Annotated in this window: 50 protein-coding genes and 1 tRNA gene (1 of these 51 running past the window's edge); 22 read left to right on the top strand and 29 right to left on the bottom strand. The window is 66.8% G+C overall.

Annotation, left to right across the window (positions count from 1 at the left end; all coding sequences use genetic code 11):
- Positions 1 to 547, top strand: the 3' portion of a protein-coding gene (locus tag CGK74_RS15800; RefSeq protein ID WP_094269465.1) for a DUF1302 family protein. The gene continues 716 nt to the left of window position 1, outside the view; 547 of the gene's 1263 nt are visible here — the last part of the coding sequence; its start codon lies beyond the left edge, outside the window; its stop codon occupies positions 545 to 547.
- A 40-nt stretch (positions 548 to 587) separates the two neighbouring features.
- The gene (locus tag CGK74_RS15795; RefSeq protein WP_094269385.1) at positions 588 to 2894 is read left to right on the top strand and encodes an efflux RND transporter permease subunit; all 2307 of its coding nucleotides are present in this window, start codon (positions 588 to 590) and stop codon (positions 2892 to 2894) included.
- Between the two features lie 77 nt (positions 2895 to 2971).
- Here the strand turns inward: CGK74_RS15795 and proB are convergent, their stop codons facing one another.
- From proB to CGK74_RS15770, 5 genes are all read right to left on the bottom strand, one after another.
- Positions 2972 to 4087, bottom strand: coding sequence for a glutamate 5-kinase (proB, locus tag CGK74_RS15790; protein ID WP_094269384.1), 1116 nt, complete (start codon positions 4085 to 4087; stop codon positions 2972 to 2974).
- A gap of 79 nt (positions 4088 to 4166) precedes the next feature.
- A complete protein-coding gene (cgtA, locus tag CGK74_RS15785; RefSeq protein WP_094269383.1) occupies positions 4167 to 5354 on the bottom strand; it encodes an Obg family GTPase CgtA in 1188 nt (395 codons plus the stop codon).
- Positions 5355 to 5438: 84 nt separating this feature from the next.
- Positions 5439 to 5702, bottom strand: coding sequence for a 50S ribosomal protein L27 (rpmA, locus tag CGK74_RS15780; RefSeq protein WP_004259048.1), 264 nt, complete (start codon positions 5700 to 5702; stop codon positions 5439 to 5441).
- A 20-nt stretch (positions 5703 to 5722) separates the two neighbouring features.
- Positions 5723 to 6034 (bottom strand): 50S ribosomal protein L21, encoded by a 312-nt coding sequence (rplU, locus tag CGK74_RS15775; RefSeq protein WP_004259044.1) that lies wholly within the window; start codon positions 6032 to 6034, stop codon positions 5723 to 5725.
- A 134-nt stretch (positions 6035 to 6168) separates the two neighbouring features.
- Positions 6169 to 7875 (bottom strand): SulP family inorganic anion transporter, encoded by a 1707-nt coding sequence (locus CGK74_RS15770; RefSeq protein WP_094269382.1) that lies wholly within the window; start codon positions 7873 to 7875, stop codon positions 6169 to 6171.
- Positions 7876 to 8076: 201 nt separating this feature from the next.
- Between CGK74_RS15770 and CGK74_RS15765 the strand changes: the two genes are divergently transcribed.
- From CGK74_RS15765 to CGK74_RS15745, 5 genes are all read left to right on the top strand, one after another.
- Positions 8077 to 8838, top strand: a complete 762-nt coding sequence (locus tag CGK74_RS15765) for a PP2C family protein-serine/threonine phosphatase (RefSeq protein ID WP_094269381.1) — start codon at positions 8077 to 8079, stop codon at positions 8836 to 8838.
- Between the two features lie 241 nt (positions 8839 to 9079).
- On the top strand, positions 9080 to 10204 hold the full coding sequence (locus CGK74_RS15760) for an NAD(P) transhydrogenase subunit alpha (protein ID WP_094269380.1): 1125 nt from the start codon (positions 9080 to 9082) through the stop codon (positions 10202 to 10204).
- Positions 10205 to 10216: 12 nt separating this feature from the next.
- The gene (locus tag CGK74_RS15755; protein ID WP_094269379.1) at positions 10217 to 10519 is read left to right on the top strand and encodes an NAD(P) transhydrogenase subunit alpha part 2; all 303 of its coding nucleotides are present in this window, start codon (positions 10217 to 10219) and stop codon (positions 10517 to 10519) included.
- Positions 10520 to 11899 carry an NAD(P)(+) transhydrogenase (Re/Si-specific) subunit beta gene (locus CGK74_RS15750; protein WP_094269378.1) on the top strand — a complete coding sequence of 460 codons (1380 nt, stop codon included), beginning with the start codon at positions 10520 to 10522 and terminating at the stop codon, positions 11897 to 11899.
- Positions 11900 to 11993: 94 nt separating this feature from the next.
- Positions 11994 to 12323: a hypothetical protein gene (locus CGK74_RS15745; RefSeq protein WP_094269377.1), complete on the top strand. Its 330-nt coding sequence runs from the start codon at positions 11994 to 11996 to the stop codon at positions 12321 to 12323.
- Here CGK74_RS15745 and CGK74_RS15740 read toward each other — a convergent pair.
- The 4 genes from CGK74_RS15740 to CGK74_RS15725 all read right to left on the bottom strand — a co-directional run bounded on the left by CGK74_RS15740 (position 12317) and on the right by CGK74_RS15725 (position 16890).
- The gene (locus tag CGK74_RS15740; protein WP_240498756.1) at positions 12317 to 13573 is read right to left on the bottom strand and encodes an EAL domain-containing protein; all 1257 of its coding nucleotides are present in this window, start codon (positions 13571 to 13573) and stop codon (positions 12317 to 12319) included. The two genes, CGK74_RS15745 and CGK74_RS15740, sit on opposite strands and share 7 nt — an antisense overlap.
- 152 nt (positions 13574 to 13725) lie before the next feature.
- On the bottom strand, positions 13726 to 15183 hold the full coding sequence (locus tag CGK74_RS15735; RefSeq protein ID WP_094269375.1) for a DEAD/DEAH box helicase: 1458 nt from the start codon (positions 15181 to 15183) through the stop codon (positions 13726 to 13728).
- A gap of 126 nt (positions 15184 to 15309) precedes the next feature.
- Positions 15310 to 16404: a 23S rRNA (cytidine(2498)-2'-O)-methyltransferase RlmM gene (gene rlmM, locus CGK74_RS15730; RefSeq protein ID WP_094269374.1), complete on the bottom strand. Its 1095-nt coding sequence runs from the start codon at positions 16402 to 16404 to the stop codon at positions 15310 to 15312.
- A 105-nt stretch (positions 16405 to 16509) separates the two neighbouring features.
- Positions 16510 to 16890 (bottom strand): hypothetical protein, encoded by a 381-nt coding sequence (locus CGK74_RS15725; RefSeq protein WP_094269373.1) that lies wholly within the window; start codon positions 16888 to 16890, stop codon positions 16510 to 16512.
- A gap of 199 nt (positions 16891 to 17089) precedes the next feature.
- Here CGK74_RS15725 and CGK74_RS15720 point away from each other — a divergent pair, with 199 nt between their 5' ends.
- From CGK74_RS15720 to dinB, 4 genes are all read left to right on the top strand, one after another.
- Positions 17090 to 18352 (top strand): extracellular solute-binding protein, encoded by a 1263-nt coding sequence (locus CGK74_RS15720; protein ID WP_094269372.1) that lies wholly within the window; start codon positions 17090 to 17092, stop codon positions 18350 to 18352.
- Positions 18353 to 18434: 82 nt separating this feature from the next.
- The gene (gene ispB / locus CGK74_RS15715) at positions 18435 to 19403 is read left to right on the top strand and encodes an octaprenyl diphosphate synthase (protein ID WP_094269464.1); all 969 of its coding nucleotides are present in this window, start codon (positions 18435 to 18437) and stop codon (positions 19401 to 19403) included.
- A gap of 35 nt (positions 19404 to 19438) precedes the next feature.
- Positions 19439 to 19515: transfer RNA gene (locus CGK74_RS15710), tRNA-Pro, on the top strand.
- 82 nt (positions 19516 to 19597) lie between these two features.
- On the top strand, positions 19598 to 20692 hold the full coding sequence (gene dinB, locus CGK74_RS15705; protein ID WP_094269371.1) for a DNA polymerase IV: 1095 nt from the start codon (positions 19598 to 19600) through the stop codon (positions 20690 to 20692).
- A gap of 30 nt (positions 20693 to 20722) precedes the next feature.
- Here the strand turns inward: dinB and CGK74_RS15700 are convergent, their stop codons facing one another.
- Entirely contained in the window at positions 20723 to 21274 is a 552-nt protein-coding gene (locus CGK74_RS15700) for a cob(I)yrinic acid a,c-diamide adenosyltransferase (RefSeq protein WP_094269370.1), read from the bottom strand.
- A gap of 155 nt (positions 21275 to 21429) precedes the next feature.
- Here CGK74_RS15700 and alaS point away from each other — a divergent pair, with 155 nt between their 5' ends.
- Entirely contained in the window at positions 21430 to 24051 is a 2622-nt protein-coding gene (gene alaS, locus CGK74_RS15695) for an alanine--tRNA ligase (protein ID WP_094269369.1), read from the top strand.
- A 71-nt stretch (positions 24052 to 24122) separates the two neighbouring features.
- On the opposite strand, the gene CGK74_RS15690 is transcribed toward alaS, so the two are convergent.
- The 6 genes from CGK74_RS15690 to CGK74_RS15665 all read right to left on the bottom strand — a co-directional run bounded on the left by CGK74_RS15690 (position 24123) and on the right by CGK74_RS15665 (position 29294).
- A complete protein-coding gene (locus CGK74_RS15690; RefSeq protein ID WP_094269368.1) occupies positions 24123 to 24998 on the bottom strand; it encodes an HDOD domain-containing protein in 876 nt (291 codons plus the stop codon).
- Between the two features lie 147 nt (positions 24999 to 25145).
- A complete protein-coding gene (locus CGK74_RS15685; protein ID WP_094269367.1) occupies positions 25146 to 26537 on the bottom strand; it encodes a phosphomannomutase/phosphoglucomutase in 1392 nt (463 codons plus the stop codon).
- A 116-nt stretch (positions 26538 to 26653) separates the two neighbouring features.
- Positions 26654 to 27619: a YheT family hydrolase gene (locus CGK74_RS15680; RefSeq protein ID WP_094269366.1), complete on the bottom strand. Its 966-nt coding sequence runs from the start codon at positions 27617 to 27619 to the stop codon at positions 26654 to 26656.
- A 3-nt stretch (positions 27620 to 27622) separates the two neighbouring features.
- A complete protein-coding gene (locus CGK74_RS15675; protein ID WP_240498755.1) occupies positions 27623 to 28057 on the bottom strand; it encodes a YybH family protein in 435 nt (144 codons plus the stop codon).
- A 91-nt stretch (positions 28058 to 28148) separates the two neighbouring features.
- Positions 28149 to 28349, bottom strand: a complete 201-nt coding sequence (locus CGK74_RS15670) for a zinc-finger domain-containing protein (protein ID WP_004258980.1) — start codon at positions 28347 to 28349, stop codon at positions 28149 to 28151.
- Positions 28350 to 28373: 24 nt separating this feature from the next.
- A complete protein-coding gene (locus CGK74_RS15665; protein WP_094269365.1) occupies positions 28374 to 29294 on the bottom strand; it encodes a branched-chain amino acid transaminase in 921 nt (306 codons plus the stop codon).
- A 181-nt stretch (positions 29295 to 29475) separates the two neighbouring features.
- Here CGK74_RS15665 and CGK74_RS15660 point away from each other — a divergent pair, with 181 nt between their 5' ends.
- The 3 genes from CGK74_RS15660 to mnmA are packed head-to-tail and all read left to right on the top strand — an operon-like array spanning position 29476 to position 31750.
- Positions 29476 to 29928 carry an NUDIX hydrolase gene (locus CGK74_RS15660; protein WP_094269364.1) on the top strand — a complete coding sequence of 151 codons (453 nt, stop codon included), beginning with the start codon at positions 29476 to 29478 and terminating at the stop codon, positions 29926 to 29928.
- Between the two features lie 12 nt (positions 29929 to 29940).
- Entirely contained in the window at positions 29941 to 30627 is a 687-nt protein-coding gene (locus CGK74_RS15655) for a hypothetical protein (RefSeq protein WP_206186273.1), read from the top strand.
- Entirely contained in the window at positions 30617 to 31750 is a 1134-nt protein-coding gene (gene mnmA, locus CGK74_RS15650) for a tRNA 2-thiouridine(34) synthase MnmA (RefSeq protein WP_133091910.1), read from the top strand. Before CGK74_RS15655 ends, mnmA begins: the two co-directional genes overlap by 11 nt.
- A 25-nt stretch (positions 31751 to 31775) precedes the next feature.
- On the opposite strand, the gene CGK74_RS15645 is transcribed toward mnmA, so the two are convergent.
- The 5 genes from CGK74_RS15645 to glnE all read right to left on the bottom strand — a co-directional run bounded on the left by CGK74_RS15645 (position 31776) and on the right by glnE (position 38401).
- A complete protein-coding gene (locus tag CGK74_RS15645; protein ID WP_094269461.1) occupies positions 31776 to 32714 on the bottom strand; it encodes a hypothetical protein in 939 nt (312 codons plus the stop codon).
- Between the two features lie 56 nt (positions 32715 to 32770).
- Positions 32771 to 33343 (bottom strand): DUF2062 domain-containing protein, encoded by a 573-nt coding sequence (locus tag CGK74_RS15640; protein WP_094269362.1) that lies wholly within the window; start codon positions 33341 to 33343, stop codon positions 32771 to 32773.
- Positions 33344 to 33521: 178 nt separating this feature from the next.
- Positions 33522 to 33974 carry a phosphohistidine phosphatase SixA gene (gene sixA, locus CGK74_RS15635; protein WP_094269361.1) on the bottom strand — a complete coding sequence of 151 codons (453 nt, stop codon included), beginning with the start codon at positions 33972 to 33974 and terminating at the stop codon, positions 33522 to 33524.
- 86 nt (positions 33975 to 34060) lie between these two features.
- Positions 34061 to 35590: a CYTH and CHAD domain-containing protein gene (locus tag CGK74_RS15630; protein WP_094269360.1), complete on the bottom strand. Its 1530-nt coding sequence runs from the start codon at positions 35588 to 35590 to the stop codon at positions 34061 to 34063.
- Between the two features lie 105 nt (positions 35591 to 35695).
- Positions 35696 to 38401 (bottom strand): bifunctional [glutamate--ammonia ligase]-adenylyl-L-tyrosine phosphorylase/[glutamate--ammonia-ligase] adenylyltransferase, encoded by a 2706-nt coding sequence (glnE, locus tag CGK74_RS15625; RefSeq protein WP_094269359.1) that lies wholly within the window; start codon positions 38399 to 38401, stop codon positions 35696 to 35698.
- 211 nt (positions 38402 to 38612) lie between these two features.
- Between glnE and CGK74_RS15620 the strand changes: the two genes are divergently transcribed.
- The 3 genes from CGK74_RS15620 to tldD all read left to right on the top strand — a co-directional run bounded on the left by CGK74_RS15620 (position 38613) and on the right by tldD (position 44989).
- Positions 38613 to 42572, top strand: a complete 3960-nt coding sequence (locus CGK74_RS15620) for a YhdP family protein (RefSeq protein ID WP_094269358.1) — start codon at positions 38613 to 38615, stop codon at positions 42570 to 42572.
- Between the two features lie 46 nt (positions 42573 to 42618).
- Positions 42619 to 43467: a carbon-nitrogen hydrolase family protein gene (locus CGK74_RS15615; protein ID WP_094269357.1), complete on the top strand. Its 849-nt coding sequence runs from the start codon at positions 42619 to 42621 to the stop codon at positions 43465 to 43467.
- A 76-nt stretch (positions 43468 to 43543) separates the two neighbouring features.
- A complete protein-coding gene (gene tldD, locus CGK74_RS15610; RefSeq protein ID WP_094269356.1) occupies positions 43544 to 44989 on the top strand; it encodes a metalloprotease TldD in 1446 nt (481 codons plus the stop codon).
- A 51-nt stretch (positions 44990 to 45040) separates the two neighbouring features.
- On the opposite strand, the gene CGK74_RS15605 is transcribed toward tldD, so the two are convergent.
- From CGK74_RS15605 to CGK74_RS15585, 5 genes are all read right to left on the bottom strand, one after another.
- Complete coding sequence (locus CGK74_RS15605) at positions 45041 to 46162, bottom strand: PA0069 family radical SAM protein (protein ID WP_094269355.1); 1122 nt, start codon at positions 46160 to 46162, stop codon at positions 45041 to 45043.
- Between the two features lie 91 nt (positions 46163 to 46253).
- A complete protein-coding gene (locus tag CGK74_RS15600) occupies positions 46254 to 46439 on the bottom strand; it encodes a hypothetical protein (protein ID WP_206186272.1) in 186 nt (61 codons plus the stop codon).
- A 30-nt stretch (positions 46440 to 46469) separates the two neighbouring features.
- Positions 46470 to 47873, bottom strand: coding sequence for a sigma 54-interacting transcriptional regulator (locus CGK74_RS15595; RefSeq protein WP_094269353.1), 1404 nt, complete (start codon positions 47871 to 47873; stop codon positions 46470 to 46472).
- Positions 47874 to 47880: 7 nt separating this feature from the next.
- Positions 47881 to 48330 carry a hypothetical protein gene (locus tag CGK74_RS15590; RefSeq protein ID WP_240498754.1) on the bottom strand — a complete coding sequence of 150 codons (450 nt, stop codon included), beginning with the start codon at positions 48328 to 48330 and terminating at the stop codon, positions 47881 to 47883.
- A gap of 4 nt (positions 48331 to 48334) precedes the next feature.
- Positions 48335 to 49762 (bottom strand): HAMP domain-containing sensor histidine kinase, encoded by a 1428-nt coding sequence (locus tag CGK74_RS15585; RefSeq protein ID WP_094269351.1) that lies wholly within the window; start codon positions 49760 to 49762, stop codon positions 48335 to 48337.
- A gap of 343 nt (positions 49763 to 50105) precedes the next feature.
- Here CGK74_RS15585 and CGK74_RS15580 point away from each other — a divergent pair, with 343 nt between their 5' ends.
- Entirely contained in the window at positions 50106 to 50717 is a 612-nt protein-coding gene (locus CGK74_RS15580; RefSeq protein WP_094269350.1) for a bactofilin family protein, read from the top strand.
- 45 nt (positions 50718 to 50762) lie between these two features.
- Here the strand turns inward: CGK74_RS15580 and CGK74_RS15575 are convergent, their stop codons facing one another.
- Together CGK74_RS15575 and CGK74_RS15570 are read right to left on the bottom strand one after the other, a co-directional pair.
- Positions 50763 to 51416 (bottom strand): lytic transglycosylase domain-containing protein, encoded by a 654-nt coding sequence (locus tag CGK74_RS15575; protein WP_094269349.1) that lies wholly within the window; start codon positions 51414 to 51416, stop codon positions 50763 to 50765.
- A gap of 6 nt (positions 51417 to 51422) precedes the next feature.
- Positions 51423 to 53171 (bottom strand): proline--tRNA ligase, encoded by a 1749-nt coding sequence (locus CGK74_RS15570; protein WP_094269348.1) that lies wholly within the window; start codon positions 53169 to 53171, stop codon positions 51423 to 51425.
- A 169-nt stretch (positions 53172 to 53340) separates the two neighbouring features.
- Between CGK74_RS15570 and CGK74_RS15565 the strand changes: the two genes are divergently transcribed.
- Genes CGK74_RS15565 through coq7 form a run of 3 tightly spaced genes read left to right on the top strand, consistent with a single transcriptional unit; the run spans position 53341 to position 55092 of the window.
- Complete coding sequence (locus tag CGK74_RS15565) at positions 53341 to 53898, top strand: RNA pyrophosphohydrolase (protein ID WP_094269347.1); 558 nt, start codon at positions 53341 to 53343, stop codon at positions 53896 to 53898.
- A 43-nt stretch (positions 53899 to 53941) separates the two neighbouring features.
- Positions 53942 to 54472 (top strand): CNP1-like family protein, encoded by a 531-nt coding sequence (locus CGK74_RS15560; RefSeq protein WP_094269346.1) that lies wholly within the window; start codon positions 53942 to 53944, stop codon positions 54470 to 54472.
- Entirely contained in the window at positions 54472 to 55092 is a 621-nt protein-coding gene (gene coq7, locus CGK74_RS15555; protein ID WP_048708535.1) for a 2-polyprenyl-3-methyl-6-methoxy-1,4-benzoquinone monooxygenase, read from the top strand. The genes CGK74_RS15560 and coq7 overlap by 1 nt, the downstream gene beginning before the upstream one ends.
- Positions 55093 to 55135: 43 nt before the next feature.
- Here the strand turns inward: coq7 and CGK74_RS15550 are convergent, their stop codons facing one another.
- Positions 55136 to 55555: an OsmC family protein gene (locus CGK74_RS15550; RefSeq protein WP_094269345.1), complete on the bottom strand. Its 420-nt coding sequence runs from the start codon at positions 55553 to 55555 to the stop codon at positions 55136 to 55138.
- Positions 55556 to 56066 lie beyond the last annotated feature (511 nt).

The following is a 56066-nucleotide window of genomic DNA, read 5'->3' as shown; positions in this document are numbered from 1 at the left end:
GCGCGTGCGCCAGTCGCAGCCCTACTACAAGCTGATGGGCGGCACGCTGCAGGCGATTCATCCCTACAGCACCACGGTGGGGGCCGAGTTGGAGGCCGAGCGCGGCGGCGCCACCTGGCGCATGGAGGCCGCGTGGACGAGTGACGTGCCGCTCACGACGCGGAGCTTCGGCTACCGCACGGCGCCCGGCTACGACGTGGTGATCGGCGCGGAGCTGTTCCCGGGTGACGGCGAGACACGCCTGACGCTCCAGCTCGCTGCACACCGCGTGATGACCGATGCGGCGGTGCTCGACCGGACCGAGGTTTACGCCCTCACGGGCGAGATCGAGCATCCCTTCGCGCTCGGTCGCTGGCGGGCCGACCTGCGCTTCGTGGCGGGGTTGGGCAAGCGCGACTTCTACCTGAATCCGCGCCTGACCTATACCGGCATCGACCAGCACGAGATCTTCATCGCGGCTCACCTGTTCAGTGGCGCCGAGCGGACCCTGGGCGGCTTCTACGAGCGCAACGACAGCGTGTCGGTGGGCTGGCAGGCGTCGTTCTGAGGCGGCCGGGTGAGCGAGTGAGGGAAACCGGTTCGCGTCCATGCTGAGGTCCTGGCTGCAACGCATCCTGCTGCGCGTCACACAGCCCCAGCTGCTTCGCCGGCGGCCGGCGATGGCGGTCATCCTGATCATCCATCTGGTCTGCGGTGCCCTGCTGCTCCGTCTCGAGCTAAACAACGCCCCCGAGCTCTACTTTCCGTCGGATGCGCCGGCGACGGTGCTGGAACGCGAACTGCGGGCGGAGTTTCCGAACGACGAGATCCTCATTGCCCTTTTCGAGGGCGACGATCTCTATTCGTCAGAGGTGCTTGGCGCGCTAGACCGCGTCGCCGGGCGCATGGAGGCGCACCCCGATGTCGATCGGGTGTTCTCCGTCACTCGGGTCGATCACATTGCAGGCAGCGCGGACGGCTTCGTCGTCGAGCCCCTGATCGATCCGGAACGGCTGGACGAAGGCACGCCTGACGAGCGCTTGCAGCGTGTGCTGGCCGACCGCTTCATGCCCGGCTGGCTTGCGTCGCGCGACGGCAAGGCGCTCGCCTTGGTGGTGCGCACGCACAAGCTGCAGGAGAGCCGCCAGCGCCAGTCGGTGGAGCGGGCGCTCCACGATGCGGTGGGCGAGGAGGCGGTCGACGACCGGCTGACCGCGGTAGCCGGCACGGTGGCGCTCGATGCGGCGGAGTTGCGCTCGATGGTGCGCGATACGCTGGTCTTCACGCCGCTGGTGATGGGGCTGGGGCTGGCCCTGCTGTACTGGGTGGTCGGGCGCATCGTGCCGATCGTGATCGGGGCGGTGGCAATGAGCACCGTGGTCATCGCCTGCGTCGGCTTGATCGCGGCCCTCGGGCTGCCGTACACGCTGGTGACCGCGATGATTCCGACCCTGCTGTCCGCCTACACGGTCGGCAATCTGCTGCACTTCTACGCGGCACTCAAGCGCATGCGGGATGCCGGCTTCCGGCGGCCCAAGCGCGTGGTGTTCGCGCTGCAGAGCGTGCATTCGCCGGCGATGTTCAACGTGCTGACCACGGCCGCCGGCATGATCAGCCTGGTGCTGGTGCCGATTCCGCCGATCCAGGTTTTCGGTGCGATCAGCGCAGTCGGCGTCGTCGTCATCTACTTCGTGGTGTTCTACCTCGTGCCGCCACTGCTGGTGAAGTACGACCGCGGTCGCTGGCCCAAGAGCGGGGGCGGCTTTGCGTGGACGAAGCGCATTTCCTATGCGCTGGCGAGCTTCGGCATGCGCCGTGCGGGCTGGGTGGTCGGCGGCGCGGTCGTGCTGGCGGTCGCGGCGATCCCGCTGGTGTTGAAAGTGCAGGCGGAGTCCGATCTGCTGAAGTTCTTCACCGCGTCGCATCCGCTGACCCAGTCAACCGACAGGGTGGAGCGGACGCTGGTGGGCGTCACGGCGCTTGAAATCGTCATCGATGGGCCGGGGCGCGACGCCTTCAAGGATGCAAAACGGCTGCAGGCGATCAAGGCCCTGCAGACCAAGGTCGAGGCCCTTCCCGAGGTCGATCGCAGCCTGTCGATGATGGATATCGTCGAGGAGATGCACTGGGCATTCAACGAGGAGGATGAGACCTTTCGCCGCCTGCCCGACGACGATCGCCTGTTGAGCCAGCTTCTGCTGATCTACGACGGCCGCGACCTGCAGGAGCTGGTGAACAACGAATACCAGCGCATGCGCATCCTGCTCAACGTCAACGTGCATGGTGCGAACGAGATCCAGGGGGTCATCGACCGGATCGAGGCGCTCCTCGCGACCGTCGACGATCCGAATCTGCAGTGGGAGCTTGCCGGATACGGCCGCCTGTTCGCCGACCAGGAGGATCTGCTCGTCGTCGGCCAGTTGCACAGTTTCGTGGGCGCCTTCGGCCAGATCTTCCTGATCATGTTCCTGCTGTGGCGCTCGCTGCCGGCGGCGGTGATCGGCATGATTCCGAACCTGGCGCCGCTGTTCTTCGTGTTCACGCTGATGGGGGGCGCCGGTATCCCGCTGGACATGGCAACCGTGCTGATCGCGGGGGTGGTGCTGGGCATCACGGTGGATGACACCATCCACCTCTTCCACAACTACCTGGCGCGTCGCGAGCGCGGGCGCAGCGTCGTGTTCTCGGTGGCGCGCAGCTTCGAGGCCTCGGGGCGCGCGGTGGTGGCGATTTCCCTGCTGCTGGTGTCGCAGTTCCTGCTGCTCGGCACGTCCAGCTTCGTCCCGACTTCCAACTTCGGACTGTTGACCGCGACCGGCCTCTTGGCGGGTCAATTGATGGAACTGCTGATGCTGCCTGCGCTGCTCGTGCTGTGGGGGCGGATCAGAACGCGGCACCGCTTCCTGTCGGCCTGAGGCTGCGGGCCGGGCTGCGGCGGAGCCTCAGACGTCGGTTGGTCACCGCAGCGTGCGGTGGCGGCAGAGCCGCGTGTTCAGCGCACGACCATGTTGTCGCGGTGTACGACTTCGGGTTCGTCGACGTAGCCCAGCAGGGTTTCGATTTCCCCGGTCGGTTTGCGCGCGATGCGGCGGCATTCGGTCGCGCTGTAGTTGACCAGGCCGCGCGCCACTTCCTCGCCGTCTGCCGTGCGGCAGGCGACGGCCGCGCCGCGCTCGAAATCGCCGCGCACCGCGACGACGCCGACCGGCAGGAGGCTGCGGCCGCTCTTAAGGGCAGCGACCGCGCCGTCGTCGATGACGAGATCGCCCGCGAGCTGGAGATGGTCGGCGAGCCACTGCTTGCGCGCCTGCAGCGGGCTGCTGGTCGCGTAGAGCAGCGTGCCGATGGTCTCGCCGGCAGCGAGGCGCAGCAGCGGATCCTGCTCGCGCCCGCTGGCGATGCAGGTGTGTGCGCCGCTGCGGGCCGCGCGCTGGGCGGCTCGGATCTTCGTGATCATGCCGCCCTTGCTGATGCCCGTGCCGGCGCCGCCTGCCATGGATTCGTACTGGCGGTCCTCGGCGCGGCCTTCGGAAATCAGTGTCGCGGCCGGATCCCTGCGCGGGTCGGCGGTGTACAGGCCTTGCTGGTCGGTCAGGATGATCAGCGCGTCGGCCTCGATCAGGTTGGCGACCAGCGCGCCCAGGGTGTCGTTGTCACCGAACTTGATCTCGTCGGTGACGACGGTATCGTTCTCGTTGATGATCGGCACGACGCCCAGTTCGAGCAAGGTGGTAAGCGTGCTGCGGGCGTTGAGGTAGCGGGTGCGGTCGGCGAGATCCTCGTGTGTCAGCAGGATCTGCGCGGTGTGCAGGCCGTGGCGCGAGAAGGCCTTCTCATACGCCTCGACCAGCCCCATCTGCCCGACGGCGGCAGCGGCCTGGAGCTTGCTCATCTCGTGCGGGCGCTTGCTCCATCCCAGGCGCTGTATGCCTGCGGCGATGGCGCCGGACGACACCAGCGTCACCTCGCGTCCATCCGCCCGCAGTGCGGCGATCTGCCTCGCCCAGTCGTCGAGCGCGTCCTTGTCGAGGCCGGCGCCGTTGTTGGTGACGAGTGCGCTGCCGACCTTGACGACGAGGCGGCGGGCGTTGCGGATCTTGGTTCTCATCGGAGCTGCAAACCTTCGGTCAACAGGGATCAATGCGGTGTGTGGCGACGCCCCGGCAGTCGAGGGGGCGAGCGCCGGGTCAGCGCGACTCGTCGTCGTGGGGTCCATCCTCGGGCAGGTCGTCCTCGGGCAGATCGTCTTCGCTCAGGACTTCGGCCTCGTAAGCGGCATCGGCGGCGGCACGCTCAGCCTCGAGTGCCGCGAGCCGGGCGGCCTCGGCAGCCTGGCGCTCGGTACGCTCGGCGTTGATCCGGTCGCGCTCGGCGTCGAGGAAGTCCTGCAGCGCGAAGATCAGCGCCTTGGTGCCTTCGCCCTTGAGTGCGGAGATCTCGAAGTGGCGCTCGACCGGGCCATAGGCCTCGAGGAAGGCGGCGACGCGCTCGGCGCGCTCTTCCTCGGGAATCAGGTCGAGCTTGTTCAGTGCAAGCCAGCGCGGCTTGTTGTACAGCGCCTCGTCGTACTTGCGCAGTTCCTCCACGATGGCCTTGGCGTCGGCCACGGGGTCCGCTTCGGGGTCGAAGGGGGCGAGGTCGACCAGGTGCAGCAGCACGTGGGTGCGCTGCAGATGGCGCAGGAACTGGTGGCCCAGTCCGGCACCCTCGGCTGCGCCTTCGATCAGGCCCGGAATGTCGGCGATGACGAAGCTGCGGTTCTCGGAGGTGCGCACCACGCCCAGGTTGGGCGCGAGCGTGGTGAAGGGGTAGTCCGCGACCTTGGGCTTGGCGGCCGACACGCTGCGGATGAAGGTGGACTTCCCGGCGTTGGGCATGCCCAGCAGGCCGACGTCGGCGAGGATCTTCAGCTCGAGATGCAGGCTGAAGCGCTCGCCTTCCTGGCCCATGGTCTTCTTGCGCGGGGCGCGGTTGACGCTGGACTTGAAGTGGATGTTGCCGAGGCCGCCACGGCCGCCGCGTGCGATCAGCACCTTCTTGCCATCCTCGTCGAGGTCGGCGATCAGTTCCTCGGTCTCGAGGTTGCGGATCACCGTACCCACCGGGAAGCGCAGCGTGATGTCATCGCCGCCCTTGCCGTAGCAGTCGCGGCTGCCGCCGTTCTCACCGCGTTCGGCGCGGAAGCTGCGCGTGTAGCGGTAGTCGATCAGGGTGTTGAGGTTGCGGTCGGCAACTGCATACACGCTGCCGCCACGCCCGCCGTCGCCGCCACTGGGGCCGCCCTTTGGGATGAACTTCTCGCGGCGGAAGGTGGCCGCGCCGTTGCCGCCGTCGCCGGCGAAGACTTCGATGCGGGCTTCGTCAAAAAACTTCATGCCTGATCAACCTTGATCCAAAAATGAAAAAGCCCTACCGCAAGGATAGGGCTTTTGTACTGCAAAAGCGCGTTGCGCCAGCGATCAGGCCGCTTCGGGCACGATGATCACGGTGCGGCGCTTCGACGGGCCCTTGACCGCGAACTGCACGACGCCATCCTTCAGCGCGAACAGGGTGTGGTCCTTGCCGATGCCGACGTTGTCGCCCGGGTGGTATTCGGTACCGCGCTGGCGAACGATGATGTTGCCGGCGAGCACGAACTGGCCACCGTAGCGCTTCACGCCGAGGCGTTTCGATTCCGAGTCGCGGCCGTTACGCGAACTACCGCCAGCTTTTTTGTGTGCCATGTCGGATTACCCCCTGCGCCTTAGGCCGAGATCGCTTCGATGCGAAGCTCGGTGTAGTTCTGACGATGCCCCTGATGCTTCTGATAGTGCTTGCGGCGGCGCATCTTGAAAATCTTGATCTTGTCGTGACGGCCGTGCGAAACCACGGTCGCCTTGACGGAAGCTCCGGCGACCACCGGCGTGCCGATCTTCACGGACTCGCCTTCACCGACCATGAAAACCTGGTCGATGGTGATTTCGGAACCCACGTCGGCCGGTATCTGTTCTACCTTGATCTTTTCGCCAGCGGCAACGCGATACTGCTTGCCACCGGTTTTTATCACCGCGTACATGGTGTTGCTCCAGTTGATGGGTTTGCAAAGAATCGCGCACTCTAACTGGCGAAGCTTCGAAAGTCAATGGCAATCAGCAGCATACGCTTCTTCGCCGCCATGGCAAGAGCGGTTTCGAGCCGCTCCGCAAGCGCTCAGGCGAGCGTCGCGGCAGGCAGCCCCGGCAGCAGCGCATCGAGTGCCTGCTGTTCGGTGCGGTAGGCGGCGACGTCGGCGATGCGCGGCCACAGGCCGTCGCGCTCCATGGCGTCGACGACCTGTTTTTTCAGGCCGCAGAAGGCGATCGACTGGCCCTGTGCGTGGAAGCGTTCGATCAGTCCGGCCAACGTGTACAGGCCGGTGGCGTCCATCTCGTTGATGCCCGCCGCGGACACCAGTACTACCCGTACGTCCTGTTGCGCACGTGCGGCGCGCAAAAGGCCGTCCTCGAAGGGGGCGGCGGTGACGAAGGTGAGCGGGCTGTCAAAGCGCACGATGACGAGTTGCGGATGCGGGTGGGACAGCCCGAAACGGTGCAGGTCGCGGTAGGTGCCGTCCGGATGCAGGCCGAGCAGCGCAACGCGCGGTCGCATGCTGCGATAGACCATGAGCGCGAGCGTCAGGAAGAGGCCGGTGAAGATGCCGTTCTGAATGTTGGGCGCGAAGGCCAGTGTGGCGAGGAAGGTGACTATTGCGCCCAAGCCGTCGTCGCGGTGGGCGCGCCAGGCGCGGCGCAACACCTTGAGGTCGATCAGCCCGCCGACGGCCTGCAGGATGACTGCCGCCAGCACCGGCTTGGGCAGATGCCAGAGCAGCGGGGTGAGGTAGAGCAGCGCGACGAGTACGACGGCGGCGGCCACCAGCGAGGACAGGCCTGTCCTCGCCTCGCTGGCATAGTTGAGGGCCGAGCGCGAGAACGAGGCGCTCACCGGCATGCCGCTGGTGAAGGCGGCAGCGACCTTGCTGAGCCCCTGGCCGATCAGTTCCTGGTCCTGGTTCCAGGCCTGGCGCGTTCGCCCCGAGATGAGCTTGGCGCTCGATGCCGCTTCCATGAAGCTGACCATCGCAACCACAAAGGCTGCCGGCAGCAGGGTCATCGCCAGGTCAGGCCGCAGCGGTGGCAGGCTGAGTGCTGGCAGCGACGGAGGAATTTGGCCGACCACCCCGCCGCCGCCGGCTTCGAACCCGACGAGCGCCGACAGCGCGATGCTGGCCGCGACCACGATCGGTACGCCCGGCAGGCGCGGCGCGAGACGCTTCAGCAGCAGCAGCGCGCCCAGTGCGCCGAGGCCGAAGGCCATCGAGGCGGCGTGCAGGCTGCGGTTGTCGGTCAGCATGCGCGCCACGCCCAGCACCAGGTGCTCGCCTTGTGCCAGAGTGATGCCGAACAGCGACGGTATCTGCGTCAGGCAGATGATCAGCGCGGCCGCGTTCACGAAGCCCATCAGCACGGGCATCGACAGCAGGTTCAGCAGCCAGCCTAGGCGCAGTACGCCGAGGGCGAGCTGGATGAGCCCCGACATCAGGGCCAGCAGGAGGGCGAGCGGGATCAGCTGCTCGGGGCTGCCTCCCGCGAGCGGCAGGATGCTGGCACCGACAAGCAGACTGGTGAGTGCGACCGGGCCGGTCGACAGCTGGCCGCAGGAGCCGAACAGGGCTGCGACCACTGCGGGCAGCAGGGCGGCGTAGAGGCCGACCTGGGGCGGCAGCCCGGCAAGCTTGGCATAAGCCAGCGCCTGGGGAATCAGCACCAGGGCCACGGTGAGACCGGCCAGCAGATCGCCACGCAGCCCGCCGTTTGCCCATTGCCGCGGCCAGGCAAGGGCGGGGAAAACGCGCTCTGGGTGGGTGCGCTTGGTCATGGGGGGCAGAATGGCGCAGCGGCGGATGCAGGGACGCCATGGTAGCAAATGCCCTTCGAGCGGCCGCTGACGCCCCAGATTGGGTGGTAGTGTGAACTGCGTCACACCGGGCTGCAGGCGGGCTGCGTGCGGGATCATCGGGGCCTGCCCGCGGTCACCGCCGGTTGATATGATTCAGGCACCGTCATCACTCTCTTCCCAATGGCATTCTCTGCTGAAACCTGCGTTGCCACGCACATCGGGGACCGTGCCGAGCAGCAGGATCGCGTCGGACTGTTCGCCCACCCCAAGCGCCCTGGCGTCATGCTGGCTGTCCTTGCCGACGGCATGGGCGGGCATAGCGGCGGAGCGATGGCTGCCGAGCAGGTCATCATGCGCGCCAAGCAGAATCTCGAGGTGTACGCACCCGGACACGAGACGCCTCAGGAGCTGCTGTCCAGCGTCATCGACGAGGCGCATGTCGTCATCAAGCTCACACGCTTCACCAGCGAGAAGGATCCGCACAGCACGGCCGTGACTTTCCTGATGCAGCAGGGCAAGGCGTACTGGGCGCATTGCGGCGATTCGCGCATCTATCATTTCCGTGGCGCCGAGACGGTGTCGCGCAGCGGAGATCATTCTCTCGTTGGCGAGCTGATGCGCAAGGGGCGTCTCGATGAGCAGGGGTCGCTGCGGCACCCGCAGCGAAACGTGCTGTTGTCCTGTCTTGGTGGCGAGCGCGAGCCGCGGATCGACTACGGCGTGCTCGAATCGCCCGATGCCGGCGATGCTTTCCTGTTGTGCTCCGACGGCCTGTGGGCCTATTTCACCGATTCCGAACTGGCATCGACCATCCAGTCCCTGCCGCCGCGCGAGGCGGCCGAACGCCTGATTGCCCTGGCGCGTGAGCGCGCGGGCGGTGCCGGCGACAACATCTCCCTGGTCATCGTCAAGCTCGTTCCTCCCGTCAGCGCTGCGCACTGAGCGCAGTGGGTCCTCTCAGGGCACGGCTTTCAGGGGCCTGAGCCCGTCTGTGCTCGCCCGTCCGCCGAGTGTTTCCCGTTTCGCTGCCCAATATTATTGCCTGCTGATCGAATGCCGGTAATATGGCCTTCGCGCCAGCCATCGCACGATGGGCAGGGAGAAAAAACGATAAGTGGCATCCGGCGCGAAACACAGGTGAAAACGGCTTTCGAGCCATTGATCAAACAGGGAGGAACAGCCCATGCCTCTGACCCTCGGAGTGCTAGCGGAGACAGCTTCCGGCGAACGACGCCTGTCGGTCGTGCCGGATGTCGTGAAGAAATACCTGGGCCTTGGCGTCCAGGTGGTGATGCAAAAGGGAGCGGGGGTGCCGGCGCACTTCCGCGATGCGGACTTCAGCGGGGTCAGCGTCGTCGATACCGCCGCCGAGGTCTGTGCGCAGGCGGATGTCGTGTTCTGCGTGCAACCGCCCGAGGCGGACCTCATTTCGAAGATCCGGCCGGGCAGCGTGCTGCTGGGCATGCTGCAGCCTTGGGCGAGCGCCGAGCGTGCGCGCCAGCTGGCCGAAGGCCGGATCAGCGCGTTTGCGCTGGAGCTGCTGCCGCGCATCTCGCGCGCGCAGAGCATGGATGCGCTGTCCTCGCAGGGCGCGGTGGCGGGCTACGAGTGCGCGCTGATCGCTGCCGACCATAGCCCGAAGTTCTTCCCGATGCTGACCTACGCCGCCGGCACGATCCGCCCGGCCAAGGTGCTGGTGATCGGCTGTGGCGTGGCAGGCCTGCAGACCATCGCGACCGCGCGCCGTATCGGCGCCATGGTCGAGGCCTATGACGTGCGTCCCGAGACGCGCGAGCAGGTCGAGTCGCTCGGCGCCAAGTTCGTCGACACCGGCGTGTCCGCCGCGGGCAGCGGTGGCTACGCGCGCGAGCTGACCGACGAGGAGAAGGCGCAGCAGGCCGAGCGCCTGGCCAAGGCCGTCGCCCAGTGCGATGCGCTCATCACCACCGCCGCGATTCCGGGCAAGCCCGCGCCGCGCATCATCACCGCCGACATGATCGCGCGCATGAAGCCGGGCGCGGTCGTCGTCGACATGGCGGCCGAGACCGGTGGCAACGTCGAAGGCACGGTGGCGGGCGAGAAGGTCTGGATCAACGACGTACTGGTGATCGGGCCGGTCAACATCCCCAGCCGCATGCCGGTGCATGCGTCGGAGATGTACGCCAAGAACCTGTTCAACTTCATCTCGCCCTTCATCCAGGACGGCGCGCTTGCGCTCGACTGGGAAGACGAGGTGATGGCCGGTGCCTGCCTCACGCACGCGGGCGAGGTTCGCCACGCCGGCGTCAAGCAGGTTCTCGGGCTGTAAGGGAGAGCGATCATGGAAGGAATTGCAGCGCTGTATATCTTCATGCTGGCCGCATTCACCGGTTACGAGGTGATTTCGCGAGTGCCGGTGATCCTGCACACGCCGCTGATGTCGGGCTCGAACTTCGTGCACGGTGTCGTGCTGGTGGGCGCGATGGTGGTGCTCGGTCATGCCGATCCGGATGATCCGGTGCAGCTCATCATCGGTTTCGTCGCGGTGTTCCTCGGTGCGGCCAATGCCGCGGGCGGCTATGTCGTCACCGAGCGCATGCTGGCGATGTTCAAGGGTGGCAACAAGAAGGAAGGGGGCGCATAAATGGCGAACGTGTTCATTCAGGCGTCCTATTTCGCCGTGGCCGTGGTGTTCATTCTCGGCCTGAAGGCGATGAGTTCTCCGGTGACGGCCCGCAAGGGCATCGTGTGGGCGGGCTACGCCATGGTCGCGGCGACCGTGGTGACCTTCTTCACGCCGAATCTCGGCAACGTCGGTCTGATGGTGCTCGCCATCGTGTCGGGCGGGGCGGTGGCGTGGTGGAGCGGCAAGACGGTCAAGATGACCGACATGCCGCAGATGGTCGCCATCTACAACGGCATGGGCGGCGGCGCGGCGGCGGCGATTGCCGCGCTCGAGTTCGCTCGCGGCGAGGTGCATGGCCCGGTGGTGGCCACGCTGGCGGTGCTCGGTGCGCTGATCGGCTCGGTGGCCTTCTCCGGCTCGTGCATTGCCTACGCCAAGCTGCAGGGCATCATGAAGAACGCCTTCCGGCTGCCGCAGCAGAACATGGTGAACATCGGCCTGGCCGCCGTCACCGCACTGCTGGGCCTGGCGATCATCGTGTCGGATGCGCCGTCGTCGGCGCTCATCGTGCTGTTCTTCGTGCTGGCGCTGGCGCTGGGCGCAATCCTCACCAGCCCGATCGGCGGCGCCGACATGCCGGTGGTGATCTCGCTGCTGAATGCCTTCACCGGTCTCGCCGTGGGTTTCGAGGGCTACGTGCTCGGCAATCCGGCGCTGATCGTGGCCGGCATCGTGGTGGGCGCCTCGGGTACGCTGCTCACGCAGTTGATGGCCAAGGCGATGAACCGCCCGATCTCCAACGTCATCTTCACCCCGCTGAGCGGCGCGGCTGCCGGCGGTGAGGGCGAGGCGATCGAAGGCACGATGAAGGAGTTCTCGGCGCTGGATGCCGCCTCGGTGATGCGCTACGCGAGCAAGGTCATCATCGTGCCGGGCTACGGCATGGCGGTGGCCGGGGCGCAGCACAAGGTGTGGGAGATGGCGCAACTGCTGGAAGAGGGTGGCGTCGAGGTGGTGTTCGCCATCCACCCGGTGGCGGGCCGCATGCCGGGCCACATGAACGTGCTGCTGGCCGAGGCGGGCGTGCCCTACGACAAGATCTTCGATCTCGAGGAGATCAACGCCGACTTCCCGCAAGCGGACGTGGCACTGGTGATCGGTGCGAACGACGTGGTGAACCCGGTCGCACGCACCGACAAGACCAGCCCGATCTACGGCATGCCGATCCTCAACGTCGACATGGCGCAGAACGTGATCGTCGTGAAGCGCGGCAAGGGCGCGGGCTACTCGGGCATCGAGAACGCGCTGTTCTACAAGGACAACTGCCGCATGTTGTACGGCAGCGCGCAGCAGGCCATTGGCGAGGTGATCCAGCACGTCAAGGCGCTGGAGGCCTGATCCGGTACCGCCGGCCCGAAGGCTGGCGGTAAAGGCTCAAGCTTGGGTACGATCGGGCCGTAATCGGAGGCATCTTTCCTCCGGTAGCGGCCCGATGCCATTTCTGCGCGTTCTCATCTTCATCGCCCTGTCGGGCGTGTCTGCCGCCCAGGCCCAGCAGGGCGGGCCGGCGGCTGCGCCCGGTGCCGGCGAGGCGCAGCCGGCCAAGGCGCCCGATGTTCCCGAATGGCGACGAACGGACAACTACCGCTTCCCGGCGATTGCCAAGACGGTCGCGGACATGCAGAACCTGGCGTATGCAATGCAGTTGCGCGACTACTGCGCGGACCGCCGCGTCAGTGACGACTTCGTGCGCGACCGGCTTGCGCGCTTCGGGCGCATGACCGGGCGCGAGGAAACCTGTGCGAGCCTGATGGACTACTGAGTGGCGGCGCGCAGGCCGCGGGCGAAGGCCTGTGCGCTCAGCGGCGGCCCGAACAGCGGCCCTTGCTGCAGGTGGCAGTCGAGTGCGCACAGGAAATCCTGCTGGGCGCGGGTTTCGACTCCGCGCGCAAAGACTTCGAGGCCCAGTGTTGCCGCCATGCCGGCGATCGCTTCCACCACGGCTTCGCACTCCTCGTCATGGCCGACGCCGCGTACCAGGTCCGGGTCGAGCTTGATCGTCTTGAGCGGATAGCGCTTCAGGCGCCGGATGGACGACATGCCGCGCCCGAAGTCATCGATGGCGAGGCGGACGCCCATCGCCGAAAGCATCTTCATGGTTTGCAGCAGGGAGGGGCTGTCGGTCTCGAGGATCTTCTCGTCGAGATCGAGTTCCAGCCGCTCGGGGGCGAGATTGCTGTCCTCGAGCACGAGGCGAACGCACTCCGCGAAGTCGCCGTGCAGCAGTTGTTCGGTGGCGACGTTCACGGTGAGTCTGACAGGCTGCTGGCCGGCAGGCCCGGTGGGCCACAAGCGGGCATAGCGGCATGCCGTGTTGAGGACCCAGTCGCCAAGGCGCGCGATCAGCTGCGGGTCGCGGAGCGCACCCTTGAAGCGGCCAAAGGGCAGCAGTCCCAGTTCGGGGTGCTGCCAGCGCAGCAGAGCCTCGCCAGCACACAGCCGCCCCGAGCGGGCCTCGACGAGCGGCTGGAAGTGCAGGGCCAGGTTGCCGTTGTCCAGCGCCGAGCGCAGGCCGGTTTCGAAGGCATCCAGCCCGGATTGCCAGGCCGTGCCCTCGATCATTCGCACGCCCGGCATGAGGCTGCGCAACTGGTCGGCCTCGATATGCGACGCGAAGTGCTGGGCGGTGGTGTCCACCGACCGCTGCCCGAGCCGCTGTGGGTGCGTACCGGCCGGGCTCAGGATGAGGGCGTGCAGTCCTGGCCGCAGACGCGGTGCGCACAGTACCTGGAGTTCGCGCGTGCTGCCTTCGGGCAAGGCGACGGTGATCAGGCTGCGGCGCTCGCCCTGGATCAGCAGTCGGGCACGCACGTCGAGGAAGGCTTCCTCGGTCGGGAACAGGGCGCTCAGAGAGCGACCGGCGATCTGCCGGTAGTCGCGCCCGAGCAGACGGCAGGCTGCGCTGTTGGCGTCGAGAATGAACTCGTCGCCGGTGATGATCAGGCCTTCGTCGATGAGTTCGAGCAGCGCGAGATAGACGCCAGCCTCCGCCCCTTCGGAAAGGTCGGGCACGAAGGGTTCTGCAGGGGGAGGCGCCCCGGGTGGGCGTCCTGGAATATTCACGGGCGGCAGGTTCTCGAACGGGTTTCACCAACTACGGCATCGGCGTGAGAATACTTTATGCCGCGCTGCCGTAGAGGATGGAAAAAGCCGCCCCGAGTACCCTATTTCCGGCCCAGACCACCCAGCAACACGGCGATGGGGCGTTGCGGGCGGCGCAGCGGATCGGGTTTGCCCTGTGCGACCAGCGTCGGTTGCAGTTCGGCAGATGGTGCCGCGCTCGATACCGCAGTGGGTTCGTAAGGCTTGCTGAAGTCGAAGCCGTCCGCCGCGACGGACGACTTCTGCCGCGGGGAGCGCGTGCCGGCCGGCCCTTGGCTGCGCCCGGCACTGCTGCGCGGCGCACGCGGTGCCTCCTCGACCGGGGCAGAGGCTGGTCGCCGCGCGCGCGAGCGGCTGCCCGCCTCGAAGAACTCCGTTTCCGGATCAAAGCCGGGGACGAGTTCCTGGGGAATCTCGAGCTTGATCAGCTTCTGGATCTCGGCGAGCCGATGCTTTTCCTCCGCGCACACGAGCGAAATCGCGTTGCCCTGGTGGCCGGCGCGGCCGGTGCGGCCGATGCGGTGCACGTAGTCTTCGGCCGTGTGCGGCAGTTCGAAGTTGATCACGTACGGCAGTTCGTCGATGTCGATGCCGCGCGCCGCGACGTCGGTGGCCACCAGTACGCGCAGCTTGCCGCTCTTGAAGGCTTCGAGCGTCTCGGTGCGCTGCTGTTGCCCCTTGTCGCCGTGGATGGCATCGGCGGAGATGCCGTGGCGCTCGAGGAAGTGCGCGAGGCGGCCGCAGGCGAGCTTGGTGTCGACGAACACCAGTGCCTGGGTGTCGGGCTTGTGGCGCAGCAGATGGGCGAGCAGGTTGCGCTTCATGCCTGAGGACACCGGATGCACGACGTGGGTGATCGTTTCCGACACCATGTTGCGACGTGCCACCTCGATCAGCTGCGGGTTCTTCAGCATCTGGTCGGCGAGCTTCTTGATCTCGTCGGAGAAGGTGGCCGAGAACAGCAGGCTCTGGCGGTTGTCAGGCAGCAAGGCGAGGATGCGCTTGATGTCGGGGATGAAGCCCATGTCGAGCATGCGGTCGGCTTCGTCCAGTACCAGCACTTCGACCTGGGACAGATTGATCGACTTCTGTTCGACGTGATCGAGCAGGCGGCCCGGCGTAGCGATGACCACCTCGATGCCGCGGCGCAGTTCGGCCTGTTGCGGCTTGATGTCGACCCCGCCATAGACGCAGATCGAGCGCAGGGGCAGGTGCTTGCTGTAGGTCTTGACCGACTCGTAGACCTGCATCGCCAGCTCACGCGTGGGTGCGAGGATCAGTGCGCGCGTGGCATGGCGTGCCGGCGAGGTGCTGGTGTTGGCGTGGCGGGCGATGCGGTGCAGCAGCGGCAGCGTGAAGCCGGCCGTCTTGCCGGTGCCCGTCTGGGCGCCGCCCATGACGTCGTGACCAGCAATGACGGTGGGGATGGCCTGGCGCTGGATCGGCGTCGGCTCGGTATAGCCGGCGTCGGCGACGGCTTTAAGCAGTTCGGGAATGAGGCCGAGATCGGCGAAACTCATGGGTGCCTTTGGGGTGGGCGCGGTCGACAGCCGACCGCCGGATTGCGGAAAACCGGATTATACACAGCACGCAAAACCGTTACGGGACAGGGGCTTCGCATGCGCGGCTGCCCCCGCGATCGCCGTTCAGCGCTTCAGTGTCAGGAAGGCCGTGACCTCTTCGCGGTCGTGGTACAGATGCTTGATGCGCAGGTCGAAGGGGCCGACGCTGTTGAGCCGCTTGCGGATGAGCTCGCGGCATTGTTCCACCGCCTCGAGCCGCCGCTTCATCGGCAGCTTGAGGTTGAAGATGGTGTAGCGGCAACGTCCGGTGGCGATCCATTCGGCCATCAGCGAGGCGATGCGCGAGGGCTGCTCCACCATGTCACACACCATCCAGTCCACCGCGCGCTGCGGGCGCCAGGTGAAGCCGTCTGCCTTCAGGTGTTCGACCATCTCGGTCGCCATCACGGTGTCGCGCAGCGGGCCGTTGTCGATGGCCGTGACGCGCAGGCCGCGATGCACGAGCTGCCACGTCCAGCCGCCGGGGGCTGCGCCCAGGTCGACCGCGCGCTGGCCTGCGCGCAGGATGCTGTCGCGCTCGTTGTCCTCGAGCAGGGTCATGAAGGCTTCGGCCAGCTTCATCGTCGAGCGGCTGGGTGCATTCGAGGGCATGCGCAGGCGCGGGATGCCCATCGGCCAGGGCGCGCACTGCTCGGTCTGGCCAGCAGCCAGCCAGGCCGTGGTGGCGTCGGTGAACAGCACGTGCAGCACGGGCAGGCCGGTGCGGCTGCTGCGCAGGCAGCCCGCCTTTTCCAGTGCCTTGGTCAGCGGTTCGGTGAAGCGCTTGCAGAAGCCGGAGCGCTGCTTGGCTTCGTCCGTGTCCGGGGTCTCGAGCACAACGCTGCAGAAGCGCTGTCCCGAGGCCTTCACTGCCTCGACGATGGGGGTCGCGCGGTCGCGTTCGGGCAACTCCTCGATGCGCGCGAACCAGGGCAGCAACTGGCGGGCGAAGCAGGGGCGGCGCCAGTCCGTGGCGTTGCCGAAGCTACCGAGCGGCGTGGGTTCGAAAGTTTCGAAGACGACGTAGCCGGTATCGGGTTGGGCGCGCACGTAGCCGATCAGGCCGGCTTCGGCTGCGAGGTCGTCGAGCTCTCCGGCCAGTTCTTTCTCGAAGCCGGCGCGGCAATAGCCGATCAGGCCCGAGCTAAGCAGGCCGGCGGCGGGGGTGTGTTGATTCATCGGGGTGGGGCGCGTGGGCGCGATAGGATGGCAGGGCCCGGTTCGACGGGCGAGGCTGCCGATGATAAGCCGCCGCGACCGCGCAGGCGAGCGCGGATGTGTTCGTCAGCGTGTCGCGGGCTTGGGCGTTTCGTTGATTGCCGCGCCGTCGGCCTGCGTGGGCGCCGGCTTGCCCTCGCCGGGGACGAGCTTCGACGGCACGATGTCAAGCTTGTGTTCCATCATGTAGTCGTTCATGTCGCGCCATCCGGCGAAGACCGCGGCCTTGTCTGCGGAGCCGTTGAGGGTATAGCAGTCCTCCAGCGAGCGTCCTGCGTGGCGGCACGCGCCGCCGATGGCGCGCCCCTCGGCCTCCTTCGCCGCGGCCTGTCGAGCGGGGTTAGGCAGTTCGAGCAGGTCGGCGAGCATGTCGCAGCCGCCCAGCACGGGCAGCAGGGCAACGAGGACGATCGTGTGCAGCGACGGCAGGAAGGGCGTGGAGCGCATGGGGTCGGACCGGATGGAGCTTGTGTGGTTTAACGGCAGCGACACGGGGATCTTGAAGACTGCGTCGGCAGGAGGCGCAGTAACGCCGTACTCATGACGGATGTTACAACTGCGGCCTGTCAAGACAAGCCGTGCGCTCTATAATTCGCGCGATCAAGAATGGGCGTTCGCCCGACCTCCCTCATCAAGCGCCAACTCCATGAATATCAAGCGTTTCAAGACGGTCTTCGCATCCCTTGCCGGCCTTGCCGCCGTAGGCGTTCTGACCCCCCTTGCGCAGGCAAGCGCCGAACAGCAGATCCAGTTGTACCATCGTTTGCCCGAAACCAAGGCGATGGCGGTGAAGGATCTCGTCGAACGCTTCAATGCGCAGGCGAAGGGGGTCAAGGTCGTTCTGTCCGAGGCGGGCTGGCGCGAAGGTTCCCCCCACATGCTGATCCTCGAGGGCGACGACGAGGAAAGCTTCGTTGCCGGCAAGCCGCGCTACAAGCCGCTGCATGCGCTGATGAAGGATGCCAAGGTGCCGCTGCAGACCCTGCGTCCGCCTGCGATGATGACGCGCACCCCCGTCGATGCGAAAGGGCAGCTGCTCGCGCTGCCGGTAGGACTGTCCACCCCGGTGCTGTTTCTGAACCGCGATGCGCTGCGCAAGGCCGGCGTCAATCCCGATACCGCGCCGGTCGCGACCTGGTTCGAGCTCCAGGAAACGCTCGGCCGGCTCGCCGACGCCGGCCACAGCTGTCCCTACACCGTGGCCGAGCCGGGGCGCGTCATGGTCGAGAATCTCAGTGCATGGCACAACGAGCCGGTCGCGGCGGCGCGTGGCAAAACGGTCGCGCCTTCGTTCAACGGCATGTTCCAGGTCAAGCACGTGGCGATGATGGCAAGCTGGGCACGGGCGCGTTACCTGCACGTGTTCGATCACCGCAGCGAGGCCGAGCAGCGCTTTGCTGCGGGTGATTGCGCGGTCATTGCCGCCCCCTCCGAAAGCTGGGTCGATTTCCGCCGCTCGGGCAAGGTCGACGTCGCCGTGTCGCGCCTGCCGTATCACGAGGATTTCCCGGGCGCGCCGCAGAACACCGTGGCTGACGGCCCGGCGCTGTGGGCGGCCGCCGGCAAGAAGCCCGACGAGTACAAGGCGGTCGCGCGCTTCATCGCCTTCTGGCTGCAACCCGAGAACCAGGTGGCCTGGCAACGGGAAACGGGTTATCTGCCCTTGAACCGTGCCGGCATCCTGGCTTCGCGCAGCGAACTGCTCGGCGACGACCTCGACAATGTCCGCGTCGCGGTCGAACAGCTCACGAACAAGCCGGCGACGGCCGATTCGGGCGCCCAGCCCGTGGTCGAGCGCGAACGCGTGCGTCGCATTCTCGACGAGGAGCTCGCGGGCGTGTGGGCCGACAGCAAGGCCGCCAAGGAAGCGCTGGACAACGCGGTGGCGCGCGCGTCGGTCGGCAACTGACCCACCGCGGCAGGTGGGCGCGGCTTGACGGCGGTCGACGCCGGCGCCTACCATCCGCTCTTTTTCCGCCAGCGTGTCCGCCTTGTCCGTCAAGCAGCTTTTCGCGCCGATCGCCGCCGACATGCAGGCGGTGGATGCGGTCATTCGCAACCGCCTCTACTCCGACGTGGTGCTGATCCGTCAGGTGGCGGAATACATCATTCACAGCGGCGGCAAACGCCTGCGCCCCGCGCTCGTGCTGTTCACTGCGGGTGCAATGGGTTACAAGGGCACGCAGCATCACGAACTGGCAGCCGTGGTGGAGTTCATTCACACGGCGACGCTGCTGCACGACGACGTCGTCGACGAATCCGACCTGCGTCGCGGCAACAAGACCGCCAACGCCATGTTCGGCAACGCCGCTTCGGTGCTGGTCGGCGACTTCCTTTATTCCCGTGCGTTCCAGATGATGGTCGGCGTGGACAACATGCGCGTGATGCGTGTGCTGGCCGATGCGACCAATGTCATCGCCGAAGGCGAAGTGCTGCAGTTGCTCAACTGCCACAACGCCGACGTGGTCATCGACGACTACCTGCGCGTGATCCGCTACAAGACGGCCAAGCTGTTCGAGGCGGCATCGCGCTTGGGCGGCATCCTCGGTGGGGCGGACGAAGAACTCGAGAACCGCCTTGCGGCGTTCGGCATGCACCTCGGCACGGCGTTCCAGCTCATCGACGACGTGCTCGACTATTCTGCCGAGGAAGCCGACACCGGCAAGCACCTGGGCGACGATCTCGCCGAGGGCAAGCCCACGCTGCCGCTGATCCACGTCATGCAGCACGGCACGCCGGAGCAGGCTGCGCTGGTGCGTGGCGCCATCGAGAACGGTGGTCGTGACGATTTCGCCGCAGTGCTGGCGGCCATCCAGGCGACGGGGGCGCTGGACGAGACGCGCCGCCACGCCCAGGCGGAAGCGAAACTCGCGATCGACGCGATTTCGACTCTTCCCCCTTCCATTTTCAAAGATGCGCTGCTACAATTATCGGACTTTGCAGTTGCGCGAAATCACTGATATATTAGTGGGCTTCGCAAAGAAGTAAAAAGCGTCGGGGAATAGCTCAGCCTGGTAGAGCACTGCGTTCGGGACGCAGGGGCCGGAGGTTCGAATCCTCTTTCCCCGACCACCAATTCCCGTCAAAAAACCGCCTTCGTGGCGGTTTTTTGTTTTCCGTGCCCGGCTCTCCGCGGACGCGTATTCTGGCGGCGATGCGCAAGATCATCCACTGCGATTGCGATTGCTTCTACGCCTCGGTCGAGATGCGCGACGATCCCTCGCTGGTCGGGCGCCCGATTGCGGTCGGTGGGCGTGCGGAAACGCGCGGTGTCATCGCGACCTGCAACTACGAGGCGCGCGCGTTCGGTGTGCATTCGGCGATGTCTACCTCGCGTGCCCTGCAGTTGTGTCCACAGTTGGTGCTGTTGCCGCCGGATTTCGAGCGCTACCGTGTGGCGTCGCGTACGATCCTCGACATCTATCGCGACTACACGCCGCTGGTCGAGCCGCTGTCGCTCGACGAAGCCTACCTGGACGTGACGGGCGTGGATCGCTGCCAAGGGTCGGCGACCCTGATGGCGCAGGAGATCCGCGCGCGCATCCAGGCCGAGGTGGGTATCACGGCGTCGGCCGGCATTGCCCCCAACAAATTTGTCGCTAAGGTGGCCAGCGACTGGAACAAGCCCAACGGGCAATTCGTTGTGCGCCCGGACGAGGTTGACGCCTTCGTTGCCGCGCTGCCGGTGAAGAAGATCTTTGGCGTTGGCAAGGTCACGGCAGCGAAACTGCGTCGCCAGGGCGTGGAAACCTGCGCCGACCTGCGGGCTTGGAGTCTCGCCGAGTTGACGCAGGCCTTCGGCAGTTTTGGCGCGAGCCTGCACCGTCTGTGTCGCGGCATCGACGATCGACCGGTGAAACCGGACCGCATCCGTAAGTCCCTCTCGGTCGAGACGACCTACGCGAATGACCTGCCAGATCTGGCGGCCTGTCATGCGGCGCTGCCAGCCCTGATTGCCGAGTTTCGCGCTCGGTTCGGGCGGGCGCGCGAAACCCGGCCGGTACACAAGGCGGTGGTGAAGATCAAGTTCGCGGACTTCGTCCAGACGACGGCGGAGTGTGTGGCCGCAGCGCCTGACGATGGCGTGTGGCACGCGCTGCTCGAGGAGGCGCACGCCCGTCGGGGCAGGCCTGTGCGGCTGCTTGGAGTGGGCGTGCGCTTCGTCGAGCACGACGGCGGCGAGGGTGGGCAGGAGGCGCAGATTCCGCTGTTCGACGCCCTGCCGGGCGAAGCACGCGGCAAACCATAGCCGCGCGGCCCCGGTCGGCTCAGGCCATCGTCAGGCGTTCTTGCGCTTCTGCCACAGCACGTCGCCGCGGCCGCCGGCCCGGTTGAGCACGCGGCCGAGCACGAACAGCAGGTCGGACAGGCGATTAAGGTACTGGCGCGGGGCGTCATTGACCGCTTCTTCCAGCGCAAGCGCCACCAGCGCGCGTTCGGCGCGGCGGCAGACGGTGCGGGCGTGATGGGCATAGGCGGCGGCGCGGGTGCCGCCGGGCAGGATGAAGTCCTTCAGCGGCTCGAGGTCTTCGTTGAAGCGGTCGAGTTCGTTCTCGAGATGGGTCACCTGCTTGTCGGTGATCATGCTCATGCCCGGGATGCAGACTTCGCCGCCGAGGTCGAACAGGTCGTGCTGTACGTTCGTGAGCAGCGTGCGCACGTCCTCCGGCAGTTCTTCGCACAGCAGCAGGCCGATGATGGCGTTGGTCTCGTCGACCTCGCCCAGCGCGTGGATGCGCAGGCTGTTCTTGGAGACGCGCTTGCCGTCACCCAGTCCGGTGGTGCCGGCGTCGCCGGTGCGGGTGTAGATCTTCGAGAGGCGATTACCCATGGTGTGCTCATGTCCCGTTCGTTGGTTGACGTGAACGTCAATTATAGGCGAAGCCCGTGATGGCGCGGGGCGGCAAATGGCGTGCTTAAGCTCATGATAAACTTGCGCATTCGCCTGCAGCGCGGGCCTATCGTCCAGAAAACACGCAAACTTCCATGAAATCCGCCGAAATCCGCGACGCCTTCCTCAAGTTCTTCGAGTCCAAGGGTCACCAGATCGTTGCCTCCAGCTCGCTGGTGCCGCACGAGGACCCGACGCTGCTGTTCACCAACGCCGGGATGAACCAGTTCAAGGATGTGTTCCTCGGCTTCGACAAGCGGCCCTACACCCGCGCCACCACCTCGCAGAAGTGCGTGCGCGCCGGCGGCAAGCACAATGACCTCGAGAACGTCGGCTACACCGCGCGCCACCACACCTTCTTCGAGATGCTGGGCAACTTCAGCTTCGGCGACTACTTCAAGCGCGATGCCATCTCCTACGCCTGGGAGCTGCTGACCGAGGTCTTCAAGCTGCCCAAAGACAAGCTGTGGGTCACGGTGTATGCCGAGGACGACGAGGCCTACGACATCTGGACCAAGGAGGTCGGCGTGCCGGCGGAGCGCGTGATACGCATCGGCGACAACAAGGGTGCGCGCTATGCCTCGGACAATTTCTGGATGATGGGCGACACCGGGCCCTGCGGCCCGTGCACCGAGATCTTCTACGACCACGGCGAGCACATCTGGGGCGGCCCGCCGGGATCGCCCGAGGAGGACGGCGACCGCTACATCGAGATCTGGAACAACGTGTTCATGCAGTTCAACCGCGACGAGCAGGGCGTGATGCATCCGCTGCCCAAGCCCTCGGTGGACACCGGCATGGGCCTGGAGCGCATCTCGGCGGTGCTGCAGGGCGTGCACGCCAACTACGAGATCGACCTGTTCCAGGCGCTGATCAAGGCCGCCGCGCGTGAGACCTCCGGCGCCGACATGGATTCGCCCTCGCTGAAGGTTCTGGCCGACCACATCCGTGCCTGTTCCTTCCTCATCGCCGACGGCGTGATTCCGGGCAACGAAGGCCGCGGCTACGTGCTGCGCCGCATCATCCGCCGCGCCATCCGCCACGGCTACAAGCTCGGCGCGCGCGCCGCCTTCTTCCACAAGATGGTGCCAGACCTCGTCGGCGAGATGGGCAGCGCCTATCCCGAACTGAAGGACGGTGAGCGCCGCATCATGGACGTGCTGCGCCAGGAAGAAGAGCGCTTCTTCGCCACCATCGAGAACGGCATGGCGATCGTCGAGACCGAACTGGCGGCGATGGAGGCGGCGGGCAAGAAGGTCTTCGACGGCGACACCGCTTTCAAACTGCACGACACCTACGGCTTCCCGCTCGACCTCACCGCCGACATCTGCCGTGAGCGCGACGTGACCGTTGATGCCGTTGCCTTCGACGCCGCGATGGCGCGACAGAAGGAGCAGGCACGTGCCGCCGGCAAGTTCAAGATGGCGGCCAACCTGGACTACGACGGCCCTGAGACCACCTTCCACGGCTACACGCTGCTCGAAGAGAAGGGCAACATTCTTGCGCTGTACAAGGATGGCGCACTGGTCAACGAACTGCTCGAGGGCGAGATGGGCGTGGTCGTACTCGACCACACGCCGTTCTATGCCGAGTCCGGCGGCCAGGTCGGCGACCGCGGCGAGTTGCGTGGCGCCGCCGGCATCTTCGGCGTGGAGGATACGCAGAAGATCCAGGCTGCGGTGTTCGGCCATCATGGCGTGGTGCGCACAGGCAAGCTGGCGGTGGGCCAGGGCGTGCTCGCCCGGGTGGATGTCGCTGCCCGTGCCGCCACTGCGCGCAATCACTCGGTCACCCACATCATGCACAAGGCCTTGCGCGAGGTGCTCGGCGCGCATGTCCAGCAGAAGGGCTCGCTGGTCGATCCGGACAAGACCCGCTTCGACTTCGCCCACACCGCGCCGATGACGGCCGAGGAAATCCGCGAGGTCGAGGAGATCGTCAATCGCGAGATCCTGGCCAACAGCGCGACCAACGCCGAAGTCATGGCGCTGGAGGCGGCGCAGAAGTCCGGCGCAATGATGCTGTTCGGCGAGAAGTACGCCGACGAGGTGCGCGTGCTATCGATCGGCACGTCGAAGGAGCTGTGCGGGGGCACCCACGTCGCGCGCACCGGCGATATCGGTCTGTTCAAGATCGTCGCCGAGGGCGGCGTTGCCGCCGGCATCCGCCGCGTCGAGGCGATCACCGGCGAGAACGCGCTGCGCTACGCCCAGGAGCAGGAGCGCCGCGTGCAGGGCATGTCGGCGCTGCTCAAGGTGCAGCCCGACGAGGTCGCCGAGCGCGTCGCCGGCATCCTCGACAATGTGCGTGCGCTGGAGAAGGAACTCGCCCGCCTCAAGGGCAAGCTCGCCGCCAGCCAGGGTGACGAGCTTGTGAACCAGGCGGTCGAGGTCAACGGCGTCAAGGTCCTCGCCGCGACGCTGGAAGGCGCCGACGTGCCTACCCTGCGCGACACCATGGACAAGCTCAAGGACAAGCTCAAGTCGGCGGCAATCGTGCTGGCCGCGGTGGGCGATGGCAAAGTCAGCCTGATCGCTGGCGTCACTGCCGACCAGACCGGCAAGGTCAAGGCTGGCGAACTGGTCAACTTCGTCGCCCAGCAGGTCGGCGGCAAGGGTGGCGGTCGGCCGGACATGGCGCAGGCTGGCGGTACGCAACCGGAGAACCTGCCGGCAGCGCTGGCGGCAGTGCAGGGCTGGGTGGCCGCGAAGCTCTGATCGGGAGATCCCGCTTCAAACAAAAAAGCCGCGGTCACCCGCGGCTTTTTTGTTTCAAAGGTCTGGTCAGCTCAAACCGATTCGGCATCCAATTCGCGGTCGAACTCGTAGATCAGGTCGTCCGCCAGGTCGTCCAGTTCGGCAAGCGTCAGACTGAGGTAATGCGCCACCGGCGCCCGCGCCTTGCTCCAGTCGGTGTCGTTGCGCGTGCGCAGATGCGTACTGGCCACGTGTTCGCCGATCGCATTGATCGCTACCAGCGTACGGGTGGCGTCGCCCAGGTCGTTGTGGCCGTCGAAGATCGAGTAGTCGTGGTGGCACAGAATGCCGAGACTGACCGCGTCGTTCAGGCCCCATGTGCGGGCCAGGAAGTAGCCGATGATGGCGTGGTTGGTACCGAAGGCCTCGTCCTCGACGGCGGTGAACCAGCCTTCGGTGCAGGTGTTTGCGCGAGCCAGCACGGCCTTGTAGCCGTCGAAGCGCTGGATCAGCAGCGGGATGCCGCAGTCGTGGAACAGGCCGAAGGTGTAGGCCGTTTCCGGACGCGCCGTGCCCGTGCTGCGGGCCAGCCGCGCATTGGCTGCGGCGGTGATGCGCGAATTGTCCCAGAAGCGTTCGAGCGACACGTCCTCGACGGCAATTGCGCTGCGCAGCAAAGCTTCCTGTACGAGGTTCGTTACGGTGCCGAAGCCAAGCAGGCGGGCCGCATCGGCCACCGAGGCTATCCGCTTGCCGCGGCTGAACAGGGGGGAGTTGGCGGAACGCACGACCAGTGAGGCAATGCCCACGTCCTCGCCGATGAGGGCCGCGATGCGGCGGTCGCTCGCATCCGGGCTGTTCAGCTCGTCCATGATCTGGACGAGCACCGCCGGGCAGGCTGGAATATTCACGCCCTTGAGTGCGTGTTCGAGCGCCCCGAGATCGAGGCCGTTCTTCTTGTACGACATTTTTCTTGTTTTTCCCTCGCCACACAGAGCGCTCATGATGAAGCCCCGCGGGGTGGCCGACAAGCCTTGTCACGGTGCACTGCGGAAATATTCCTCGGTGGCGGGCGTCGTCCGCGATAACGAGCAATCATGCGCCGCTGTGGGCATTCAGAAAGGCAGATCCAGCCCGGGCCATAAGCCGTCGATCGCAGTGCGGAAGGCGGACTGGATTCGCGCCAATGCGGCGGCGTCGTCCGCCTCGAAGCGCAGCACGACAACGGGCGTGGTGTTGGACGGACGGGCCAGGCCGAAGCCGTCGGCGTACTCGACGCGCACGCCATCGAGGGTGATCACGTCCTGAGCACCGTCGAACTTGGCGGATGCCTTCAGGCGCTTCACCAGCTCGAAGGGCTCGCCTTCGTTCATCTTGAGGTTCAGCTCCGGCGTGCTGACGGCGTTGGGCAGCGCCTTCAGTGCGGCGTTGGCGTCCGGGCGGACGGACAGGATCTCGAGCAGGCGGGCGCCCGAGTACAGGCCGTCGTCGAAACCGAACCAGCGCTCCTTGAAGAACATGTGGCCGCTCATCTCGCCGGCGAGCGGGGCGCCGGTCTCCTTGAGCTTGGCCTTCACCAGCGCGTGACCGGTGTTCCACATGGTCGGCTTGCCGCCGCGCGCACGGATCCACGGCGCCAGATTGCGCGTGCATTTGACGTCGAAGATGATCTCGCCGCCCGGCACGCGCGCCAGCACGTCTTCGGCGAACAGCATCAGCTGGCGGTCGGGGTAGATGATCTCGCCGTCCTTCGTCACCACACCGAGACGGTCGCCGTCGCCATCGAAGGCCAGTCCCAGCTCGGCGTCGGTGTCGCGCAGTGCGCGGATCACGTCCTGCAGGTTCTCGGGTTTGGACGGGTCGGGGTGGTGGTTGGGAAAGCTGCCGTCGACGTCGCAGAACAGCTCCACGACTTCGCAGCCGAGGCGGCGGAAGAGTTCGGGAGCGATGCCGCCGGCGACGCCGTTGCCGCAGTCGACGACGATCTTCATCGGGCGCGCGAGCTTCACGTCGCTGGCAATGCGGTCGATGTAGGCGGCGCGTACGTCTGCGGTGCGCAGCTCGCCCGCGCCATTCGCGAGGTCGTCCTCCGCGATGCGGCGGCGCAGGTCCCGGATCATGTCGCCGAACAGGGTCTGGCCGCCCAGTACCATCTTGAGGCCGTTGTAGTCGGGCGGGTTGTGGCTGCCGGTGACGGACACGCAGGAGTCGCAGCCGAGTTCGTGCGCGGCGAAATACGTGAGCGGCGTCGGCACGCAGCCGATGTCGATGACGTCAACGCCCGCGGCACGGATGCCGTCCGCCAGTGCGGTGGCAAGTGCAGGGCCCGACAGGCGTCCGTCACGCCCCACGGCGATTGCGGCCTGCTTTCGCGCCCGGGCCTCGGAACCCAGTGCATGGCCGATTGCGCGGACGGCATCGGGCGTCAGGACGGTATCGACGATGCCGCGGATGTCGTAGGCCTTGAAGATCTCGGGGGCGGGCGAGGCGTGGCGTGGTGTGCTCATCGGGTGGCTGCTTGGCGGAAACCAAAAGCGCGATTCTATGCCGGGCGGCGGTCATCCGTTCGCGTGCCATGTTTCACGCGACACTTTTCGTGCCGAGGAAGCAGGTCGCCCGATGTTCAGCGCAAGGTGTCGAAGTGGGCGAGCAGGCGCTGGCCCAGCCAGTCCTGCACTCCTGGCCAGTTGCCGCCGAGGAAGCCGACGTGACCGCCGCCCCTTGGGTATTCGAACGTGACCGTTGCGGGCAGGGCGTGCGGGTCGGGCAGGGCGTCGGCGGGGACGAAGGGGTCGTTGGCTGCGTTCAGAACCAAGGTCGGGCAGCGGATGGCGCTCAGCCACGGCCGCGCCGAGGCCCGGCGCCAGTAGTCGCCGACACCTGCAAAACCGTGCGCAGGCGCGGTGTAGGCGTCGTCGAAGGTCTCGAGCGTGCGGGCCTGGGCGATGCGGGGGGCGTCGAAACGGCCGGGGTGGTCTCCGCACTTCGCCAGGGCCTTGTGCTTGAGCGTCGCCAGGAAGTGCCGGGCATAGACGAGGTTGAAGCCGCGCCCGAGTGCCGCGCCGGAGATGCTCAGGTCGAGGGGCGCGCAGACGCTGGCTGCAGCGGTGACGAGGGATGCTGCCTCATGTTCGCGCTCGCCCAACCATTTCAACAAGGCGTTGCCGCCGAGCGATACGCCCGTGACGAACAGTGCGGCGCCATTCGCGGTGACAAGGAGTCGGCGCAGGATCCAGTCGATTTCGTCGCTATCGCCCGAGTGATAGGCGCGTGCAAAGCGGTTCGGGCTGCCCGCGCAGCCGCGGAAATGCACCACCACGCCGTTCCAGCCACGCGCCGTCACGGCGTTCATCAGCGTACGCGCGTAGTGCGAACGGCTCGAGCCTTCGAGACCATGGAACAGGACGACGAGTGGCGCCCGCGGCTCGCCCGCCCGAAGCCAGTCGAGTTCGATGAAGTCGCCGTCCGGCGTGTCCCAGCGCTCGCGTCGGTAGTGTGGCAGCGGGCCCTTGCGTGCGACCGGCCAGATGGTCTGCACATGGCCGCCGGGTAGCCACCACGGAGCGCGATACGCGGCGACGCGAGTCATCCGTCAGTGCACCACGCGCGGTGACAGGTCGCCGAAGTCGGCCGCATCGGGCACTGGAGAGGCATGGTGCATGACCATCCGCCAGCCCAGCGCGCCACGGACGTAGACATTGGTCGCGGCGATCAGCGGCGAGCGTGCCGTGGCGCCCGCAACGCGAATGTGCTCGAACACGCTGTGGATGGCCACCATCGGATTGCCGCTGATCACGGCCTCGCTGATGTCGACCTGAAGCCGCGCGCCGCCGGCCAGCATCTGGCGCCAGGTCTCGCGCACCGCCTGCAGGCCGACGATGCGGGGACCGCCCGGGTGGATGCAGGCGACTTCGTCATCCTCGGACCACACCGACATCATCGCGTCGAGGTCGGCACGCGCGAGCGCGTCGTAGAACGCCGCTTCGGCATCGGCTGCGGAGGTGTAGATCGGTTTCTTGATGCTCATGGCCGGGCTGGAAAGGACCGGGGGCCGAATACCGCGGTATTGGCCCCCGTGTTGGTCGCTTGTAAGAGATCGGTAGGTTTCGCCCCGCCGCTCAGTGGTGTCCCTTCGGGCGCTCGCCGGTGAAGACGTAGTGCGCGCTGCAATACGGGCATACGGCTTCGCCCGTCTTCAGCACGTCGAGGAACACGCGCGGGTGGCGTGCCCACAGCGGCGCGCCCGGCGGCGGGCAGTGCAGCGGCAGGTCCTTGGCGCTGATGGCGACGGCCTGGGTCTTGTCGGTGTTCTCAACCATGACGCAAATCCTCTGGACGGGAAATCAGACGTAGGCGAGCCAGTGCTCGTATTCCGGGGCGCGGCCATTGACCACGTCGAAGAAGCGGGCCTGGAGCTTGGTCGTGACCGGACCGCGCTTGCCTTCGCCGATGGTGCGGTCGTCGAGTTCGCGGATCGGGGTGACTTCGGCTGCGGTGCCGGTGAAGAAGGCTTCGTCTGCCAGGTAGATGTCGTCGCGGGTGAGGCGCTTGGATTGCACCTCCAGGCCGAATTCGCGCGCGATGGTGATGATCGAGTCGCGCGTGATGCCGGTCAGCGCCGAGGCGATCTCGGGTTCGTAGATCTTGCCGTCCTTGATGATGAACAGGTTCTCGCCCGCACCTTCGGCGACGAAGCCCTGGTTGTCGAGCAGCAGCGCCTCGTCATAGCCCATCTTGGTGACTTCGAGGTTGGCGAGGATGGAGTTCGGGTAGGTTGCGGCCAGTTTGGCACGCGGCATCGTCGAGTTGACGTGGTGGCGCGTGTAGGACGAGGTCTTGACGCGGATGCCCTTCTCCAGGCCTTCCTCGCCCAGGTAGGCGCCCCACGGCCAGGCGGCGATGGCGACATGCACCGTGGAACCGCGGGTGGAGATGCCCATCTTTTCCGAGCCGTAGAAGGCCAGCGGACGCAGGTAGCAGGACTCGAGCTTGTTGGCGCGCACGACCTCCTTCTGCGCTTCCATGAGTTCATCCTTGGAGTAGGGGATGTCCATCATGTAGATCTTGCCGGAGTTGATCAGGCGCTGGGTGTGCTCGGCGAGGCGGAAGATCGCCGTGCCCTTGGCGGTGTTGTACGCGCGGACACCTTCGAAGACGGCCAGACCGTAGTGCAGCGAATGGGTCAGCACGTGCGTGGTCGCTTCGCGCCACGGAACGAGCTTGCCGTCTTGCCAGATGAAACCGTCGCGATCAGCCATGGACATGATTGGGTTCTCCACCTCAGGAAGTTGATTCGGCAGCCCGCGTCCGGCGGGCGTAACCTGCGGATTCTAGCGCAAAGGCGGGGGTCTGCGAGCGCTGCTTTGCCGCCGCGTAAGCCTTGCTGCGGTGGGGAAAGGTACCGTGGCGCGCTAGAATGCCGGGCTGAAATCAAAGGAGTGCGAAGTGAGCGATCGCGAGTGGAAGCCCAACGTCACCGTCGCTGCCGTCATCGAGCGGGATGGCCGCTTTCTGCTGGTCGAGGAACACACGCCCGAAGGCTTGCGCTTCAATCAGCCGGCCGGCCATCTCGAGCCCGGGGAATCCCTGCTCGAAGCGGCGGCGCGCGAGGCGCTCGAGGAGACCGCGCAGCGTTTCGTGCCTGAATACCTGGTCGGCATCTACCAGTGGACGCGGCCGCAGGGCGACATCACCTACCTGCGTTTCGCCTACGGTGGCCGCATCGAGGGGGATGAGCCGGGCCGCAAGCTCGACGACGGCATCGTCCGTGCGGTGTGGATGACGATCGACGAGGTGCGTGCGACGGCCGGTCGCCATCGCAGCCCGCTGATCCTGCAATGCATCGAGGACTGGCTTGCCGGGCAGCGTCACCCCTTGTCGCTGGTGCGCCACTACTGATCCCGTGGAGCGATGATTCGTCTGTTACTGGCCGTGCTGCTCGGTACGCCGCTGCTTGCGCAGGCGATGACGCTGCGTGACGATGCGGCCAATACGGACGAGGGCCGGGTCAGCATCTGCTACAACTACGGCTGCAAGCAGCAGGAAGATGTGAGATACCCGGCCAGCACGCTGGACCGGCTCGGGCGCCGCCTTGCGGCCGCGCGCAGTGCCGCCGAGGAGCGCGCGCTGATCGCCGAGGCGCTGGGGCGGCTGTACCGGGTGGCCGCCACGCAGACCCCCGTCGGTGCGGATCGCAGCGGCAACTTTCTCGATGCGGGCGCAGATGGGCGAATGGACTGCATCGACCACTCGACCTCGACCACACGCCTGCTGCAGTTGCTCGAAGCGCGCGGGGGGTTGCGTTTCCACCGCGTGGTGGAAACCGCGCGGCGCACAAGCGTGATCTTCCAGCACTTCAGCGCGGTGATCGAGGAACTGTCGCTGGCCGAACGCCTCGAGCGTCTGCCGCCGGGCGAGGCGCTGGCCGGGTGCAACTGCACCGAGGACGGACTGGTGATTGAAGGGCCGGACGGCGCGGACGTTGCCCGGCCCGGCGAACGGTATGCGGTCGACAGCTGGTTTGTCGACAATGGCGAGCCGGCGGTCGTGCTGCCGCTTGCGGAATGGCTCAATGGAGGTGGACCGAATGTCCAGTAAGTACGGGATTCAGGAAGGAAACGGCATGAAGGTCGTGGTCGGCATGTCCGGCGGCGTGGACTCCTCGGTGACGGCGCTGTTGCTCAAGCAGCAGGGCTATGAGGTTACCGGCCTGTTCATGAAGAACTGGGAGGACGACGACGATTCGGACTACTGTTCGACGCGTCAGGATCTGGTTGATGTCGCCTCGGTGTGCGACGTCGTCGGCATCGACCTCGAAGTGGTGAATTTCAGCGCCGAGTACAAGGATCGCGTGTTCGCCGATTTCCTGCGCGAGTACGAGGCCGGCCGCACGCCGAATCCGGACATCCTGTGCAACTCCGAGATCAAGTTCCGCTGTTTTCTCGACCATGCCATGCAGCTCGGCGCCGAGCGCATCGCCACCGGTCATTACGCCCAGGTGCGGGAATGGACCAATGACGGTCGTACCGAATACCAGTTGCTGAAGGCCGAGGACGGCACCAAGGACCAGAGCTACTTCCTCTATCGCCTCAACCAGGCACAACTGGCGAAGACGATGTTCCCGCTCGGCGCGCTGTACAAGCGAGAGGTTCGCCGGATCGCCGAGCAGGCCGGCCTGCACGTAGCGGCCAAGAAGGACTCGACGGGGATCTGCTTCATCGGCGAGCGTCCGTTCCGCGAGTTCCTGATGCGCTACCTGCCGACGAAGCCGGGCGAGATCCGCTCCCTCGACGACGAGCGCGTGCTGGGCGAGCATCAGGGCCTGATGTATCACACCATCGGCCAGCGCAAGGGCCTGCACATCGGCGGCCTCAAGGGCAACCAGGACGAGGCGGGTGAACACGACGCCTGGTACGTGGCGAAGAAGGACATCAAGGCCAATGTGCTGTACGTGGTCCAGGGCCACGACCACCCGGCCCTGTTGCGCGACCGTCTGGTGGCGACCGACCTCAACTGGATCGCGGGCCGCGACCCGCACACCAACTGGGTATATACGGCCAAGCCGCGCTATCGCACGCCCGACCAGCCGTGCGAGATCGACCGCATCGCGGACGGCAGGGCCGAGATCGCCTTCGCCCAGCCGCAATGGGCGCTCACGCCGGGGCAGAGCGTCGTGGTCTACGAGTCCAAGGTCTGCCTGGGCGGAGGCGTCATCGTCTGAGCCCCGCCGGCAAGCCGGTCATCTGTTAGTAGGGCAGCGGGCCGGCCAGCGGGGGCTGGCCCTGCATGCGGGCGCGGGCGGCGAAGGTTTCCATGCGCTCGATGAACTCGCGCGTGCTCTTGGGCATAGGCACGCGAGCGCGCGTGATGAAGGTGACGAGGTCGCGCCCCTGCAGCAGCAGGCGCTGGCCGTCGGTGGCGAGCTGCTGGTCCGCGGCATTCACGCTGTGCGACAGCTGCGGTGCAAAGGCCGCGAGCTCCTCGGACGCGACGACGAAGTCCGACCACACGTCGAAGATGTCCGGATCGGTGCGAAGGGTCTCGCACTTGACCTTGGCAGCTGTCGTGAAATGGGCGATCAGGCGCTGGATGCCGTCGTACATCGGAATGGCCCCGAGGGTCGAGGACATGACGGCGCCCAGTCGGTCGATGTCGCGCAGTGTCTGGGCGATCTTGATGTAGCGGCTGTCGTAGAAGGCCTCGACCGGAATGGAAAAGGCGCGGAAGGGCTCGCCCCACAATTCGTCGATGCCTTCCTCACCGCTGCGGTGCAGGACCAGGCGCCCGAGGTTGAGCGCCTCCTGCAGGCAGAAGCCACACTCGCGCATCAGCGCATTGTCGGTGTCGATCTCGATGCCCAGTTCCTGCAGCTCGACCAGTTTGGTGAAGATGTCGGTGGCGCGGTTGAACAGCGCGCCGGCCAGCATGGCGCCCTTGACCCGTTTGCGCGCCGGGTCCTGTTCGGCCTCGTAAGCGCGCCGCGTGTCTTCCAGACGTTTGCCGGGAATGTTGATGCCGTGCTCGACGTGGTTGAAGAGGCGGCGCGTCAGCGCCTGGATCAGCTGCTTCTTCGCCTTCAGCGAATCCGCTGGTGGGTCATAGACCTTGATCCAGTATCCGTCGTAATACACGCGACGCACGCCGTCGATGACGGCCACCGTCCCCTCGGCGATGGGCGGGTTCATGTCCGTCTCGACTTTCATTGCGTCCGGAGCCGTATCCAGTGTGGTGGCTGCAGCAGTCAGGTGCTGCTGACGGGGCGATTGCCGGCGCGGGCCGAAAGACGGCGGGATTCGAGCGTGCGACGACGCTTGGCGATCACCTTGAATCGCCAGAAGGCCTGTGCGCCGAGGTAGCCGACGATGGCGCCGGAAACGGCCATGATCGCCATGCCCAGCAGCAAGGGTTGTCCGATGCCGGTGATCCAGGTCCAGGCCTGGCTGAGCGAGTCCAGTACCGCAAAGGGGGCTTCGGCCGTCTGGGCCTCGACTGCTGCCGGCACCGGCGCGCCGATGATGTGCGCGCCCAGCCGATAGGCGAAGTAGTACAGGGGGCCGTAGGTGAAGGGGTTGCTGACCAGCGTTGAGACCGCGGCGATCCACAGGTTGCCTCGCAATACCAGCGACGCGATCGCTGCCGCGGGAATCTGTGCCACCGGGATCATCAACCCGAAGAATGCACCGACGGCGACCCCGCGCGCCACCGCGCGGCGGTTGATATGCCACAGCAGCGGGTCGTGAATGCGCGGCCCGAGCCAGCGCAACAGGCGGCTCTGCTTGATGGTGTCGTGCGAAGGCAGGAAGCGTCCGAGCATGGTCCGGTCCGGGGCGAATGCGGCATCTTACGCAATGCGGAGGAAAGAACAAGCACCCCTGTTGCGGGGAGGTTGCACCGTCGGGTTCCGCCTTGCGGACGAATGATTTTCAACGAGTTTGACCACACTCGCCGTGAGGAATTCACAGTCCGGCCAACAATCGTTCCGCGGTCGCGGCTCAGAGCAGCTCGGCGGGAATGACAGCCCGCAGCACGGTCTGGGTTTCGTCGTCCCTGACCCGGTTGGTGAACCACCACAGCGCGCCCTTCTTGATCGTCCAGTCCGCTTCCTGGCCCGACAGCAGCAGGGCGGCGAGACGGCCGAGTGCGGGCTGGTGGCCGACGACCAGCGCGGCGCCACTGGCATCGGGCCATCCTGTGGCCGCCAGGATGTCGGCGACGCCGCCGTCGGGGCCGAGGCTGCTGACGATTTCGAAATCATCGGCGAAGGCGCTCGCCGTCTGCCGGGTGCGCAGCGTCGGGCTCACCAGCACGCGCAGGTGCTTGGGCTTGTTCTCTGCCAGCCAGGCTGCCATGCGCCTGGCCTGCTTGTGGCCGCGCTGCGTGAGCTCCCGGGCGTGGTCAGGGCTGCCGTCGACCGCTTCGGCGTGGCGCCAGAGCAGGAGATCCATTCGCTTCTCCGTTGAATCAGGGGCCCGCATCATGCGCCCTGCCTGTTGCAGGGACATGACGTCGCCGCCTACCAGGTCCGCCGGGCTCACCATGGTGCCTTGCCCCACAGAAGTGGCTCGCAGTCGTGCAGGACCCGCCGCCGCAGACGGGCGTAGCGCGGCGCATGCCAGCCCAGTACGAAGGCGGCCGCGACCTGCAGTGCCGGGTCCGTCGCGCTCCAGGCGAGCAGCCGCCCGCGAGCGATGTCGACGTCCTGCAGGAAGCCCAGCGTGCCCTGCGCCCGCACCAGCCCTTCCTGATAGCGCGCAACGGCCTTGGGCGGGAACAGTGGGGCAAAGAACTCGATGCCGTAGCGCAACTGCTTGAAGCCGATGCGCAGGGCGTGCAGCCGGGTCGGCTCGAGCGTGGCGGCAGCGTCGAACTGCCGGCGCGCGCGTTTGCGCAGTCGTGCCATGCGCAGCCGGGCGAAGGTGCGCAGGTCGGCTGCGGCAACGAGGCTGCCGCTGGGCAGTCGCAGCAGTTCGGTGCTGAACTCGAGCAGCATCCGACCCTGCGTGGCCATGTCGAGCGCCTTGCCTGCGTCGTGGCGTGCCAGCTCGCGCGCACGCGCCACGGCCTGAAGCAGGGCAGCATGTGACGCCGGGTCCGCGAGACCCTCCGTGGCGACGGGTTCGAGCAACTCGGTGTAGAACACATCGAGGTCGCGGGCGTCGCCGAACCGGTTGGCGTTGTCGCGCAGTCGCGCGTTCCATTGGCCGGCGAACTCTGCGGGCAACGCGGGGGCGAAGAGCTTGATCAGGGCGCGCAGACGGCGCAGCGCAACGCGCAGTTGATGGATGAAGTCCGGAGGAATCGCGTCCGCGTCCTCGATCGACAGTGCCGCTGCGGCGTTGGCCTGCCACTGGCGAACGCAAGCGAAGGCGAGGCTGCGAAAGGCTTCGACCACGTTCTGTCCGGCCTCGAGCGTCGATGCCTCGGCGCGTGCCGCGGCGAGCGGCGTGCCGAGGAACAGCCGGTAGCCGCGTTCCGCCTTGGAGATGTCGGCCGGCATCAGCGGCAGGGTCTGTGCGAGCTCGCAGGCGAGGGCGAAAAGGTCGCCAGGCTGCCCGTGTTCCAGCTCGAGCTCCAGCTCGCAGATCGGCGCCTGGCGTTCGGTGCCGTCGGGCGTGGTCACGCACACCTCGCCCTGGTCGATCATCAGCAGGATGCTGACGCCGTCGCGCGGGTTGAAGCGACGCGTCTCACGGCGAAAGCGGGTGGTGAACACCGGCACCAGTGCTTCGGCGTGACGCGCGAGCAGTTTGGCGGCGTCGGGTACTTCTACCTGCGAGAAATCGAAGCTGCCCGAGTAGGGCTGTTCCCATTCCGGCCGCTGCGACAGGCCTCCGCTCGATACCGCAGCGCATTTCACCGTCTGCAGCCAGATGCGCCCCTGGCGTCGGGTGCGCACCGCAACCCTGCGTGCCTTGAGCTGAAGCTCGGGTGTGTCGTAATACGTGTTGTCGAGGGTGACGGCGTTGCCGAGCTTCTCGGCGCCGGCCACGAGGGGATGGCGGCGCAACGCGGGCAGCGCGGATTTCGGCAGGGCGAGCTTAAGCTCGATTTCGTGGCTCATGACGCTTTGCCCCTGGCGGGGCGCTGGATGGAGGGCGGCTCGATTCTAGTCGTCCGGTCCCTGTGCGTCATGCATGGATTCATGACAGTCGGAGGCCTGTCTTCCTTACTCGCCGAACACCCGCGCCCACAACGCGATGACGGGTCGGCGCGCCGCATCTGCTTCGTCCCCGGGAATGCGCGACGGCAGGTCGTTCAGGCGTTGTCGGTGCTGCAGGCGGCGCAGTTCGCGATAGCTGTCGGCGCACGCCGCCGCCAGCTCGGCCGGAATGAGACCGAGCTCGCCACCCATTCGCAGCAGCGCGATGTTGCCGAGGTTGCCGGTGAGCTGGGGATGTTCATGCGCATGGCCCAGCACCAGGTACTGGATCAGGAACTCGACGTCGATCAGGCCGCCGGTGTCGTGCTTGAGATCGAACAGCTCGCCCCCCTTGCTGCCATGGGCGTCGCGCATCTTGTGGCGCATGGCGAGCACTTCCGCGCGCAGCGTGTCGAGGTCGCGCTTCATGCGCAGCACCTCGCAGCGGATGCGTTCGAAGGCTTCGCCGATGGCGCGATCGCCCGCCGAGAAGCGGGCACGCGTGAGTGCCTGGTGTTCCCATACCCAGGCCGATTCGAGCTGGTACTTGCGGAAGGCCTCGAGCGAGGTCGCGATCAGGCCGGAGTCGCCGTTGGGACGCAGGCGCAGATCGGTCTCGAACAGCTGCCCGGCCGCCGTCTGGCTGGACAGCCAGGTGTTGGCGCGCTGCGCGAGCCGCGTATAGACCTCGGCCGATTCCGGCGCCTCGTCGTCGTACAGGAACACGATGTCCAGGTCCGAGGCATAGCCCAGTTCCTTGCCGCCGAGCTTGCCGTAGCTGATGACGGCGAAGCGCGGCTCGTCGCGATGGCGGATCTTGATCCGGCTCCAGCAGCGCGGCAAGGTCAGGTCGAGCATGATGTCGGCCAGTTCCGACAGATGGTCGGCGAGCTTCTCGACCGTCAGCAGCCCGGCAATGTCCTGCGTCAGCAGGCGGAATACCTGGGCGTGGTGCTGTTCGCGCATTACGTCCATCTGCCGTTCCATGTCGGGTTCGAGCGCGTCGAGTTCGGCGGCAAGGCTGGCACGGAAGGCCTTCCAGTCCGGTGCGGTCTCGAGGTTGCGCGCATCCAGCATCTCGTCGAGCAGGATCGGGTGGCGAGTCAGGAACTGCGCGCCCCAGCGCGACGCACTCATCAGGTCGGCGACACGGCGCAGGGCCTGCGGATACTGCTGCAGCAGCGCGAGGTAGGCACCGCGCCGGCCGATGCCCTCCATCAGGTCGAGGCAGCGGGCGAGCGTGTCGTCCGGCCCCGGGGTGGCCGCGGCGGCCTCGATCACGCGTGGCATCAGTGCGTCGAATCGGCCCTTGATATTGTTCGGCAACTGCCGGTAGCGCGGGCTGGCATGGATGGAGGCCAGGCGCTCGGCGCCGGCGCGGGGGTGGCGGTAGCCCAGCTCGCCCAGCGCGGGGATCACGCTGTCGATGTCCTCGGCGCCGGCCCAGGTCGCGTCGAGGCTGTGGTCTTCCTCGGACGGGTCGCCGAAGACCGCCTCGAAATGCCGGCTGACGACGGCACGGTGCGCGTCCAGCGTTTCGATCAGGGCCGGGTAGTCGGCAAAGCCCATGGCTTGTGCGATCAGTGTCTGGTCGGCCTCATTGCCCGGCAGGTCGTGCGTCTGCGCGTCGTCGAGGTATTGCAGGCGATGCTCGAGCCGACGCAGGAAATCGTAGGCTGCCGAGACTTCCTGTACGGCTTCGGCCGACAGGATGCCGCGCTCGGGCAGCAGGGCGAGCGCCTTCAGCGTCGGGCGCACCTGCAGCGCCGTGTCGCGACCGCCGCGGATGAGCTGGAACACCTGGGCGATGAACTCGATCTCGCGGATGCCGCCGGGGCCGAGCTTGACGTTGTTGGCGCGGTCGCGGCGGGCCACCTCGCGCCGGATCTGCGCGTGGAGGTCACGCATGGCGTTGATGGCGCCGAAGTCCAGGTACTTGCGGAACACGAAGGGGCGGGCGATGTTGCGTAGTTCGGACCAGCGTTCGCCCAGCAGCACGCGTGCCTTGATCCAGGCGTAGCGCTCCCACTCGCGCCCCTGGGTGACGAAGTAGTTTTCCAGCATGTCGAAGCAGCACACCAGGGGGCCGGAGTCGCCGTTGGGGCGCAGGCGCATGTCGACGCGGAACACCTGGCCGTGCTCGGTGACCTCGGCCAGCGCCTGGATCAGTTGCTTGCCCAGCCGTTCGAAGAACTCGAAGTTGCTGATGACCTTCTTGCCTCCGGTGTCGCCGTCCTCGGGGTAGATGAAGATGAGGTCGATGTCGGAGGAGACGTTGAGCTCGCGCCCGCCGAGCTTGCCCATGCCGATCACCAGCAGTTCCTGCTCCCAACCGGTTGGCGACAAGGGCAGGCCGTAGCGCTCGACCAATGCGGCGCGCAGCACGCCGTGGGCATGGCGGATGGCGACCTCGGCCAGCACCGTCATCGTCTCGGTGACCTCGGCCAGCGGCGCATCGCAGTTGAGGTCGCGCACGATCAGGTGGCACAGCACCCAGATGCGCAACTGGCGCAGGGCCGGGCGCAGCGCGGCGTCGGTGGCGCCGAAGGCCGATTCGCGCGCGGCGATGAAGCGCTCCATCGCTGCCGCATCGATCGCGCCACCGATGCTCCCCGTCAGCGCCCCGCCCAGCCACGGATGGCAGTCGAGCATGCGTGACAGATAGCGCGAGTGGCGGCGGGCATCCTGCACGGGCTGGGGCAGCGACTGCGATGCGTTCTGGGTGGCGGACATGGTGCGGCTCCGGTGCCTTGGGCGTGATCGTTGGTAGAATGTGGCCCCTCGCAGCGGTTGGGGCTGGCGGGCGCAGACAAGCTAGTTTATCCGCGCCCGATGGTCCTGGTGTGTGCCTGCGGGTGCCCGGGAACGGGGCCATGCGCAATCCTGCGCGGCGCGGTCGTCCGTCCTTCCCGAGTTCCGGCCTGGCAAGCCGGTGCGACCCCTGATGAATCCGCTGCCCGAGTCCGCCCCTGCATCGCCTGCGTCGCCCGCGCTTTCCCGCCGGCGTTGGGGGCGTGTGCGTGCGGTGTGCGGCGGCGTGTTGCGCGCGTTCGTGCTGCTGTGGATCGCCTTCGCCGCCACGCTGCTGCTGGTGCGCCACGTGGCGCTGCCCTCGGTCGGCGAGTTCCGCGCCGAGATCGTGGCCGCGGCCAGCCAGGCGCTTGGCCTGCCGGTGGCGGTCGAGGCGATCGAAGGGCGTTGGGACGGCTGGCGTCCGCGCCTGGTGCTGCAGCGCGTAACCTTCACCGACGAGGCCGGGCAGGCGGCGCTGCAGTTGCCGCGGGTGGATGCCACGCTGGCGTGGTCCTCGTTGCTGCGGCTGCAACCTCACTTCCATCGCCTCGAGATTGCCTCGCCCGAGATTGCGTTGCGGCGCGAGCCTGACGGCCGCCTGCGGGTCGGAGGGCTGGCGGTTTCGGCCGACGGCGATGGCAACAGCGGCGCACTCGACTGGCTGCTGGCGCAGCGCCAGATCGTGATCCACGACGCCCGTCTGCGCTGGGACGATCGCCTGAGAGGTGCCCCTGAGCTTCTGCTCGAGCAGGTCGAGTTCCGCCTTGACCAGCGTTTCGGCCCGCGGCGCTTTGCGCTGCGGGCGCAGCCGCCGCAGGCGCTGGCGTCGACGCTGGATGTGCGCGGCGAATTGCGGCGCTTCGATCCAGCCCGTCCGCTGGCATCGACGGGGCGCCTCTATGTGTCGCTGGATCGCGCCGATCTGGGTGGATGGCGCCCGTGGGTCGATTATCCGTTGGCGCTGCAAGGTGTAGGCGGCGTTCGTGCGTGGCTCGAGTCGCATGCCGAGTCGCGCTTCGATTTTGCGCGCGGGCTGGGCTTCGCCGGGGCACCGGCACGTGGCTGGTCCGTGGCCGCCGATCTGGCGCTCGATGGCGTGCGCACAAAGTTCGGCGAGACCTTGCCCGAACTCGAGCTGGAGCGGCTCGACGGACACCTGAGCGTCGACATCGGGGCTGACGGCTACAAGGTCGCCACGCGCGGACTGGCTTTGCGCACCCGTGACGGAGTGAGCCTGGCACCGACAGACCTCGACCTTGAGCTTCGCGACGGCGAAGAGGGCGGCGGCCTCACCGCCAACCAGCTCGATTTCCACGTACTGGCGCGGCTGGCCGCACACCTGCCCTTGAGCGATGCGGTCCGCGAGCAGCTCTCGGGCTTTGCCCCGCAGGGTGTGCTGAGCGCCCTGCGCCTGCGCTGGCAGGGCGATCCCGCAGCGCCGGATGGCTGGGGGGTCTCCGCCCACTTTGCCGGACTGGGGCTTGCTGCGCGCGACAGCCTGCCGGGGCTCGGCGGACTGAGCGGCAGCCTCGACGGCGACGAGCGCGGCGGGCGCTATACGCTCGACAGCCGCGACGCCCACATCGACCTGCCCGAGGTGTTCGAGTCGGGCCGGCTTGCGTTCGCGCTGTTGCGGGCAGAAGGTGGCTGGCAGCGGCGCGACGGGCGGCTCGAGATCACGCTCGACAGCGCGCGCTTCGAGAACGTCGATGCCGCGGGGTCCGCGTCGGGCGTCTATCGCCCCCAGCGTGGTGGCGCGGGCGAGATCGACCTGCAGGCGCGTCTCTCGCGTGCCGAGGGCACCTCCGTGTGGCGTTACCTGCCGCGCGTGGTCAACCAGGACACGCATGAATGGGTCCGCACCGCGATTCGTCGCGCCGAGGTCCCCGAGGCCAACTTGCGCTTGCGCGGCGAGCTCGACGATTTTCCTTTCCGCGAGGGAGGAGGCGAGTTCCGCGTGACGATCCGGGTTGTCGATGCCCTGCTCGACTATGCGCCCGGCTGGCCCTCGATTGATGGCATCTTCGGCGAGGTGCGCTTCGAGGGGCCTGGTCTGCGCATCGAGGCCGCCCGCGGCCGCATCCTGGGCGTGGCGCTGTCGGAGGTAGTGGCCGACGTGCCGGATCTCGATGCCATGCCTTCGCCGGTGATGAGCATCGTGGGCAAGGCCGCGGGGCCGACGGCGGAGTTTCTGCGCTTCGTTTCCGAAAGCCCTGTGTCGGCACGCATCGGCGGCTTCACCGATGGCATGCGGGCGGAGGGCCGCGGCACGCTCGATCTGAGGCTGGTGCTGCCGCTGAAGGAGATCGCCGAGTCCACAGTCGATGGCGAGTACCGCTTCGGCGCCAACCGGCTGTGGCTGGTCGAGGGCCTGCCCGTGCTGGAGGATGCGGGGGGGCGCCTGCGCTTCACCGCGGATACGCTGTCGATGCCGGAGGCGCGGGCGCAGTTCCTCGGCGCGCCCGCCCGCATTACCGCAAGGACGCAGCCGGATGGAACGGTGCGCTTCGAGGCTGGCGGCGCGTTGAGTGCATCAGCGCTTGCGGCTGTGTGGGATACGCCGGTCGCGGACCATCTGTCGGGCAGTGCGCCGTGGCGCGCCGTGGTGCAGATCGACAAGGGCGCGACACGGCTGGAAGTCGATTCGGAACTGGCCGAACTCAGCTCCAGCCTCCCCGCGCCGCTGAACAAGCGGGCTGGCGAGCGCTGGCCGCTGCGCGTGCGGTTTGAGGCGCCTTCGGACGCCGCGGCGCCGGCGGCACGGACACCGCGCACGCTTTCGCTGAGCCTCGCCGACTGGCTGAGGGCCGAGCTCGAATGGCCGGGGAACGGCGGCCCGGCGCGGGGTGGATTCGCCCTCAATGGTGCCGCGCAGGAGCCCCTGCGAATGGCCGACCGCGGACTGATGGTGGCGGCGACTTTCGAGTCGCTGGACGCGGATGCGTGGCGCAGGGTGCTCGACACGGGAGTTGACGCACCCACGCCCGGCACCGGAGAGGCCGGCGCACTGCCGCTGGCGGGCGTATCGGTGCAGGCTGGCCAGTTGCAGGCCTTCGGCCAGCAGTTGAAGGACTTCAGTCTGCGCGCGGTGGCTGATGAAGGTGGCTGGAAGGCCAGGCTCGCAAGCGACCGCGCGGTGGGCGAGCTTGACTGGCGCGACGAGGGCGCAGGCGCGCTGCGCGCTCGACTGGAGCATCTGCGTGTCGGCGAGGAGCACGGAGGCAGTGACGAGGAGGCGGCGACGCCGGCCGGGGCGGCCAGCGAAGAGGATCAGACGCCGCCGCGACAGCTGCCGGCGCTCGACGTGGTCGCGGAGCGCTTCGCGCTGCGCGGCAAGGAGTTGGGGCGCCTGCAGCTGTTCGCCCGCAATCGGGCGGGGCTGTGGCAGCTCGAGCGCCTCGACCTGGCCAATGCTGACGGCCGGTTGCAGGGTAGCGGCGAGTGGCGTACCGCGGGCCGTCAGGCCACGGCGCTCGATTTCACCCTGGAAACGGCCGATATCGGGCGTTTCGCGAAACGCCTCGGATACGAAGACGTGGTGCGCGGCGGCAAGGCGACGCTGAGCGGCCAGCTCGCCTGGCAGGGCGCCCCCACGCGCATCGACTACCCGACCTTGGGCGGCAGCATGAAACTGCTGGCCGAAGCCGGGCAGTTCAACAAGCTGGAGCCCGGCGTTGGACGGCTGCTCGGCATCCTCAGCCTGCAGTCCTTGCCGCGCCGAATCACGCTTGATTTTCGCGACGTCTTTTCCGAAGGATTCGCCTTCGATGGCATTTCCGGTAGCATCGACACGGCCCGAGGCGTGATGCGCACCGAGGACCTCGAGATCCGCGGACCGGCTGCGCGCGTGCGCATGCGAGGCACCGCCGATTTGCAGGCGGAGACCCAGGACCTGCGTGTGGCGGTTCAGCCGACGCTGTCCGAGTCGGTCGCCATCGGCGCTGCGGCGGGCCTGCTGAATCCGGTGGCCGGGGTGGTGACCTACCTTGCGCAGAAGGCGCTGAGTGATCCGATCGAGAAACTCTTCGCGTACGAGTACGCGATCACTGGCTCCTGGGACGACCCCCAGGTCCAACGCATCAGCGCGACGCAGCCGGCGCCCGCGCAGTGATGCCGAGTCCGTCCGCCACGAAACGCAACCACGACCGAATCTCTGCATGAGTCCAGCACACTCCGCGCCTTTGCCCGCAACGCCCGCAGCCGGGGCCTTCCGTATCGCTGCCATACAGACGGTGTCCGGCCCCGATGTGACGCAGAACGTCGAGGTGGTTGCCGGCCTGGTGGCCGGGGCCGCCGACGCGGGTGCGCGACTGGTGGCGCTGCCGGAATACTTTCCGCTGATTACCGCCGACGAGCAGGCCAAGGTCCGCATTCGCGAGCAAGAGGGCAACGGTCTCCTGCAGACCTTCCTCGCCGATCTGGCGCAGCGGCATGGCGTCTGGCTGGTCGCGGGAACGATTCCGCTGGTGGCCGAGGCTGACGACAAGGTCCGCAACAGCACGCTGGTGTTCGACGACCAGGGCCGGCGCGTCGCCCGTTACGACAAGATCCATCTCTTCGGCTTCCAGCGCGGCGAGGAGCGCTACGACGAGTCGGCCACGATCGAGGCCGGTGGCGAGGTCTGCGTGTTCGACTCGCCGGTCGGCCGCGTCGGCCTGTCGGTGTGCTACGACCTGCGCTTCCCCGAGCTCTTCCGTGCGATGCGTGAAGTCGATCTGATCATCCTACCGGCCGCTTTCACTTACACCACGGGCCGTGCGCACTGGGAGGTGTTGCTGCGCGCGCGTGCGATCGAGAACCAGTGCTACGTCATGGCGCCGGCACAGGGCGGGCGCCATCCGAGTGGACGCGTCACCTGGGGTCATACGATGATCATCGATCCCTGGGGGGAGGTGCTGGCCTGCCAGGACGAAGGGCCAGGCGTGGTGCTGGCCGACCTCGATCCGGCGCGCATCGCCAGCGTGCGTGAGAGCCTGCCCGCGCTGCGCCATCGCTGCCTGGGCTGACGCTTAAGAACCGAACACGGCGCGATCGTTTTCGCGCCCCGCCGGTCCAACCCGGCAACGAATCCAAGGATTACGCATGAGCAAGAGCCAGAACCCGCTGAAGATCGCCGATCGCTACCTGCTGTCCCCTCACGGACTGGGTGAGGCCGAACTGGAAAAGACCTTTCGCAAGCTGATGCGCCACGACATCGACTTTGCCGACCTGTACTTCCAGTACCAGCGCTCCGAGGCCTGGAGCCTGGAGGAGGGCATCGTCAAGTCGGGCAGCTTCGACATCGAACAGGGCGTGGGCGTGCGTGCGATCAGCGGCGAGAAGACCGCCTTTGCCTACTCGGACGACATCTCGCTCGATGCCCTGGTCGGCGCCGCCACCGCGACACGCGCGATCGCGGCCGCCGGCGAGCGTCGCCGCGTCGGCATCGTGCCGCACAAGCTCAAGACCCGCCTGTACCGGGCCGACGATCCGCTCGATTCGCTCGACGACACGGCCAAGGTCAAGCTGCTGGAGCGCCTCGAGAGCTTCGCGCGCGCCGAAGACCCGCGCGTCACCCAGGTCATGGCGCATATCGCAGGCTCATGGGAAGTGGTGATGGTGGCGCGCAGCGACGGCCATCTGGCGGCCGACGTGCGTCCGCTGGTGCGGGTGTCGATCACCGTGATCATGGAAGAGAACGGCCGCCGCGAGCAGGGCAGTGCCGGCGGTGGCGGCCGCTACGACTACGGCTACTTCTGCGATGACCGCCTGCACGACTACGCGCGCGCCGCGGTGCATCAGGCCAGCGTCAACCTCGCGGCCGACCCGGCCCCGGCGGGCACCATGCCGGTTGTGCTGGGGCCGGGCTGGCCGGGCATCCTGCTGCACGAGGCGATCGGTCATGGGCTCGAGGGCGACTTCAACCGCAAGGGCAGTTCGGCTTTTTCCGGACGCATCGGCCAGCAGGTCGCCGCCAAGGGGGTCACCGTGGTGGATGACGGCACGCTGCAGGACCGTCGTGGCTCGCTGTCGATCGACGACGAGGGCAACCCGACCGAACGTACCGTGCTGATCGAGGACGGCATCCTGACCGGCTACATGCAGGACATGATGAACGCGCGCCTGATGGGAATGCCGCTGACCGGCAACGGCCGGCGCGAGTCCTTCGCCCACCTGCCTCTGCCGCGCATGACCAATACCTACATGCTGAACGGCGACCGTGATCCGGAGGAGATCATCAAGTCGGTCAAGAAGGGGCTGTATGCCGCGAACTTCGGTGGCGGCCAGGTGGACATCACCTCGGGCAAGTTCGTGTTCTCGACCGCCGAGGCCTACCTGATCGAGGACGGCAAGGTGACGCGCCCGGTCAAGGGCGCGACGCTGATCGGCAATGGTCCGGATGCGCTGACCAAGGTCAAGATGATCGGCAACGACATGATGCTCGACCCGGGCGTCGGCACTTGCGGCAAGGATGGCCAGAGCGTGCCGGTCGGCGTCGGCCAGCCGACCCTGCGCATCGACGGGCTGACGGTGGGCGGGACAGCCTGATCAAGCCCCCCGCGATGCCGTGGCCACAGGCCGCGGCGGCGCAACGTGCGTTCAGAATAGGGCCAGCTGTGGCCCTTTTTGCTGCGGTGGTGTGAAGGCCGTGGTGTTCAGCTTGCGGCGCGAACGTCCCAGCCTCAGTCGGGCATGCAGCCGGTTCATGCGCTGGCGGTAGAGCTCGGCCACCACGCCTTCGCCGCGCATGCGGCTGCCGAAGCGTGGATCGTTGGCGCGTCCGCCGCGCAGGTCGGCGATGCGGCTCATGACGTGTCGTGCGCGGTCGGGTACATGGGTGTGCAGCCAGTCCTCGAACACGTCCTTCAGCTCCAGCGGCAGGCGCAGCACGACGTAGCCCGCGGTGCGAGCTCCGACCGCATGGGCGGCCTCGACCACTGCCTCCATTTCGTGATCGTTCAGCGCCGGAATCAGCGGGGCGAACAGTGCACCGACCGGTATGCCGGCTTGATGCAGGCGGCGGATCGTTTCGAGTCGCCGCGCGGGGCGGGCGGCGCGTGGTTCAAGACGGCGTGCAAGACCATCATCGAGCGTCGTCACCGAGATCATTACCTCGACGAGGTCATGTCTTGCCAGCTCGGCCAGCAGGTCGAGGTCGCGCTCGATGAGCGCCGACTTGGTGATCAGACTGACCGGGTGGCGGGCTTCGAGCAGCACCTCGAGCAGTTGCCGCGTGAGGCCGGTGTGGCGTTCCACCGGCTGCCATGCGTCGGTGTTCATGCCGAGCGCGATCGGCGCGCAGCGGTAGCCGGGTGCCGCCAGCTCCTTGCGCAGCAAGCTTGGGGCATCGGGCTTCCAGAACAGCTTGGTCTCGAAATCCAGTCCGGGCGAAAGGTCGAGGTAGGCATGGCTGGGGCGGGCGAAGCAATAGACGCAACCGTGCTCGCAGCCGCGATAGGGGTTGATCGAGCGATCGAAGGGAATATCGGGCGAGCTGTTGTAGTTGATGACCCGGCGCGCGTTGTCGACGAAGAGTTCGGTGCGCAGCGGTGCCGGCGCGTCGTCCTCGTGCTGCCAGCCGTCGTCGAAGGCGTCGCGGCGATGGACGAGGAAGCGTCCGTCCGGGCGGATGGCACTGCCGCGCCCGCGCAGCGGCGACTCTGATGCCGCAGCCGGTGTTGCCAGCGATATCGCTGAAGAACTGGTTTTATATACAGTCATGAGGCGGAAGTGTCCGCCTCATGATTCCCGTCGTCAAGTACGAGGCAGGCGGGCGAAACCCGGTTTTCGATCCGCTCCGCCCCCGCCTGCCTCAGCTCTGGACCGGTTTCTTGATCTTGTCCTTCAGATCGCCGGTTTCGTGCTTTTCGCCTGAGCAGTTGCTCGGCAGGTTGATCTGTGCGGCCGACAGGAGGCTGGCGGCCTGGGCCGGCGTGCAGATGGAGTAGGCGAGGGCCGTGGTCGTGATGAGGGCAGCGATGGTCTGGCGTTTGATCATGTCTGGCTCCGTGGGGGCGTTCTTCATTATTCAGCGATCGTCCGCAGGACCTTCTCCGCGGAACAGGTCCGGGGTCAGGCCGTGGCGCTGCAGCAGGCGGTAGAATTCGGTGCGATTGCGTTCTGCCAGCCTTGCGGCATCCGAGACATTACCGGCTGTCAGTTTCAGGAGCTGTATCAGATAGTTTCGTTCGAAGCGTCGCTTCGCCTCGGCGTAGCCGAGCGCCTCGATCGACTTTACGCGCAGGGCGCGCTCGACGAGGGTGCGCGGGATCAGTTGGGTCGTCGCCAGCGCGCAGACCTGCTCGACCACGTTCTGCAGCTGGCGGACATTGCCCGGCCACTGGGCGGTGGCCAGGGCCTCCAGCGCGTCGGGGGCGAAGCCGCTCAGGCCCTTGGCGTATTTGACGGCCAGCCTGCGCAGGAAATGCTCGGCCAGCAAGGGGATGTCCTCACGCCGTTCGGCGAGTGTCGGCAGCTCTAGGCTGACGACGTTGATTCGGTAGTAGAGGTCCTCGCGGAACTGCCCCTCGGTCAGTGCCGCATCAAGGTCGCGGTGGGTTGCCGAGATGATGCGCAGGTCGACCGGCTCGGCACGCGTGGCGCCGACGGGGCGTACCGCACGTTCCTGCAGCACGCGCAGCAGCTTGACCTGCAGCGCGAGCGGCATGTCACCAATTTCGTCGAGAAAGAGCGTGCCACCGTGGGCGGCCTGCAGCAGACCGGCGTGATGGTGGGTGGCGCCGGTGAAGGCGCCGCGCACATGCCCAAACAGTTCGGATTCGAGCAGGGGCTCAGGTATGGCGCCACAGTTGATCGCGACGAAGGGCGCCGCGGCGCGCGGACTGGCGCGGTGGATGGCGCGTGCGAGCAGTTCCTTGCCCGTGCCGCTGTCGCCGCGGATGAGCACGCTGGCATCGGATGCCGCGATCAGGCGCGCCTCGTCGAGCAGGGCGTGCATGCGTGTGCTGTGACTGATGAGTTCGGCGCGCCACTCCTCGTCCGCCTTTGGGCCGGTGCCGGGTGTCGGCGCCGTCCGCTGCAGCGTCTGGGAAAGGGTGGAGAGCAGCGCCTGGCTGTCGAACGGCTTCGTCAGGTAGCCCGCGACGCCGCGCGAGGTGGCCTCGACGGCGTCGGGAATGGTGCCGTGGGCGGTCAGCAGGATGACGGGCAGCGCTGGGTGTTGCTGGCGGATCTCCTCGAACAGCGCGAGGCCGTCACCGTCGGGCAGACGCACGTCGCTGAGGACCAGGTCGAAGCGTTCGATGCCCAGCAGGCCGCGGGCGGCTTCGACGCTCGCGGCCGTGCTGACGCGATAGCCGTTCGCCTTCAGACGCATCGACAGCAGCCGCAGCAGGTCCGGGTCATCGTCGATCAGCAGCAGCTGCGGGCGGCTCTGGGCGGGCGCCGCTGCCGGCTGGCGCAAGCTTGTCATGGGCGCCTCATCGCTGCGGCGCCGGGCCGCGCGGGGCGAGGCTGCGCTCGATCTCGGCCAGGGCGTCGAGCTTGCGCTGCAGCGTGGCACTACGCTGTTCGCTTTCTTCCAGCGCTGCCGTGCTGCGTTCCAGTTGCTCGGTGAGGCGCTCGTTGAGTGTCGTGAGTCGCTGCCGTTCGCCGAGCTGCTCCAGCAGGGCCCGCGCGTAGGGATGCAACGCGCGGGCGTCAGGATCATCGGCTGCGAGCAAGCCCTCGAGCAGGCTGCGGGCGCGTGCAAGATTGGGCGGGCGTTGCCCGGTGGCGCGGATCGCGCGCTCCAGCGTCTGTTCGGCCAGGTTGACCTGGGCAACAGGGTGAGGAGGTTCGATCGGTTGAACGGGCGGCGGGACCGAGGTGCAGGCCGCGAGGCCGATGAAGCCAAGTGCCGGCAGGAGGTGCCAGGCAGGCGGCAGCATGTGTCTAGGTCGCATGGGGCAGTTCGATCCGGAAATGGGCGCCGCGCTCGGCGGGCAGCGCGAACACCTTGCCGCCATGCGCCGTGATGAACTCGCGCACGATGGCCAGCCCGAGTCCGCTGCCTTTGGCGCTGCGCTGGTCGGGCTGGCTGCCCTGGAAGAAGGGCTCGAAAATGCGTTCCAGTTCATCCGTCGCGATGCCGGGGCCGCTGTCGATGCAGTCGATGAGCACCGTTTCGCCGTCGCGGGCGAGTTCGATGCGGATGCGGTCGCCCGCGGGGCTGAATCCAATCGCATTGGCCAGCAGGTTGGACAGCGCGATGCGCAGCTTGCCTGCATCGGCCTGGACCAGTGGTGCCTCGCCGTCGATGTCGATGCGGATGTTTCGCGCCTGGGTCTGGAGCTGCAGCTCGGCGACGGTTTCACGCACGAGCGGTAGCAACGCGGTGGCGCGCAGTTCGAGCCGTCGCGCATCGAACTGCGTCGCGTTGTAGTGCAGGAGCTGCTCGATGCGTTCCTGCAGTGCGCGGGTGTTGTGTTCGAGAATTGCGCTCACCTCGCGCTGCTCGGCTGTCAGCCGGCCGAGCACACCGTCCGCAAGCAGCGAGACGCCTTCGCGCAGTGAAGCGAGTGGCGTTTTCAGTTCATGCGAAACGTGGCGCAGCACCCGGTTGCGGTGTGCCTCGAGCTCGGCAAGTCGAAGTCGCAACCAGTCGAGCTGCTGGCCGACCCGGCGCAGGTCGGCCGGTCCGTCCACTTCGATGAGCTGCGTGAGCTGGTTGTCCCCGAGCGCAGCGATCGCCTTCTCGATACGTCGCAGCGGACGGAGCAGCCACCAGCCGGTGAGCGCTGCGAGCGCCATGGCGATGGCGACTGCGCCGAGGAGCTGAGCCGTCAGGCGATTGCGGCGCGTGTCGAGGGTGTCGAGCAGCGCACGTTCGTCTCTTGCCACATGCGCGCGGGCCTCTGCCGCAAGCTGTTCGTTGACCCTGGTGAGTGCCATCAAGGCCTCGGTGCTGCCGGCGACACCTGTCGCCGTGGACTGCGGCGGGCCGGCAAGTTCGTGCCCGACCGCAAGCACGGCGTTGTCGGTGTGCTGGCGCCAGGCATCGGCCAGGGAGCCGAGCGTGGGGTCGAGCTCCTCGATATGCGCGAGCGCCTTCAGGGCGTCGTCCCGCGCGGCGAAGAAGCGCTCGCGGATGGCTTCGTCCTCGAGTACGAGATACTGCCGGGCGCTGCGTTCGAGATCGACGGAGCGCTCGGCCAGTTGCTGCACGCTCGTGTTGAGGGCGATTGCCGTTGCGCTGCGTTCGCGGCCGTCGCGGGCGAACTGCTCGAGCGCCATCCAGCCGCTGACGGCCGCTGCGCCCAGTACGCCGGCGATGACGAGAAAGCTTGCCAGAAGGGTCAGGCTGAATGACGGACGCAACATTGAAGCCACTCGGCGACAGGTCGAATGCAGGCACCAGAGTGTAGGGCAGCGCAGCGTGACGTAGATCACGCAAATGCAAGCTCAGGTTACGGACGGGTCTGCCTGTCGCCGGAAGGCGACGCAGGGAATGTCTTTCGAAACATGGGCTTGTTGTCTTTAGCCGTCATTCGTGTCGGGCTACGGCGACAGCAAAGCGGGTGTCCGCAACGCTCGGTGGGCTCATGATCCTGAGGGATCGGCCGCAAGTGTCTGATGATGATCGAGAACTGCGCTCAGGCACGGGTCCTGCTAAATCGGCAGACGACCGCACCGGACGGTCCGAGCCCCAGTTCAAGGAGAAGTCATGTTCAACAAGTCGAATCTGTTCCCGAAGACCGCAGAACCCCTCAGCCCGCGTGGCCCGTCCGTTCGGTCGGGCATGGGCGTCAGCAGCAATGCCTCGTCCGGTGCAGGCGTGTCCGTTGAGTCGGCTTCGCAGCGCGACTCCGCGCCGGCTGCGGCCGTCTCGACGCCCGTCGAGGAAACGAAGGTGCCGGAGGCACTCGATGCGGTGGCCGGCGGCGGCAGCCGACTGATCGTCGGGCCCGACGTCAAGCTGAAGGGCGCCGAAATCCTCGACTGCGACACGCTGGTGGTGGAAGGGCGCGTCGAGGCGACGATGGACAGCCGCGTCATCCGTATTGCCGAGAACGGCGCCTATGCGGGCACGGTCGGCATCGATGTCGCCGAGATCCATGGGCGCTTCGAAGGCGAGCTGACCGCACGCCAGCAGTTGATCATCCATGCCACCGGCCGCGTCAGCGGCAAGATCCGCTACGGCAAGATCCTGATCGAGGAGGGCGGCGAGATCTCGGGTGACGTTCAATCGCTGGCCAAGGCCGGAGCCAAGGAGGCCCTGCGTGCGGTGGAGAGCCGCAGCGCTGACAGCAAGCCGCTTGCGGCGGTCGCTGGCTGAGGATGCTGAGTGCCGGTCGCGCCGCCTGGCGCGGGCCGGCCGGTGTCAGTTGGCGGGCGTGGTCGCGCTGGCGACAGCGCCGGCCGCAAGCTGCTCGGGCTGCCAGCTCCAGTGCTTCTCCCACGCAGCGCGCACCAGGTTCGGGTATTCGGCCTTGCCCAGGCTGCCGTTGTAGCGCCCGAGTGCGCGGAAAAGGTTGCCCTTCTCGATGTCGAGGTAATGGCGCAGGATCGTGCAGCCGTAGCGCAGGTTGGTGCGCAGGTGGAAAAGGTTGTCGTCGGGCCGTTCCATGACCTTGAGCCAGAACGGCATGACCTGCATGTAGCCGCGCGCACCGGCGGACGAGATCGCGTATTTTCGGAAGTTGCTCTCGACTTGGATCAGGCCGAGCACCAACTGCGGATCCAGGCCAGCGCGTGTCGCCTCGTAGTGGATGCTGGTGAGCAGTTCGGTGCGGTAGCTGGCGTCCGGGATGCGCTTCTGCAGGCGGCGCGACATTTCCGCCAGCCACTGCGCGCGTTCACCCGCGTCCGGAATCGGTAGCGCCGGCGCGGCCGCGTCACTCACCGCTTTGTGCAAAGCTGCACGTACGCTGGCCGCCAGCGGTTCATACTGCTGCGCCCCCGCGACTGCCGTGCCGCTAATGAACGCGAACAGCAGCGCGGCGGCGAAACGGGGCAGTGAGCTTGGGGGGCGCATGCGGGGTCAGGCCTTGCCGAGGGCACCCAGCACGTGGGCGGCAATGTCGCCGGCCCCCAGCTTGGTTGCCTCCGGGTCGCGACGGCCCTGGTACTCGACCAGGCCTTCCTTCAGCCCACGGTCGCCGATGGTGACGCGGTGCGGTACGCCGATGAGTTCCCAGTCGGCGAACATCACGCCGGGGCGTTCGTCGCGGTCGTCGAGGATGGCGTCCACGCCGGCTGCAATAAGCGTGTCGTAGAGCTTCTGTGCCTCGTCGCGCACCGCCTGCGACTTGCCCCAGCCCACCGGGCAGATCACCACTTCGAAGGGCGCGATGGCCGTCGGCCAGATGATGCCCCGGGCATCGTGGTTCTGCTCGATCGCGGCGCCCAGGATGCGGGTGACGCCGATGCCGTAGCAGCCCATCTCGAAGTGCTTGGGTTTGCCGTCCTCGTCGAGGAAGGTGGCGTTCATCGCCTTCGAGTATTTGGTGCCGAGGTAGAACACGTGGCCGACCTCGATGCCGCGCTGGATGGCGAGCACGCCCTTGCCGTCGGGGCTCGGGTCGCCTTCGACCACGTTGCGGATGTCCGCCACGAGGTCGGGCTCGGGCAGGTCGCGGCCCCAGTTGACACCGGTGAAGTGGAAGTCGGCGTCATTGGCGCCGCAGATGAAGTCGGCCATGTGGGCGACCGTGCGGTCGGCGATGACCTTTACCGGCTTCTTCAGCCCGATCGGGCCGAGGTAGCCCGGCTTGCAGCCGAAGTGCTCGAGGATCTCCGCCTCGGTGGCGAAGCGGAAGCCAGCCTTCAGGCCTTCAAGCTTGCCGGCCTTGACCTCGTTCAGCGCATGGTCGCCGCGCACCAGCAGCAGCCACACGGTGACGCCGGCGGGGTTGCCCTTGTCGTCCACGTCGTCGGTGGCGAGCACCAGCGACTTCACCGTGGTCGCCAGTGGCACGCCCAGCAGCTCGGCGACGTCTTCGCAGGTGGCCTTGCCCGGCGTGGGCGTTTTCTGCAGCGCCGTGCCGGGCTCTGCGCGGCGCGCGAGCAGAGACACCGCCTCGGCCAGCTCGATGTTGGCGGCGTAGTCGGAGTCGGGGCAATAGACGATGGCGTCCTCGCCGGTGTCGGCGATAACCTGGAATTCATGCGAGCGATCGCCGCCGATGGCGCCGGTGTCGGCCGCCACGGCGCGGTACTCCAGGCCCAGGCGGTCGAAGATGCGCTTGTAGGCTGCGAACATGATGTCGTAGCTGCGGCCGGCGGCTTCCTCGCTGCGGTCGAAGGAGTAGGCGTCCTTCATCGTGAACTCGCGCCCGCGCATGACGCCGAAGCGCGGACGGCGCTCGTCGCGAAACTTCGTCTGGATCTGGTAGAAGTTCTTTGGCAGCTGGCGGTAGCTCTTGAGCTCCTGGCGCGCGATGTCGGTGACGACTTCCTCGGACGTGGGCTGCAGCGCGAAGTCGCGCTCGTGGCGGTCCTTCAGGCGCAGCATCTCGGGGCCCATCTTGTCCCAGCGCCCGGTTTCCTGCCACAGCTCGGCGGGCTGGACCAGCGGCATGGTCAGCTCCATTGCCCCGGCGCGGTCCATTTCTTCGCGGACGATGGTCTCGACCTTGCGGATCGCGCGCAGCCCCATCGGCATGTAGCTGTAGATGCCGGCGGCGGCCTTGCGGATCATGCCGGCGCGCAGCATCAGCTTCTGGCTGATCACTTCGGCGTCGGACGGGGCTTCCTTGAGGGTGAAGAGATGGAACTGGCTGGCGCGCATGAGGGTCTTTGCGTAGAAGGCATTGTCGAGCGCGCGATTCTAGCGCAAGGCACCGCCTCGGAAGGACTGGATCAGGTTCAGGCTAGTCGATGCACAGCGGTGGTGCGCTTTCAAACGGACCCCAAGTGTGAAAAAATCGGCGTCAATCAACCGAATTTGAAGGTTAGTCATGCTTGATCGTGAAGGCTTTCGCCCGAACGTCGGCATCATTCTGGTTAACGCGCGCAACGAGGTTTTCTGGGGCAAGCGCATCCGCGAGCATTCCTGGCAGTTTCCCCAAGGTGGCATCAAGCACGGCGAGTCGCCGGAGCAGGCCATGTATCGGGAGTTGTTCGAGGAAGTCGGCCTGCGTCCGGAACACGTCAGGATCCTCGGTCGCACGCGGGGCTGGCTGCGCTATGAAGTGCCAAAGCACTGGATACGGCGTGAGTGGCGCAATACCTACCGCGGACAGAAGCAGATCTGGTTTCTGTTGCGGCTGGTAGGGCGCGACTCAGACGTCTGCCTGCGCGCGAGCTCGCATCCGGAATTCGATGCCTGGCGATGGAGCAATTATTGGGTGCCGCTGGATGCGGTGATCGAGTTCAAGCGGCAGGTGTACCAGCTGGCGCTGATCGAACTCGCACGCATCCTGTTTCGCTCGCGTTCGTTCGAGTTGCCTGACAGCTACCGCCTGCCCGAGCCTGAGGTGCCGGTGCCCGTGGTGCTCGGGGGTTCGCAGCATTGAACAGCGGTCGGTGAAGCCAAAATCCCTATGGAGATCTCCGCGAGTGAGTTCCCGCGCACAACGCATCATCGGCGGGGCGCTCGTCGCCCTCGCGTTCGCTTCTGGCAGCGCGTCTGCCGGACTGTTGGTCGAGGCAGACCCGGACTGGAAGGAGGGCGAGGCGGCCATGCCGCCGGCCGTCGACGAGTCTCGCCTGAGGAGCTTCTTCGTCAGCAGTGCTTCGGCCAACCAGTTCTTCGTCGATGAGGGCAGTGTCAGCCTTGGCGAGGATCGTGTTGTGCGCTACACGCTGGTGGTTCGCACCACGGGCGGTGCGGAGAATGTCACCTTCGAGGGCATCCGCTGCGCAACCGGCGAGCGGCGCATCTACGCGAGCGGCCGCAAGGATGGCACCTGGACGCCGATGAAGAACAGCGCCTGGCAGCCCATCAGCGACAACGCCTACAATCGCCCGCGTGCCGCGCTGGCCTACGAGCATTTCTGTGACGGGCCGGCGGCGCCGCGCAATCGCGAGCATGCGCTCGAGTTGCTGCGCAATCCGCGCGATCCGTCCAAGTCCTACGGAGTCCGCTGATGATCGATCAGGCTGTTATCGAGTTTGACAAGGCGTTGCGTACGGTCTTCGCGCCGGCACGCAGCGTGCGTCCGGTGCCGGGGGAGGCGCTCCCGGAGGCCGAGCTTGACGATGCGGAGCGTCGCCATGCGGCGGCGCTGATGCGCATCAACCATGTGGGCGAGATCTGCGCGCAGGCGCTCTACCAGGGGCAGGCCTTGATGTCGCGCGACCCCTCGATCCGGGATGCGTTGAAACAGGCTTCGCATGAGGAAACCGAGCATCTGGCGTGGACCGAGCGCCGGATCGGCGAACTGGGCGGACGCAAGAGCCTGCTCAATCCGCTGTGGTACGGCGGGGCGCTCGCCATTGGCCTCTTGGCCGGCCGTTTCGGTGATCGCTGGAACCTGGGGTTTCTGGCGGAAACCGAGCGTCAGGTTGAAAACCACCTCAAGGGCCATCTGGAGACGCTTCCTGCCCAGGATCACAAGTCGCGCGCGATCGTCGAGCAGATGAAGATCGACGAGGTCGAGCATGCGGATACTGCGGTCGGGTTGGGCGCGCACGAGTTGCCGGCGCCGATCAAGGGGGCGATGAAGCTGGCGTCGAAGGTGATGACGACGCTGACGTATCGCATCTGACCGGTCAGGGGGGGGCGAGGCGGGCTCGCCCCGCGCGTGACCCTCAGTCGGCCTCGACGATTTCGCACTCGTGCGTGATCTCGGCCGTCTTGCCAAGCATGATCGAGGCGGAGCAGTATTTCTCCGCCGAGAGGTGGATGGCGCGTTCGACGGTTTCGCGCTTCAGGTTGCGGCCGGTGACGGTGTAGGTGAAGCGGATCCGGGTGAAGACCTTCGGGTCGGTGTCGGCTCGGTCGGCTTCTAGGCGCACGCTGCAGCCGCGCACGTCGTGGCGGCCGCGCTTGAGGATCAGTACGACGTCGAAGGCGGTGCAGCCTCCCGCGCCCGCCAGCATCAGCTCCATCGGCCGCGGGGCAAGATTCCTTCCGCCAGCGTCCGGCGCGCCATCCATGGCGACGAGATGGCCGGTACCCGTCTCGGCAATGAAGCTCATGCCGTCAACCCACTTGATGGTGCATTCCATGTGATTCGATCTCCTGTCGGGGTGTCGCGTCCCGCGCGTGTCGCGCGGTGTGTGTTCTGGCGCGCGGATTCTACAGGAGTGACGCGGGCCTGCTCGCTCTCTCGCATCGTGAGGCGCTGACCTCGATCGGCAGATGCCCCGGTTTCAATACGCCTGCGTATTCATGCAGTGCACAATATCGATGGAATCCGGGTGGTTGCCTCGAGGGTGGCAATGGGCTATCGGACAGGTGAGTGTTCGAAAATTTGATTTAAAACAATATTATGGCGAGACATAAGGAGGATTTATCAGAAAATCAAAACATTTATAGTGCGTTGCACAAAATAGTGCTTGCGTGGCCGTGGGGTGGTCAGGATAATTCGCCTCAGTCGGATCGCTGACGCGGCAACAACGACGCGCCGATCCAAATGGTGTCTCCTCCACCCTCCTCCTTTGGTGTGGATTTAACGCAGTCCTCGCGGACTGCGTTTTTTTTGGTTCATCGCGCCTTTCCGGGGAAGGCGGCCTTGAT

The sequence above is a fragment of the Thauera propionica genome (genome assembly GCF_002245655.1).
Taxonomy (GTDB): domain Bacteria; phylum Pseudomonadota; class Gammaproteobacteria; order Burkholderiales; family Rhodocyclaceae; genus Thauera; species Thauera propionica.
Note: the sequence above shows the minus strand (reverse complement) of the source record. Positions and strands in the feature narration are given on the sequence as shown.

Coding starts and splice junctions, on each gene's coding strand:
- sixA (WP_094269361.1), bottom strand. CDS start 33,974: ATGGATCTCCTGCTCTGGCGCCACGCCGAAGCGGTCGACGGCAGCCCT.
- glnE (WP_094269359.1), bottom strand. CDS start 38,401: ATGTCCGCCACCCAGAACGCATCGCAGTCGCTGCCCCAGCCCGTGCAG.
- CGK74_RS15745 (WP_094269377.1), top strand. CDS start 11,994: ATGCCATTTCTGCGCGTTCTCATCTTCATCGCCCTGTCGGGCGTGTCT.
- proB (WP_094269384.1), bottom strand. CDS start 4,087: ATGAGAACCAAGATCCGCAACGCCCGCCGCCTCGTCGTCAAGGTCGGC.
- mnmA (WP_133091910.1), top strand. CDS start 30,617: ATGTCCAGTAAGTACGGGATTCAGGAAGGAAACGGCATGAAGGTCGTG.
- dinB (WP_094269371.1), top strand. CDS start 19,598: ATGCGCAAGATCATCCACTGCGATTGCGATTGCTTCTACGCCTCGGTC.
- tldD (WP_094269356.1), top strand. CDS start 43,544: ATGAGCAAGAGCCAGAACCCGCTGAAGATCGCCGATCGCTACCTGCTG.
- CGK74_RS15700 (WP_094269370.1), bottom strand. CDS start 21,274: ATGGGTAATCGCCTCTCGAAGATCTACACCCGCACCGGCGACGCCGGC.
- CGK74_RS15565 (WP_094269347.1), top strand. CDS start 53,341: ATGCTTGATCGTGAAGGCTTTCGCCCGAACGTCGGCATCATTCTGGTT.
- CGK74_RS15585 (WP_094269351.1), bottom strand. CDS start 49,762: ATGTTGCGTCCGTCATTCAGCCTGACCCTTCTGGCAAGCTTTCTCGTC.
- rpmA (WP_004259048.1), bottom strand. CDS start 5,702: ATGGCACACAAAAAAGCTGGCGGTAGTTCGCGTAACGGCCGCGACTCG.
- CGK74_RS15720 (WP_094269372.1), top strand. CDS start 17,090: ATGAATATCAAGCGTTTCAAGACGGTCTTCGCATCCCTTGCCGGCCTT.
- CGK74_RS15765 (WP_094269381.1), top strand. CDS start 8,077: ATGGCATTCTCTGCTGAAACCTGCGTTGCCACGCACATCGGGGACCGT.
- CGK74_RS15645 (WP_094269461.1), bottom strand. CDS start 32,714: ATGAACCCGCCCATCGCCGAGGGGACGGTGGCCGTCATCGACGGCGTG.
- CGK74_RS15725 (WP_094269373.1), bottom strand. CDS start 16,890: ATGCGCTCCACGCCCTTCCTGCCGTCGCTGCACACGATCGTCCTCGTT.
- CGK74_RS15675 (WP_240498755.1), bottom strand. CDS start 28,057: ATGAGCATCAAGAAACCGATCTACACCTCCGCAGCCGATGCCGAAGCG.
- CGK74_RS15750 (WP_094269378.1), top strand. CDS start 10,520: ATGGCGAACGTGTTCATTCAGGCGTCCTATTTCGCCGTGGCCGTGGTG.
- CGK74_RS15680 (WP_094269366.1), bottom strand. CDS start 27,619: ATGACTCGCGTCGCCGCGTATCGCGCTCCGTGGTGGCTACCCGGCGGC.
- CGK74_RS15640 (WP_094269362.1), bottom strand. CDS start 33,343: ATGCTCGGACGCTTCCTGCCTTCGCACGACACCATCAAGCAGAGCCGC.
- CGK74_RS15595 (WP_094269353.1), bottom strand. CDS start 47,873: ATGACAAGCTTGCGCCAGCCGGCAGCGGCGCCCGCCCAGAGCCGCCCG.
- CGK74_RS15590 (WP_240498754.1), bottom strand. CDS start 48,330: ATGCTGCCGCCTGCCTGGCACCTCCTGCCGGCACTTGGCTTCATCGGC.
- CGK74_RS15630 (WP_094269360.1), bottom strand. CDS start 35,590: ATGAGCCACGAAATCGAGCTTAAGCTCGCCCTGCCGAAATCCGCGCTG.
- CGK74_RS15760 (WP_094269380.1), top strand. CDS start 9,080: ATGCCTCTGACCCTCGGAGTGCTAGCGGAGACAGCTTCCGGCGAACGA.
- cgtA (WP_094269383.1), bottom strand. CDS start 5,354: ATGAAGTTTTTTGACGAAGCCCGCATCGAAGTCTTCGCCGGCGACGGC.
- CGK74_RS15795 (WP_094269385.1), top strand. CDS start 588: ATGCTGAGGTCCTGGCTGCAACGCATCCTGCTGCGCGTCACACAGCCC.
- CGK74_RS15670 (WP_004258980.1), bottom strand. CDS start 28,349: ATGGTTGAGAACACCGACAAGACCCAGGCCGTCGCCATCAGCGCCAAG.
- CGK74_RS15575 (WP_094269349.1), bottom strand. CDS start 51,416: ATGCGCCCCCCAAGCTCACTGCCCCGTTTCGCCGCCGCGCTGCTGTTC.
- CGK74_RS15685 (WP_094269367.1), bottom strand. CDS start 26,537: ATGAGCACACCACGCCACGCCTCGCCCGCCCCCGAGATCTTCAAGGCC.
- CGK74_RS15550 (WP_094269345.1), bottom strand. CDS start 55,555: ATGGAATGCACCATCAAGTGGGTTGACGGCATGAGCTTCATTGCCGAG.
- CGK74_RS15580 (WP_094269350.1), top strand. CDS start 50,106: ATGTTCAACAAGTCGAATCTGTTCCCGAAGACCGCAGAACCCCTCAGC.
- CGK74_RS15665 (WP_094269365.1), bottom strand. CDS start 29,294: ATGTCCATGGCTGATCGCGACGGTTTCATCTGGCAAGACGGCAAGCTC.
- coq7 (WP_048708535.1), top strand. CDS start 54,472: ATGATCGATCAGGCTGTTATCGAGTTTGACAAGGCGTTGCGTACGGTC.
- alaS (WP_094269369.1), top strand. CDS start 21,430: ATGAAATCCGCCGAAATCCGCGACGCCTTCCTCAAGTTCTTCGAGTCC.
- CGK74_RS15600 (WP_206186272.1), bottom strand. CDS start 46,439: ATGATCAAACGCCAGACCATCGCTGCCCTCATCACGACCACGGCCCTC.
- CGK74_RS15605 (WP_094269355.1), bottom strand. CDS start 46,162: ATGACTGTATATAAAACCAGTTCTTCAGCGATATCGCTGGCAACACCG.
- CGK74_RS15655 (WP_206186273.1), top strand. CDS start 29,941: ATGATTCGTCTGTTACTGGCCGTGCTGCTCGGTACGCCGCTGCTTGCG.
- CGK74_RS15755 (WP_094269379.1), top strand. CDS start 10,217: ATGGAAGGAATTGCAGCGCTGTATATCTTCATGCTGGCCGCATTCACC.
- CGK74_RS15735 (WP_094269375.1), bottom strand. CDS start 15,183: ATGAGTTTCGCCGATCTCGGCCTCATTCCCGAACTGCTTAAAGCCGTC.
- CGK74_RS15570 (WP_094269348.1), bottom strand. CDS start 53,171: ATGCGCGCCAGCCAGTTCCATCTCTTCACCCTCAAGGAAGCCCCGTCC.
- rplU (WP_004259044.1), bottom strand. CDS start 6,034: ATGTACGCGGTGATAAAAACCGGTGGCAAGCAGTATCGCGTTGCCGCT.
- CGK74_RS15620 (WP_094269358.1), top strand. CDS start 38,613: ATGAATCCGCTGCCCGAGTCCGCCCCTGCATCGCCTGCGTCGCCCGCG.
- rlmM (WP_094269374.1), bottom strand. CDS start 16,404: ATGAATCAACACACCCCCGCCGCCGGCCTGCTTAGCTCGGGCCTGATC.
- CGK74_RS15770 (WP_094269382.1), bottom strand. CDS start 7,875: ATGACCAAGCGCACCCACCCAGAGCGCGTTTTCCCCGCCCTTGCCTGG.
- CGK74_RS15690 (WP_094269368.1), bottom strand. CDS start 24,998: ATGTCGTACAAGAAGAACGGCCTCGATCTCGGGGCGCTCGAACACGCA.
- CGK74_RS15615 (WP_094269357.1), top strand. CDS start 42,619: ATGAGTCCAGCACACTCCGCGCCTTTGCCCGCAACGCCCGCAGCCGGG.